We start from the raw sequence: 56,198 nt of genomic DNA on the forward strand, positions 1-56,198 counted from the left end.
TTGGTGATCGCTGCCCGTTAACGAACCGGCCGAGTGCCGTTTACGTGATCTCGACCCGGAGTAAATTGCGTAACCGTTGCGCTTCTCCGCGCAATGACAGGCCACGCTCAGCCTTTCGCTTTCGATGGGAAAGGCTTTTCAGATCCTGGCGAATATCGAGTTCAGGACGCGCGCGAGGACCGTGTCCACAAGACCGACTTTCCCGGAGAATATGATGTCGGCGGAGCCCGAGAGTATGGAGCTCTTCAACGGCAAAATCGGCCTGCCATTGGCTTCGGCTGTCAATGTCTGATAAAACAGGCCGGTCAGCTCGCCGGTATCATTGCCTTCCTGATAGGGATTCAGAATGGCCAGCCATTCATCGTCCAGACTGTCAGGGAAGACCTGTTCGGCCAGCAGCAAGCTCGCGGCGACCGCGGTAGCGCTTCCAAAGGCTGATGCGATCTCCAGCATCTCCCGCCGGTTATCCGCAGGCATTTTTCGAGCGAGGATCGACAGGTCGACCAGCCATTTCAGTCTCGGCCACATCGCCAGCGCGCCATGCAGGACAATATACAGGCAATAGAAGCTGTTCGAAAGCGACGGGATCGCATTGAATTTAACGGACTCACTGAAATCTTCCGTGAGGCTCGGCGGCTCAAACTTAAACAGTCTTTGATGCAGTTCAATCGGTACCGAAAAGGCGGGGTCCACAAAAGTTATGTCCTTGAAACGCCTGATCTCGGTGTCCTGACGCCTCAGTACCGGTCTTTCGGTGCGTCTCATCGTCGTCGCTTTGTAGATATACCCTTCCCGGTTCAACAGCTCAATGGTTTGACGGGATTGATCTGGCGGAATGAGGATATCGACATCTTTCGATTGCCGCGCGGTAGAATCATCGTGAAGCTGTTCCGCCAGCCCCCGCCCCTTCAGAATGGAAAAGGGTACGGAATGGGCATTCAGCAGTTTCGAAATATTCTTTTCGGCAGCTTTCTGTTTCAGACCCGCAAATATATTGTTCTGATAGGCTGTTTCCAGAATCGAAGAAGCATTGTCGTCCGCCGTGACATCGGCACTGCTTTGCATCGCCAAATGCAACAGCGGACCAACACGATGGCGGCTCACCGCAAAGGTCGCGAGCGTCTCACTGATCGGTTCGGAAACGTCAATCAAAGGCAGGGACAAGGCAGGGCGCAAATATCTGCTCAAAGATAATAGAAGTGCCTCGCTATTTCCATCCATGGTTTGCGCTTAGAATTTTACTACCGCTTAGGCGAGGCCAGAATGGCCTCGGCGGCTACTTTTTTATTCGTGAGCACCATTTGCCCGGCGTCTACTGGGCAATCCAGCTGAAAAAGTGACAATGGCCTTCTGGAAATTCGGTCCCGATCAAGCCGCCCTGCCCGGTGCGAAATTTCCGTCCTGATCGTGCCCGATCATTTTTTCTCCAGACCTTCGGAGACCGACTGGACGAGAGTTGCAATGCGGGAAACCCGAGCCGGCAGCGAGCGGCCCCGCCGGAATATCATCCACAGATCATGACTCAATTCTTTGAGAAGCGGAGCGATGCGAAGCCTGTCTTTGTCGGGATAGCTGTCGACGCCGCTACGTGGCAGCAGTGTATAGCCGATACCGCGCGCCACCGGTGATGGTATCTGACTGATCTGGTTCACAAAGCTACGAATATGCAGCCGATCCGAGCCGCGGAAATCTTCCGGAAAATTCATCGCGAACAGGTCATCAGCATAAGCAAATCCGTCAGGATGTGCAATGAAGCCGAGGTTGTCGAGCGCCTGGAAGCTGATCGGCGAGGTCATGACCCCTTCGGGAACCACGAGGCACAATTCCTCCTGCCCCAGATGCTCCGCTTGGAGCCGGGGATGACGGGGGTCATGATCCGCAATTCCGAGATCAAATTGGCCGTCCAGCACCCCGGACAACACTTTGTCCTGCGGGGTTGCTTCGAGTCTTATGGTCAGGCCGGGCGACGACTGCATTGCCGACAGGATATGGGGGTATAGCAGCATCGCAAAACTGCCGGAACAAGCTATGGCTACTTCGCCAACAGCGGGGTCGTCGCGCAGGATCGTTTCCTGCAGAACCTGCTCCTCAGCGCGTCTGGCCCGCCCGACGGCCAGAACCGCTTCGCCCGCCGGCGTGAGGCTGAAACTCTTGCCCTGCCGCGAGATCAGCGGCTGACCGACTTGTGCTTCCAGTTTTTGCAGATGCTGCGATACGCCAGGCTGGGTCATGTTCAGCAGGCTCGCTGCCCTGGTAAAGTGACCGGTTTCGCAAAGCACTACAAAGCTGTCGAGCCATCGGGAATTCAACATAAATCATTACTATATGTTATGATAAAATATTGAAATGATTATTTCATATAATGAACCGGCCATCCTATTTTCTGCTCGATAGAAAATGAAAGGAAACCATCATGCAACCGACACCACGCGCCTTTTCCCATATTGGCCTATCCGTCCCCGACCTTGATGCCGCTGTAAAATTCTACACCGGGGTTCTCGGGCTCTACACGATAATGAAGCCGACCAATGTTACCGAGGACGAGAGTGCGGTCGGCGTCATGTGTACCGATGTGTTCGGTCCCGGCTGGGGCAGCTTGCGTATTGCCCATCTTGCCACCGCTGACCGCGTCGGAATCGAACTGTTCGAATTTCCGGACAACTATGCGCCGGACAATAATCTGGATCACAATCGCCAGGGAACATTCCATTTTGCATCCAGGATCCGGACGTGGAGGGACTGATCGAGAAAATTGTGGCGGCCGGCGGCAAGCAGCGCATGCCGGTGCGCGAATATTATCCCGGCGAGAAGCCTTACCGCATGTGCTACGTCGAGGACCCGTTCGGTATCGTGTTCGAAATTTACAGCCATAGCTATGAACTGACCTATTCCGACGGGGCCTATTCCTGACACAGCTGCCCGATGGCGTGCGCGGTCGCGGGCCCTGTCAGGGTCGAGAGGGTCCCGGCCGCGCAACTTAACCGCCCGAAGTGCGTTGTTTGCAGGATGAGTAACCAGAACATAATAAGCAAAAGGCAAATATCATGAAAATCCTAATGGTCCTGACGTCGCACGATGAACTTGGTGATAGCGGCAAGAAAACCGGCTTCTGGCTGGAGGAATTCGCGGCGCCATATTATGTGTTCAAGGATGCCGGAGCAGACATAACGCTGGCTTCACCCAAAGGCGGACAGCCGCCGCTGGATCCTTCCAGCGATACCGACGACGCCCAGACTGACGATACGAAACGTTTCAAATCTGACGAGGCTGCGCAGGCAGCACTGGCCAGTACAGCGGTGCTATCGACGGTTTCGGCGGACGGATTTGACGCGATTTTCTATCCCGGCGGCCATGGCCCGCTCTGGGATCTGGCCGAAGATGACAACAGCAAGACGTTGATCGAGGCTTTCTGGACCAGCGACCGGCCCGTCGGCGCGGTCTGCCACGCCCCTGCAATATTCAGACATACAGAAAATGCTGAGGGCAAGCCGCTGGTATCCGGCAGAACCGTGACCGGATTTACCAACACCGAAGAAGAAGGGGTTGGCCTGACCGATGTCGTGCCCTTCCTGGTCGAGGACATGCTGAAAGAAAATGGTGGCGATTATCGCAAGGGCGACGACTGGGCCTCTTTCGTTGTCGTCGACGGCAAGCTCGTCACCGGCCAGAACCCGGCGTCATCTGCAGAAGCGGCGCGCAAACTGCTCGACCTGCTTTAAACTCAAATAAACGGAGCGACTTATGGATATTCTTGTCGCCGGTGCAACCGGCAAAACCGGACTACGGCTCGTCGATCAGCTGAAGGCCAAAGGCCATTCCCCTATCGCGCTGGTCCGTGAATCTTCGGATACCGGCTCGCTGCCCGCGGATGTCACGCAACGCCAGGGCGACCTGACGGATCTGAAAAGCGGGATATGCGATGGCTGTGACGCGGTAATTTTCGCCGCCGGCTCCGGGGGCTCCACCGGCCCCGAAATGACCGACAAGGTGGACCGCGATGGTGCCAAACGGCTGGTCGATCTGGCTGCTGACGCCGGAGTCTCGCGTTTTGTCATGCTGAGCAGCGCTGGCGCCGACAATCCGGACCCGGAAAGCGACCTGGCACATTATCTTCAGGCAAAACACGAAGCGGACGAACATCTCAAAGCTTCCGGTCTGAACTATGCCATCGTTCGTCCGGTCAGTCTGACCGACGAGGACGGCACCCGTGACATGCGCTTTGGCGATGATGTCGATCTCCAGGGAAAAGCGGCGCGGGGCGATGTCGCTGCCGTGCTTGCAAATGCGGTCGATGACAGCGAATGGACGGGCAAGGCGCTACTGATGCAGTCTGTCCAGACCGGTGACTGAAAAACCGTGTCTGGCCGGCGATAGCGCCGGTTTAGACCCGATGTCGAGCAAGGGATGCGCAGCGCAGCCTGCTCGGCATCGAACTGCCTCTGATCCAGCTGCAGGCCGACCAGATCAATGCGATCATCAGCCTTCACGAGGCGGTTGGCGGAGTCCTGTTACTGCTGGACCGGTCCGGTAAAAATTGGGGAGAGGCAAACCCAACAGGCTTTGCGCAACCTTTACATCTTCAGGGCGTAAATCAATCAATGCAGGACTATTCGCCAATATTCGGCCATAGATACAGGCATCAATCGAATGGGTGTATAGCAAATGAAGTCCATATCGCGAAAGCCGATCGAAGCGACACAGGCAGGCCCGTTTGACAATCTTGCCTTTTCTGCCGAACCGGCAGGTCTCTGATCCATGGACGATATCGGCGAAACATCCTCCCGATTCCCCTATCGCAAGACGCGCAACATCGTGGCTGTCATTCTCGCCATTTTCCTGCTGGCGATATTGCTGCTGGGCGCGGTCCCTGCGAGCATTTTCAAGACTGTAATCAGCGAGAAGTTGCAGGGCGCTTCTGATCGCGAAGTGGCAATCGGTTCGGTCAGCAGAGACAGTTTCTTCTCTTACACTCCCGTCATCACCGTCCACGATGTCCGCATTGCGCAACCGGCATGGGCGGGCGAAGGCGATTTTCTGAAACTGAAATCAATATCGGCACGGGTTGCCGTGCTGGATATCCTGACCGGTAGCGCGAGACCGGACCGTCTCGCGGTAGACGGGCTCGACATCGCGCTGATCCGGGACAAGGACGGACGCGCCAACTGGGATGAGGGCAATCGTAACGCTGACATGGACGATCGCGGACCCGTTCTGACCGATCTTGATGTCGGCAATTCCCGTTTCAGCTTTACCGACCACAAGCGCGGCTTGTCCATTGAAGGCCCGGTCTCGATCAATAGCGAAGAGGGTTTGCGCGCCGAAGGCAGCGGCACATTTTTGGAGTCCAAGGCAAGCATGCTGTTCACCGGGGGAGCCATTGCCGGGATCGATCCCGAGGCCGATTATCCATTTTCGGTCTCGCTGCAATCGCCGGCTCTGGAATTGACGGCGACCGGTATAATGCAGGGCGTTCTGAACACGGACCGTTTCACCGCATCGCTGTCCGCCCGCGCACCCACTCTCAAGAATTTGGACCAGATTATCGAAGCCGGCCTGTTCGGTACCCAGAAGATTGATCTGCAGGCAAATATTCATCACGAAAACAAGGACTGGTACGTCAAGACGCTGAGCGGAACGATAGGACGGTCAAACCTGTCCGGCAAAGCGGATATTCTCAAACGCGACGGCCGAACCAAAATCGATGCCACGATAAAATTTGCCACGCTGGATTTCGACGATCTGGCCGACGATGCCGGTCTGGCAAAAGCAGCGGCTCTGACCCGCCGCATCGGCCCCAGAGTCCTGCCCAACACCCGTATCAACCTGTCCAAAATGGGGCCGACCGATGGACAGATGACCTTCACCGTCGACCGCCTGCTCTCTCGTCGGGACACCATATTCCGGAGCGTGCATGGAAAATTGTCGCTGGACCACAAGGTTATAAAAATCACAAATCTGCTGATCGGCCTGGAAAGTGGCCGGATGTCCGGCAGTGTGCAAGTCGATCACCGCAGCGGGGCGCCGAAATTGTCGACCGACCTGACGTTGTCCGGCGCCTCGATCTCCGACCTGATTGGCAATGGCGACATCGTGACGGCTACCATGAGGGGCCGCATAAAATTGGCCGGTACCGGCGACACGTTCCGGGAAGCCCTGGAGAAAGCAGATGGCAAGGCCGCGATGGTTGCCTCAGGCGGCAGTGTGCGCGCAACGGCCGCGCATGTTCTCGGCCAGAATCTTGGCGGCGCCGTAGAGGAAATTATCGGCAATCCGAAAGCCCGCGTTCCGCTGCGCTGTCTGGTCGCCAATTTCACGGCGCGTAACGGAATATTGACGCCCTCACCGCTGGCAATTGACACGACGGTGTCGATCGGACGCGGTGAAGGCCGGATCACCCTGAAAGGCGAAACTGTCTCGCTGATATTGCGCGGAGGTGCCAAGGGGAAAAGCGCCTTGCGCATCGTCGATCCGATCAAAATCACCGGAACGCTCAATGCACCCGCCGTGTCCGTAGCCGGGCTCGGCAAGGCCAGTGATGCCGAAAAGCCTTCGCTCGGCGATGTCCTGAAAGTCGCTACGAAATCGATCGGCAGCGCGCTGGGGATCGGCGATAGTGACGAACAGAAAAAGGCTTTCATCCAGAAACCGAAGTCCCTGAACTGCTCCGTTCTTGTCGCCGAAGCGATGCGCTAAGGTCTTGCAGCTACAAATCCGAATCCGTCTCGGAGCGATGGAGAAAGCAGCGTGTCCGAACGGATTTCCCGCTTCTGCCCCTGCCCGCATGGGCGAATAGCAGCCGCTGCACAAAAATATGATTCCGGCCAAGGTTGCGGCGGAATGACTCCGTCTTGTGTTTGTTCAGGGAAATTCGTCCCGATAACCACAAGAGGATTTACATGCGCAAATATCTACTCGCGTCGACCTGCCTGGTCGCTGTCATCTCCATCCCCGCGCAGGCGGAAACAACCATCGCGACAGCCACTACCGACCCGATCCGCACCTCGACGATCAATGGCGGCGCTGCCGACAATATCAAGATCACGTCGGCCGGCTCGGTCAAGCCAACGTCGGGTGTTGCCGTTACCGTCGACAGCGACAATACGCTGATCAACGAGGGCACGATAGAGATCAGCAATGCGGACAACGCGACCGGTATTCTCGCAGATGCCGGTGTCACCGGTACGATCACCAACAGCGCGAGTGGAAAGATCATCCTCGACGAACCTTACGCCCCGACCGATTCCGACAATGACGGCGACATTGACGGCCCCTTCGCAACCGGAACGGGACGGACAGGCATAGCGACCGCCGGCGCTTTCAACGGCAATATCACCAACAGCGGAACCATCACTATCGAGGGCAATGACTCTGCCGGGATCCGGCTGGGCGGCACCTTGACCGGTAATTTTGTCCATGACGGCACCACCAAGGTGCTGGGTGATAACGCGCTGGGCGTCGGCCTGCAGGATGTCGATGGCAATATCCGGCTCGCCGGGACGATCAGCGCCCAGGGTGTTGGTGCGGTAGCGGCGCGTGTCGACGGCGATATCAACGGTGCACTGGTCGTGCAGGGATCTCTGCAATCCAGTGGCTATCGCTACACAAGCGCCCCGGCCGACAGCTCCAAGCTTGACGCTGACGACCTCCTACAAGGCGGTCCGGCCCTGTCGATTGCCGGCAATGTCACGGGTGGCATCATTCTCGCGGTTCCGCCGAAGGATACGAGCAGTACGGACAATGATGAAGATGATGACGGTATCGAGGATTCCAAGGAAGGCTCGGCTCTCGTCCGTTCCTATGGCGCGGCACCGGCAATGCGTATCGGCGACATCAGCGACGCTGTATCAATTGGTCCGGTTGCCGGCACGGGCACGGGCTTTGGCCTGATCATTGATGGCGGCATATTGGGCAGCGGGATTTATAGCGGAATCGACGCCAATGGTCTGCAAATTGGCGGCCTTGGCGGCACGGTCACCATCGCGGGGGGTGTCGGCATCGGCGCAACCGGCTCGGTAAAGGCCCTTTCCAAAGATGCTTCGGCAACCGCCATCCAGATGGGATCCGGCGCGACCACACCCGAAATCCGCAATGCCGGAACCATTGAGGCGACCGGCGGCGGCAGTGCCACTTCGATCAGCCGGGCGCTGGCGATCGGCGTCGGCGCGGATGTCCAGACCCTCCGCAACAGCGGCACGATCAGTGCCAAGGCAGGCGGCGATGACGCGACCGCGATTGCGATCATCGATACATCCGGCAGTGTAAACCTGCTTGAAAACAGCGGTACGATCATCGCCACCGGCGCGCTGGCGGCATCGGACCGTAATGTCGCGATCGACCTGTCAGCAAATGGCTCCGGCGCTACCGTCCGCCAGACCGCGGTCGCAGCGTCGGCCAAGCCCCCTTCCATCACGGGCGACGTCCGCTTCGGCAGCGGCAACGACATATTCGACATTGCCGATGGCACGGTGAAGGGGAACAGCAGCTTCGGCACTGGCGACAACCAGCTTAAATTGTCGGGCGATGCTGTATATACCGGCAATGCCACCTTCGGCACTGGCGCCGACATGATGACGCTAGCCGGAACATCCGTGTTCAGTGGCAATGCGGATTTTGGCGGCGGCGCGGATATGCTGACACTTTCCGGCACGTCCCGTTTTCCGGTTCGCTGACCAACGCCGAGGGTCTTGCCGTGACCGTCTCCGGGGCCATGTTCGATGCGATCGGATCTGCCCAGATCGCATCCCTGGCGGTTACTGACAATGGTGTGCTCGGCGTAACTCTCGGTGGTAGCAACGACACGGCGCTGCAGGTATCGGGGACCGCAAGCTTTGATACGGGATCGAAACTCGCGATCAAGCTGTCCAACGTCCAGAGCGCCGAGGGCGATCATGTCGTTGTGCAGGCAGGTACCCTTGCGGGCGTCAACAATCTGACCGCTTCAACCACGCTTCTGCCTTTTCTTTACAAAGGCTCGCTCAGTTCTAACGCCAATCAGGTAATCGTCAGCGTCGCCCGGAAGGATGCGACCGAACTGGGGCTGAACCGGTCCGAGGCAAGCGGCTTTGCCGCGGTATATGCGGCACTGGTCGATGATGAGGATGTTGAAGGGATTTTCCTTGCGATCTCCGATCAGGAACAGTTCCGTAAGCAGTTGGGCCAGATGCTGCCCGAGCACGAAGGCGGCACTTTTGAGAATGTCACACTGGGATCGCGCGCGATGGTACGCTTTCTCGCGGATCCCAAAGGCCCCTTCAAGGACGAAGGGAAATGGGGCTACTGGGTCGCACAGGCCGGCTGGGGAAGTTCGAAGAGCGTTGGTGATACGGCCGGTTATGACGTGGGTGGATGGGGCATATCCGCAGGCGCGAACACAAGACCGGTATCGGAAATTTCGGTGCATCTGTCGGCTATCTCAACGGCAAGAACAGCAACGAGGGCAATGGCAACGAAGTCTGGTCCGAGCAGCTGGAACTGGCAGCCTACTGGCGCCTAGCCTCGGACAGCTGGCTGGCACATGCCCGTATCTCCGGCGCAAAGATCGATTTCGACGGCTATCGCTATTTCATCGGGGAACTCGATGGCGAAGAGATAGTCAAGACGATGACGGCTGACTGGGATGGCACCTTATGGTCGGCATCCGGTGCGGTGGCCCGGGACATGCGTTCCGGCAATTTCTCGATCCGCCCGACAATTGCCGTCGACTATTTCAAGCTGAGCGAAGACGGCTATGCCGAAACCGGGGGCGGTGAAGCGCTCGACCTGACGGTCGCCGACCGCAAGAGCGACGAACTCGCGGTTTCGGGTACGGTCGCTCTCGGGCTCGATCTTGGCGGGGTGGACCAATATGACGGCTGGTACCGCTTCGAGCTGGAGGCCGGACGCCGCGAAATCGTGGGCGGTTCGCTCGGCGTGACCGTTGCCCAGTTCGAAAACGGGTCACCCTTTACGCTTGTTCCCGAAGAACGGAAAAGCGGCTGGATAGGCCGGCTGCGCGCTGTTGCCGGCAATTCCGCCTTCCAGATCGGCGGTGAAATATCCGTCGAGGAACAGCAGAGCCATGCGGCTGTTGCTGTGCGCGCCAGCCTGCGAGTCGGGCTATAACGAAGTCGGCTCGGCGAAACCGCAAGGGGGGAAGGATCGATCCCCATTTCCCTTCTCCCCTTACCTGCCCGATCGAAAGCAGAAGGAGAAAGACATTTTTGCCACCCCCGCCCCGAACTCCGCTGGACCGGTCATGCTGCTATTGCGCGATGCGATGCGGTTGCTATATATCGCGCCGGCGGGAGACGCGCGCGATGGCCGAATCAAAATGCGGCGCATCAAGCAGAACAAGCACCAGGGCCAAAGCGAACATTTCATGAGCATGGTGGAAAGAGAAGCTGAGACCACCCGCGGCATCGAGGCCGTGCTGCTGGCCAACCGCGAAAAGCTGATCCGTTTCCTGCTCGCTCGTGGTGCGGGAGACAGTGCCGAAGATATGTTTCAGGAATTATGGGTCCAGATCGCCCGGTCGCGCACCGGCCCGATCGCAAATCCGCTATCCTATCTCTACCGCGCCGCCAACAACCTGATGCTGGACCGTTACCGTGCCACGCGCGCGGCCGAAAGGCGCGAGAAGGCCTGGGGAGAGCAAGACAGTGGGCGGCTTCCACCATCGGTCGAGCAGTCGCTTATCTCGCGGGAAGAACTGGCCCGCGTGGAAGCGACTATCGACATGTTCGGCGAACGCCCGGCGACAGCATTCCGCTATTTTCGCATCGAGGGCATTAGCCAGCGCGAGATCGCGAGCCGGCTTGGCGTCAGCCTGAGCACCGTCGAGGCCGATCTGCGCAAAATCTACAAGGCGCTCGCCGCAATGAAAGGGAAAATCGATGAGTGATGGCACACCTTTCGCGGTCGAAGCAGAAGCACTGGACTGGATAATCCGCCAACGCGATCCCGCTTTCGACGACTGGGAAGGATTTACCGAGTGGCTGGAACTGAGCCCGGGTCATTCTGCCATCTACAACCGGATGGCTGCCATTGATGCGGAACCGGGCGATTTGCCGGAACCTGTCGAGGAAATCTCCGTTGCCAGGCAGCCTGTCCTTGCCAGTCGCAGAACTTGGCTCGGCGGGGCGATGGCCGCAGCGCTGGTCGGCATAATTGGCTTCACGTTGCTGGACAGTGGCGCGACCCACATCGAAACCGCTGCCGGCGAACAGCGGTCGGTAGCGCTGGCGGACGGCTCGCGGATCGAGATCAATGGCGGGTCCGTTATCGAACTGGACGAGGACAGGCCCCGGTTCGCGCGGATTGAAAGCGGCGAAGCCATGTTCCATGTCGTCCACCGCGAAGGCGACCCGTTTCTGGTCGAGGCCGGCAAGGCCCGGCTTGTCGATATGGGGACGGCATTCAATGTGATTCGCCGGCGGGACGGGCTGACCGTCGCCGTGTCGGAAGGTCTGGTCCTGTATAATCCGCAGCGTGAAAATATCCGGCTGGATGCCGGTTTTGGCATCGAGGCTTCTGATGCAGGCGGCCCTCCGCGGGTTCAGGCAATCGATGTTTTCAGCGTCGGTAGCTGGCGCAAAGGCCAGCTTGTCTATAATGGCACATCGATCGCGCAAGTTGCCGAGGACCTGGGCAGGACGGCCGGCCTGACGATAAATGTCTCGCCCGACGTCGCCTCCCTGCCGTTTCGCGGCGCATTGCTGATCAGCGATGACCGGCAGCGGGTGATCGATGATCTGACCGCGCTCGCCGGCATAAGAGCAGAAAAACAAGATGAAGGATGGTTGCTGACCCGCTAATATGACGCCCGCCTGTTCTCCGCCCTGTTATTGCTGTTGTTCGCGACGCCGGTCGCGGCGCGCGATGACTCGCGGCTGATCGAATTGCCGAGCGGCACATTGCTGCAAAGCCTGCCGCTGCTCGGGCGTCAGGCGGGCATCAGCATCAGCGTCGCCGACGCGAAGCTCTGGCAAAAGACGGTAAAACCGGTACGCGGCCGGATGAGCGCGCAAAAGGCGCTCGATCGCATGCTTTCCGGTACCGATGCGCATGCGGTGAAAGTCGGCGCGACCAGCTGGCGGATCGAACGGCGTCCGTCCCGGGCGCAAATGGCCAGTCGCCAGCCCAGATCCCCCCGTTTAGCGCGTCCGGCCAATATCCAGACACCGTCACCCCCTGTAGAGCCACGCCCGGTTGAAGAAATCGTGGTCAACGCCAGCAAGATCAACATGCCCTATGTCAACTATGCGGGCGTCGTCACCATATTGGACGGGGCCGATCTGCAATTTGGCGGAGAGCGCGGTATGGATTCGATATTGTCGCGAATGGCGACAATATCCTCCACCCATCTGGGCAGTGGCCGCAACAAGCTGTTCATCAGGGGTATCGCCGATTCCAGTTTTACCGGACCGACGCAGGCGACGGTTGGCCAGTATCTTGGCGACATCCGCCTCAGCTACAACGCCCCCGATCCCGATCTAAGGCTCTATGATATCGACCGGGTGGAAATTCTGGAAGGGCCGCAGGGCACATTATATGGTGCGGGATCGCTGGGTGGCATCATCCGAATGATACCGCAGACACCCGATCCCGGCGATACCACACTGGTCGCGTCGGCAGGCATTTCGCTGGTCCAGCATGGCGCACCGGGCGGCGATATTTCTGCAACCGCGAATATTCCGGTCGGCGAAAGCGGTCACGCGCTGCGGCTGGTTGGCTATTCGATCAGCGACGGCGGCTATATCGATAATCCGCTGCTCGGCCGGAATGATGTGAACCGGACCAATATCCGCGGCGGACGCGGCACATTCCGCCTCGATCTTGGCAGCAGCTGGACGGTGGACCTGGGCGGCATCTACCAGAGGATAAAGACCGAGGATGCGCAATATGCGGACAAGGGCGCACCACCGCTAACCCGCAGCAGTCTTGTCGAGCAGGGCGCAAGGGCACGTTACGGATCAGCGATGCTGGTGATCATGAAGGACTGGGGCGACCTCCATTTTCAATCGTCCAATGCCTATGTCGATCACAATCTCTACGAACGGTTCGACGCCAGCCTGGTCGACGATGCGCCGCGCATCTTCGACCAGCAGAACGAAACGCGTATGCTGACCAGCGAAACGAGATTATCCCGTCCTTACAGCGACGGGTTTGGCTGGGTGGTCGGAACCAGCTTCATCGACAACCGGACACGCCAGACCAGGGACTTTGGCGGAGAGAACATGCGCGCGGCCATTGTCGGCGTCACCAACCGGATCACCGAATATACCGCCTATGGCGAGGCCTCGTTCGAACTTGTGCCCGATATCGTCGCAACCGGCGGTCTGCGTTACACCCATGCGCGACTGGGCGGCGATGGCGAGGATGTCGATACGCTGCTCGCTCTCACCCAGTTCGGTCGCGCGATAACCGCAAAACGCAGGGAAGAGGATCTCCTGCCATCGGCGTCTCTGCTCGCCAATCCGGGAAAGAATGTAACTTTGTACGCCCGCTATCAGGAAGGTTTCCGCCCCGGCGGGCTGTCGATTGACGGCAGCTTCGTCCAGCGCTTCCGCAACGACCATGTATCCACTTATGATGCCGGGATGCGCTTCGGGCGCAAGGGCGTTACGCCGTTCGACGCCACGATCTCCGTCTCGCACAGCCGCTGGCGGGATATTCAGGCCGATTATATCGATGCCAATGGCTTTCCGACCACGGCGAATATCGGCGACGGCAAGATCACCAGCATATCGGGCTCCATTGCCGTCCGTCCGGTCACCGGACTGTCGCTGGAAATGGGCGCGGTTTACAACAAAAGTCGGGTCACCCAACTGTCGACGGGACTACAGTTGGCGCAAGCGACGTTGACCGGGCCGCCCACAGATTTCCTGTCGCCGGTTGCCGTCTCGCCGGCCGGACGGCTGGGTCGCATACCCAATGTTGCCAGCCACGCCGTGCGCGGCTCCGCCAACTATGAAACAATCATCGGCGACGAGGATTTCCGCCTTCAGGGATGGGCCAGCTATGTCGGTCCTTCCCGCGTCGGAATCGGCCCGGAACTGGGCGAAGGGCAAGGAGACTATGTCGACAGCGGCATTGCCGCACGGATCGGTAATCGCAAGAGAGGGCTGAGCCTGACCCTGACCAATCTGCTGGATTCGCGTGGCAATCGTTTCGCCCTGGGCACCCCGTTCGTACCGGGTAGCGACGGTTATCTGACCCCGCTCCGTCCCCGCACGATCCGTATTGCCTTCGATGTCGCCTATTAGATCTCCGGACATGCCACGCTGACCGGGTTGCCCTGCAGCTCGTCCGAAAATTTCCTGCCTTCCCGTGGCAACCGCAACCAGTCGCCGTCGGCAAGACCGGACACGCAGCCACGTAATCCCGTAGTCGCTCGGCCGGCAGGGTCACCAGGTTTGGATAAAAATGGTGCGCGACGCAGTCTGGAGCGAACGGGTCTCAAGTGCAGTTTCCCTGTTATCAGGGAATTAACAGGGAAATTTGCTCATTTGAGTGCCAAAACAGGCAATTTTGAATGATTTCCATTGTATGTGGCAGCAAAATAGCGCGCCTTTACGGCAACTTACGCGCGAGAAATACCGTTTTCCTGTTAATCGACGGAACAGGGAATTAATTCCTCCGAACAGGGAGCCCAATCGCCATTATCAGGCGGCTTAATCGGCAGAACAGGGATATTCGCGGTCGGCTGATTGCTGCAGCTTATAGCTCTTGCCAAGAACAAATGATCCTGCTATGTTCCCGTTATGTACATTAACGAATCGCTCGCAGACGATTCTGCCGATCGCCGCCTTGAGGTTTGTTATACGCAAATCGAGAAGCTGATTCCGGACCCGCGCAATGCGCGAACGCATTCAAAAAGACAGGTTACACAGATCGCGGAGTCTATCCGTGCATTCGGGTTCACCAATCCCATTCTTTCGGATCCCAAGGGCAACATTATTGCAGGGCATGGCCGGCTGCGCGCAGCCAAGGAACTGAACCTTGCCGAGGTGCCGGTCATCGTGCTTGCGGGCCTCAGCGAAACGCAGAAGAAGGCTTTGCGTCTTGCTGATAACAAGATCGCGCTCAATGCAGGTTGGGATGTGGAAATCCTCAAACTGGAGCTGGCAGACCTGTCGCTGCCAGAAGTAGACATTGACCTGGGCCTGACCGGATTCAGCCCAGGCGAAATCGACGTAGTTCTCGCTGATAGCGAGGATCCGGATGATGAAGTGATCCCCGCTGTCCCTGAAAACCCCCGCGTGCAGTTCGGTGATATTTGGCAGCTTGGCGAGCACAGGGTCGCCTGCGGTGACGGCCGCGATGTCGCGTTCTTGCAAAATGTGGTTGGCAGGGGCGCATCAATCGACTGCGCTTTCCTTGATCCGCCTTACAACGTGAAGATCAACGGCCACGCAAATGCCAAGGGGCGTCACCGCGAGTTCGCAATGGCATCGGGTGAAATGAACGAAGCCGAGTTCAGGATGTTCCTTGCTGATACTTTAGGTGCCTGCGTAAAAGTATCACGCAGTGGAGCTATCCATTTTGTGTGCATGGACTGGCGGCACATGGATGATGTGACCGTTTCGGTGGATGATATCTACGGCGACCTGCTCAACATTTGTGTATGGAACAAGAGCAATGCCGGGATGGGCTCACTCTACAGGTCCAAGCACGAGATGGTCTTCGTCTACCGGGTCGGCGATGCACCTCACGTCAACAATGTCGAGCTTGGCAAGCATGGCCGCAACCGGACCAATGTCTGGGATTATCCCAGCGTCAACTCCATGCGCGGCTCACGCCGCGAGGACTTGGCGCTTCACCCAACGGTCAAGCCAGTGGCGATGGTGGCGGACGCTTACTGCGATGTCACAAGGCAGAGCGAGCTTGTGCTGGATATCTTCCTCGGCTCGGGCACCAGTCTTATTGCCGCCGAGCGGGTGGGCCGAGCGTTCCGGGGCCTGGATATTGATCCTGCCTATGTGGATCTTGCGATGCAGCGCTGGAGCGATCTAACCGGCCATGAGCCGCAGCTCGTCTTCCGCGATGGCACAGATGCATCTGCATGAGCAGTACGCGCTTTCAGACCGGTCAATCCGGCAATCCCAAAGGACGCCCTCGCAAGCATCGCCGGCCCAATGTGTCGGCTTTCGAGATCATTCTCGACAAAACACTGACCATAACCCAAAATGGAAAAGCGCGTGCGGCGACGGTTGAAGAGGCCTTGCAACAGCAGACCCTCAAGGATGCTCTTGCAGGAAAGCGTTTGGCAATTCGCAAAGTGCTCAAGATGATCGAAAAGCAGGAAACGGCCCTCACGAAAAAATACCCCGCTCCGCAGCAGAAAATCGAGATCAAGCACCACCACCACGCTGACAATGCGAATGAGGCTCTGCGGATTCTGGGCATTGCAGAACCCGAACCGGGTTTCCAACGAGATGGAAGGTCCATGCTTGGGCGACGCAAGCAGCGCTGAGCCGTCCTGGACGCAGAAAATTTGATCGCAGGGAAGTCGACAACATCAAGTTCTTCACGTTTGATCCCGAAAGCTTGAAGTGGCCACGGGGCAGGTTTGAATGAGCGAAGGTTACGGCAAACCGCCAACTGCAATGCGTTTCAAGAAGGGCCAGTCAGGCAATCCGAAAGGACGACCCAAGGACCGGCACAAATCCATCCCCTACGATGCCGTACTTGGCCAGATGGTGACTATCCGCGAGGACGGCCGCGAGCGCCGGGTAACCGCTGCGGAGACGTTTCTGCTTCAATTGACCCAGAAAGGGCTGGCGGGCGACAGCGCAGCGGCTCGGGACTCGCTTGAAGCTATCGAAAATGCGCGCTCGGAGCGCGGCGACGACAGGCATGCTATCGATACTATCATCTTATCGGCGGTCAGCTCCGGCGCTGATGCGATTTTAGAAACACTTGGTTTGACAAAGATGAAATACCCAGCTGACGAAAAGCGCGTGCGATGGGAACTGAACCCATGGATCGTCGAGGCTGCTCTTGAGCGGCTTGGTGATAGGCCGCTGAATGTTGCAGAACAGCAAGAAGTTTGGGACGCGACGCGCACGCCCGACAAGGTCAATTGGCCCGACTGTGGCAGGCAAAAGGGTGAATGGCTGCTTCGCGCCGATATCCCCAAAACCCGCTTGCTCAACTTCTACCGTGACCATGGCGCCAAGCGTCAGATTGATGCTGCCTTGCCGGCGGTCCGGCCTGAAAAATGCAGTCCGCCAGCGATAGGCCGCTGATATAATGGTTGGATGATATGCCGATGGCATTTCTGCCAGCCGCATAAAGCTTGGGGATGGGCAATCCGCCTGCCGCCAGCGCGCGCCCGGTGTCTTCGTCCACGACAATCCCGCCCAGCGAAATCGTCGGGCAGAGATAGCGCCGATTGCCGATAGAAATATCGATGGCGTGATAAGGTGGATGGTCGAGCGTGGCTGTGTAGGCGGGATCCTTCTGAAACGGGTCACCGTCAGCGTCTGGCGAGCCGATATTATACTGCTTCACACTATTCTCGAGCAGCACCTGGTCCATCCCGCATTTCTGCGCCAGTTCAGCCAATGTCTTGCCGCGAAACGAACTCAGCAGCAGCGCCATCAGGGCGGGAGCACCCTGGATGCGGAAAAGCTTGCCTTTTCCCGGCATTGCCTGGCGAATGGCTTGCTTGTAGAGCGCCCGATCAATGATGATGAAGGCGCGCCCCGCCGCTTTTTCAGCGATCATATAGCCGGTCGTTCCGCCATAGCTGTCTTCAGCAATCAGGCGCCTGCCCTGACCATCGACGACGATCCCCTGCGCGAGCGCCTTGGGTGGCAGAAACTGGCGCCACGCCGAAATCCGCTCCATCCGGTCAACCAAGGCGCCAACCGATTGACCGAGCCGGATGCCGGAGCCGTCACAGCCCATGCTGCCAAGCGGGGTGGCACCGCTATATTTTGGGGCATAATGCCGCACCATCTCGCGGTTTTGAATGAAACCACCGGCAGCAAGGATCACGCCCTTTTTCGCCGAGATTGCGCCGGTCACAGAATTTCGATTCGCCGCCGCTGAAGCACGTTTCTTCAGCTTTTCGCCGATTGTGGGGAATAGCAAGGTGGTCGATCGCGCAAAGCTTCGCTGCAAAGCATCGATCTTCCTTGCCGCGCGGCTGGCGGGATCGACCCTTTCAAAGATTACGCCTTCCACGGCGCCCTGTTCGGAAACGACCAGACGTTTCACTTCCGAATGGGTATAGATGCGCAAGCCCTTCTGGATGGCGGTTTTGCGCAATGTGTCGAACAGGTTTTTCCGGTCAGCCCCTTGCCGACGACCCGGTGCCCGCGCTGGGCAGGGCATGCATGTTTCGCATAAAGCGCCTGGGCCTCGTTTCCGGAAAATACAGATAATGCCCATCCGCCGGATAGGAGGTTTTTTCAGGCGCCAGGCTGCTGGCGAACCGGACGCCTGGTTTTCAAGCCAGTCGATCAGGCCAGAACTATTTTCGCAAAACCGGTCCAGCGTCGCGTCCGATACGGCATCTTCGACCTCCAGCTTCAGATAGCGCCGCATATTGGCGGGATCGTCTTTGACCTTGGCTTCATGCTGCATGGATGTGCCGCCGCCGGCATAGACAACCCCGCCCGACATCCGGGTGCGCCGCCGCCCGAAAACCGGTCAATCGCTATGACGCTACACCCGGCATCGAGGGCTTCAATCGCCGCACAGACCCCGGCACCGCCAAGGCCGATTATGACAACGTCGGCCTCGTCCAGCCAGACCGGCTGTTCCGTATCGGACAGGCGAAGTGGCGATTGCACCGAAGAATACCACTGGGGATCACAGGGCTTCAGATTGTCGGAACAAGTCGTTCCAGTGCCATGCTGATCCCCAAGCAAACCCACTAGTCGAAACGATAGCGCAATTGGAGCGCCACTTGCCGCCCCCGTCCGATGACCCGCGTATAGGAACCCGCAGAAGCAACGACATCCTGAGAGGATGTAATAATGCGCTCATTCGTGAGATTCCGGCCGACCATCGCAACAGACCACCGATCATCGCGATCACCGAAGGCCACGCGGGCATCGAACTTCTGCCAAGCCCCCTGCCTGGTGACAGGATCAAGATCTGCGATAACATCATAGGCCCCGGAGAAATTCACCGCGCCCTCGAACGACAATTGCGTGGAATCGCTGACCGGCAGCTTGTAGCTGGCATTCACGCTGCCCGAATATTCCGGGGCAAATGGCGGGGAGCGGCCCGACAGATCCTGGAAGCAGCCAACCTGCCCTGCCTGCTGTGCGACGAACGCCTGGAGCGCCGTGCAGCCGGCATTGGCATAGTCGCGATATTGCGCATCAAGATAGGCAATATTGGCCGAGAGGGCGAAGCGATCATTGGGACGCCATTGCAATTCCGCTTCAACACCCTGGGACCGCAAGGCACCAACATTGGCGATGGTGACAAAGGCCGAAGTCGCTGTGAACTGTGCCACGCTCTGCTGCAAATCCTCGTAATCGCTACGAAAAAGCGCGAGGTTGAGAGAAACTGTCCGATTTGCGAACAGGCCTCTCAGACCGATCTCATAGGCATCAACGGTTTCCGGATTGAACGTCAGTCGACTTTGCACGCCGGTCAGTTCGATGGCGTCGAGTCCGCCCGCCTTGAAGCCCTGGCTGAACTTTGCGTAGACCGAAACGTCCGGATTGACCTCGTATCGCAGCGAAAATGATGGCAGGAAATCGTCGTTTTTGACGATGCCCTGGTTTGTGTGATCGTTGAATCCGGTCAGGAACGCCGCGAAGGGCTGAACCGCGTCCGGCAGCGGCGTCACCGAAAAACCGAACGGATCATTGCCGGTCGCGTTGGTTGCTGCCTGAACACCCTGTTTGCGCGAATGGACATAGCGCGCACCGGCCGTCACGAAGAACCGGTCGGTCACCGGCACCGTCACGGAACCGAAAAGCGACATCGCTTTTTCACTCTGGTCGAGGAATATATCACCCGCCAGCGGCGCGAATGGCGCCAGGGCGCGAGCGGACCGGCAAGCAACGCCGTTGCAAAGGGGAAATTCAGCGTGGTGTCGATGCGCGAATCCGTGTCCAGATAATAGAAGCCGGCGGTATATTCGATGCTCGAATTCTCCGGTGAATTGATCCGTGCCTCGAGTGTCTTCTGATTGAGGTGCTCGGCCGTATTGAAGGTGAAGAAGTCGGCCGAGACGCCATCGGTATCCGCTGCCAACAGAAAGTCATGTTTGGATAATGCGGCCTGGAACACGATACCGGGACCGTCCACATTGTCCTTTTCGAGCGTCAGCACATATTCATTGGCCTCGATCGAGCCAATTTCGCCACCGCCGGATGAACGGCGAAAATCGAAAGCCGATTCCTCGCCGACGGCCAGGGCATAGCCGCATGAAAAGGTTGTCGCGGCCGAGAAGGGAGGCTCTGGCGGGCAGTCCGTCAACTGGCTGGGGAAGGAACCAACCGAATCCTGCTTGCCATATTCCACCTTGAAACTTGCATCCCATGCATCCGAAATACGCAGGTTGGTGGTCATGCGCAGGAACTTGTCTTCGATGGCAGGGTTGTCCTGACCGGTGGTCAAATTCTTGATATAGCCGTCGGAGTCCGAATAGCGGCCGGCGATGCGGATGCCCAGCTTGTCCTCGACAATCGGTCCACCAACCGCGCCTTCCACGGTTTTTCGTCGGCTTTGAATTCATAGGCGCCCTGCGCATAGCCCTCCCAGTTTGACAGGCTGGGCTTGCGCGTGGTGACGCTGAAGGCGCCGCCGACGGCATTGTTGCCGAAAAAGATCGTCTGGGGACCGCGCAACACTTCGATGCGCTGGACATCAACAAGGGTCGACTGGCTGTAGCGTGAGCGACCGTGATAGACGCCATCAACAAAGGTTGCCACGGCCTGTTCAAATCCGGCATTCGAGCCTGAGCCAACTCCCCGGACATAAATATTGTTGGAAACCGAATCGTTGGTCACCATGACATTGGGCAGGGAATCCGCCAGATCCCCGGTGCCGCTTATCTGCCGGTCCTGAAGATCATCACCCGACACGACCTGCATCGAGATCGGAACATCCTGAGCAGACTGGTCACGCCTTTGCGCGGTCACGATGATTTCTTCCACTTGTGCAGATACTGGCGCGCTGGTGGCGGCTATCGCCAATGTCCCAACGGACAAGACGAACCTGGTCTTGCTATTTCTCATTTTCTCTCCCAATCCTGACCGACGAAACATGGCCCGGATGCTCCCCATTTGATAGCCCTTGCTGGGCGGTTTATCGTCTCGACCGGAACTAAAAGCCGAAGCCCAAACAATCTGCTCGTAACCCGCTCGCTTTACGTTTGCCGGCGGCGACAGAACATCGCCGCCCCCATCCCGTAAATGGCAGTTTCACAACTTCTTGGCTGCAAGAGCCGCTCAACATCAATCGCTGCGCGCTCGATCTAAAGCGTGCTATCGCAAGAAATTCTATTTGGCCTTGGCGGAAAAAATTATTTTCGAAGACGTGCGACCATAGCCGCTACGGCATCCTCATGCTCTTCTGTCGTGTGGCAGAGGCCTTGTAGTCCTGCGCACATATCCAGAAAATCCGGCAATTCCATCCGCCGACTCGATCGCAGCAGACGCTTGGCAATGCGCAGAGCCGTGCGCGGTTTGGAAGCGAATTCCTGGGCTAGCGCCTGACTTCTGCCAGCCAATTCTTCAGACGGAACGACTTCCAGTAACAAGCCATAATCCAGTGCTTCTGCCGCCGAAATAATACGCCCCGAAAATGCCATTTCTGCAGCGCGCTGATCGCCCACTATCCGAGGCAGGAACCAGGCCCCGCCATCGCCCGGAATGATGCCGAGATTAACAAAGGTCTCGCCCATTTTTGCGCGGGCCGAACCGATACGGATATCGCACATACAGGCAAGATCCAACCCGGCGCCCACGGCCGCACCATTGATCGCGGCTATCGCTGGTACTTCCAGACCGTAAACCGCCAGAGCCATCGCCTGGATGCCGCGCCGATAATGTTCCTGAATCTCCATCGGCGGTTTCGCGAACATTTTTCGGCGCTCGGCCATATCGTGGATATTGCCGCCCGCACAGAAAGACGACCCCGCCCCGGTCATGATCAGAACACCGACCTCGCTGCAGGAATTTATCCATTCGCAGACGCGCACGATATCTGCGGCAATATCGGTTCCTGTCAATTCATTGCGAACGTCGTGCCGGTCGAACAACAGGGTTGCGACGCCATTTTCGAGCGTCAATTTGCAATCGGACAAGGTCGGAAGGCTGGTCATGATAAGCTCTCTTTCGTCAGAATGGACCATGGCGTACCGGCGTCCTGCGCAAGCACACGCCGACCGATCCATTCGGCCCAATAGCGGTCGTTGCCGAAGTCGCTTCGCCACTGCCACAAGCCATTGGTGAAGCGATGCAGGCTATATTCGGCAGTGATGCCGATCGCCCCGTGAACCTGATGCGCGATCAGCGCGCCAGAACCGGCTGCCTGATTGGCACGCAGCTTGGCGCAGGCGATCGCGAATGGGCCCGAGCCTTTGTCCATAGCCAGTGCGGCGCTGGCCGAAGCACAGGCGATGGCGGCGACTTCTTCACTCAACACCGCGATCTGCTGCTGGATCGCCTGAAATTTGCGCAATTCGCGACCGAACTGGGAGCGTATTTTTGCATATTCGATGGTCATATCCAGCGCGGCCGCCAGCGCGCCGGCGATTTGGGTGGTACGCAGAAACGCGCCAAGCGCGACTATGCGTTCAGGCCGTATATCGGGAAGCGCATCCGTTGAAAGTGGCAACGGCCCGGACGGGATCGGCAACCCGGCTTGCGACAACAGGCGGCGGGCAATCATCGTTTCGCCGATCGGCAGCGTAATCGCCCGGAAGCCAAGCAAGCGCAACGCTGGCTCCGCATCAGCCCAGCGAGCACCCAGCCCGCCCTCTGTTTCGTCAAGCAAGAGATCGCAGACCCCCATATCCTCGATCATTTGCCAGCTTTCCGGCATTTGCTGGTCTCTTGCTGCAAGATCGGCAAACAGGCGATCAAGACTGTCGACAATCATATTCATCTGCTCGCTCATCTCAGTCCCATCTCCCGCGCGATTATCCCGCGCAAAATCTCCCTTGTGCCGCCGCGCAGGGAAAAAATCGGTGAGAAGCGCAGGAGATAGTTGGTCGTTGCGTGGAGTGATGACGGAACTTCGCCAGGCTGATTGGCGTATATCTGCGCCAGCATCGGCATGTCCTGTTCGAGCGTAGCACCGAGATCCTTGACGATTGCAGCCTCGACCACAGGATTTGCTCCCCGCGCGACGCCATCGGCAACCGACAGTGACATTTGGCGCAACGCCCACAACCGCGCCGTCATTTCACCGAGGGCCACGGTCAGCACTTGATCCTCGCAGCCTCGCGCGCTGGCGGCCAGTTCCTCGAATACGCGATAGCTGGAGAGATAGCGCTCCGGACCGCTCCGTTCATAGGCGAGTTCGGCATTGACCTGCGCCCAGCCATTGCCCGGTTCTCCGACAACCATTGCGTCAGGGACGAAGACATCCTGAAGATGCACTTCACCGAAATGCTCCTCGCCCTGATGATCCGTGATCGGGCGGCGCGAGACACCAGGCGCGGACAGATCGATGATCAATTGGCTCAGCCCGTCGTGGCGCGACGCGCCGGCAGGCTGGTCCGCACCAGCGCAATCATGTGATGCGCTTCCATCACCCCGGTGGTCCAGAGCTTCGAACCATTGACAATCCAGCCGCCATCGCCGCGGACCGCGCTGGTCCGGATCGCCGCCAGATCGGAACCCGCCTGCGGTTCGCTCATGCCGATGCAAAGAAAGATTTCCCCCTTTGCAATGCCCGGAAGCAACATGTCTCTGGCCGTATCGGTGCCATATTCCAGAAGCAGCGGACCGCTTTGCCGATCGGCGATCCAATGCGCGGCGACCGGTGCACCGGCCGCGAGCATTTCTTCGATCACCACATAGCGATCGCTGGCCGGGCGTTCATGACCGCCGTAGCGTTTTGGCCAGGTCATGCCGATCCATCCGCGCTCGCCCAGCTTGCGACTGAATTGCGGATCGAAACCGAACCAGGTGCGACACCGGTCCACCGGCGAAGTCCCGGCCAGATGCTGATCCAGAAATTCGCGCACTTCGCGGCGTAGCTCTTCGCTTTCCGGTGGCAATGCCACTGGATCCAGTTTGAATTGATAGGGGATGATCTGCCTTTCCGATCAGCGGCCGGTAAACTTCGGCTTTTCCTTGTTCTTGAACGCCTCGAGCGCAATGCGGTGATCATCGAGCAGCTGCGTGACATTTTCGAACGCCGCAGCCTGGTCGATCACGGCATTTGCCGTCACCTTGAGGCCTGCGTTGATCGCAGCTTTGGTCCATTTGATGGAATGGGTTGCACCTTTGGCAAGCCGGTTTGCCATCCGCGATACTTTCTCGTCTATTTCATCCTCGGCCACCATTTCGGTGATCAGACCGATATCGGCAGCCTCGCTGGCACTGATCGAATCACCGGTCAGCAGATAGCGCCGCGCACGGGCGTAGCCGATAAGCTGGGGCCACATGACCGCGCCGCCGTCGCCGGCAACCAGCCCGATCGACACATGCGGATCGGCAAAGACGCTGCGTTCGGTTGCATAGACAAAATCGCAATAGAGCGCGAGCGAACAGCCCAGCCCGATCGCTGGCCCATCCACCTTGGCAATGATCGGCTTCTCGAGATCGAGGATGCTATGCTGGATCTTGCGATCGCGCTTGATCCCGATCGCGGTCTTGGCCGGCTCACCATGCATTTCGAGCAGCCAGTTGAGATCACCGCCAGCGCAGAACGCACCGCCAGAGCCAGACAGAATGACCACGTCGACGCTTTCGTCAGCATCGGCATCATAGAAGATGCGTGAAAATTCCTCGTGCAAGCCGGGATTGATGGCATTGCGCGCTTCCGGCCGATTGATGGTGATGGTGAGGATGCTGCCCTGCTGTTCAATCAGCAGGTTCTCGTAATTGGCATAGGTCATTTCGTGAAATCTCCTTTGTTTGCCGAAAGCCCGAGTCTTTCGATCATGTTTTCTTGCAGTTTGAATTTCTGGATTTTGCCCGATGGTGTCATCGGAAAGTCTTCAACAAGTTCGATAAATTCCGGCACTTTCCAGCGTGAAATCCGTGCCCGGCACCAGTCGAGAATATCGGCGCTTTCGATTTCTGCGTCCGGGCGCAGGCGCACGACGGCACATGCCACTTCGCCATAGCGCGCGTCCGGCACGCCAATGACCGCGACGTCGGCAATTGCGCCATGCTCCTTCATGTAGGACTCGATTTCGACCGGAGAGAGATTTTCGCCGCCCCGGATGATCATCTCTTTCTTGCGCCCGACGATTGACACGAAGCCATCGTCATCCATCTGCGCCAAATCTCCGGAAGCAATCCAGCCATCCGTCGTCCGGTCGCTGTCATCCCTGCTACCGTAACCGATCATCCCGCCCGGGCCGCGGTAGAAAAGCTCGCCAACTTCCTGTCGCGTAACGCAGTCACCGTGATCATTTCTGATCTCGAGACTCACGCCAACCAGCGGCTGACCGCTGGTCGCTATTTTCTTCTCGTCGCTGTCGCTGAACCGGGTGGACGCGGTGACTCCGCTTGTCTCGGTCTGGCCATAACAGTTGATTACCTCGGCCCCGAATTGATCGCGGCATCTCAGTAACAATTCCTTCGTGACCGGCGCGCGCCAACGATGATGGATTTCAAGGCAGAAAAGTCCCGCCCGGCAAAAGACGGGTCGTCGAGCATCATCAGGAGCATTGTCGGCACACCGATAAAGGCGGTGCATCTTTCCTGCTCGAGGATATCGAGCGCAATAGTCGCCTTGAAGATGTAGAGCGGCAAGGCGGTGGCGCCGACCAGACAGGCCCCGGGAATGGAATTGCCAGACCCGCCGACGTGAAAAAGCGGAAAGCCGAAACAGACCCGGCTGCCCTCACCGATCCCCCAGAGCGCATAGGAATTGCGCCCGGTCGTGGCCAGCGCCCGATGCGACAGGCGAACCGCTTTCGGGTCCCCGGTGGTGCCGGACGTATATTGGATCATGAAGATATCACCGGGATCGCGCCTGATGAGTGCGACGGACGGGTCACCCGGCACACGCATCACATCTTCCAGAGCGAAAAATGGGTAACAGTAGCGCAGACAAGGCAAATCGCCCCGGATGCTATCAAGAATGTCTGCCGGTCGGGCCTCGCCAATCAGGTCGGCATGGAAAACAGCCGCGGCGTTGGAATCCTCAAGCGCGAAACGCAACTCGGCCACGCTGTAGAGCGGGTTGAGCGCGACCAGAACCAGTCCGGCTCGCGCGATGGCATATTCGAGCAGGATCCACTCGGGATGGTTGGCCCCAGACGGCAATTCTCTCCCCCGACCGGAAACCAAGGCCGGACAGACCGGTTGCAAGCGCCGATACGCGCTTATCGAGATCAGCATAGGTCCAGGCCACGTCGTCCACGGCAGGCTGATGGCGATAAATCACAGCCTCGGCATCAGGCCAGAGGTTTGCAGCGCGAGCAAGTCCATCGTCGAAAAACAGGTCGACAGCACAGCCGCTCACCTCTTCCGGGGCAGCAGTCCAGCGCGAAAGATGACGCAAGGCCCTGCTCATTTAGCAGGCCTTCCATCAATCTCGGGAGCCCCAGCCGCAAAGCAGCTTGGCCGTATATTTGCCATTCTAGAAATGCCTCTCCGTTGCACCTGTGGATTCCGGGCAACTCTATGGGGCACCAACGCTCACCTGAAACTCGTATTTGGCTCCCGCCCCTGTTCGAACCGCACAGGATGCGAGTTTTATGTGAACGATATGGTTGATAGCTCCTGACATGCAGACCGCATTCCCGTCGGGAGTCGGGCGCATCACATGGGCAGAGACAGTGCAAGAAGCAGAACAACTCGAAATGCTGCGCGACAGTCTGTCGCGCTTTATCGACATCGAAATGCCTCTGGACGCGGTGCGACGATGGGATCGCGAAAACGAATTTCCGGCTGAAGTGCACGGCAAACTGGTGGATATGGGCCTGATGGGCCTGACCGTCGAAGAGGAATATGGCGGCAGCGGACGCGATATTTCGGCCACGGTCATGGTGATCGAGATGCTGTGTGCACGCAGTCTTGCAGTGGGAGGTCCCTTCATTCAGTCCGCCTGCTATGCCGGCCTGAACATCGCCGAGGTTGGCAGTCCCCGCCAAAAGGCGGAGCTGCTGCCGCGGGTTGTCAATGAAGGCATGATCTTCGCTTATGGCATCAGCGAACCCGATGTTGGCGCGGACGTTGCCTCGGTACGATCAACGGCAAAGCGCGACGGCGACAGCATCATCGTCAACGGATCCAAGCGATTCTGCTCGGGCGCGACAATCGCCAGTTTCATCTACACATTGGTCCGGACCGGACCGGTCGATGATCGCCGCCGCAACCTGTCTCTGGTGCTGGTGCCGACCGACGCGCCAGGAATTGTTTTGAACCGCAGGACGCGATGGGCCTGAAGGGTACCGGCACTTATGACGTCAGCTTTACCGACGTTGTCGTGCCGATCGAGAATGTGGTCGGCGAGGAGAGCGGCTGGAATAATGCCTGGAACATGCTGGCCGGGCCCGGTCTCGATATCGAGAAAATCGAAGTCGCCGCGATGGCCCTGGGCATTGCCACCGCAGCGCTGAACGAAGCGTGGGATTATGCCGAGGAGCGCGTGCAGTTCGGCGCACCGATCTCCAAATTCCAGTCGATTCGCCATTCGCTGGCCGAAGCCAAAACCTTGCTCCATGCTTGCCGGACGGTCACCTATGATACCGCCGCCAGGCTGGATCGCGGCGAGCCTGCGTCGCTGGAAACATCGATGGCCAAATTATTCGTCTGCGATACGGCGCGCGACATCGTGCTCAACTGCCAGCAGATATTGGGTGCCTATGGCTATATCAAGGAGTTCGATATGGAACGCCATGTCCGGGATGTTCTGGTCATGCCGATCCTGGGCGGGTCATCGGCGATCCAGAAGAATAATATAGCCAATATGCTGCGGCTAAAAAATGACTGCGCAAAATAGCTGCGGTTAAAACCAGTTCACTCGAATCCGTCGACGATCATCAGATTGCAGTCGACTCCACTCTTGCGGCGCAATTCCCGCATCGGAGCGTAACGCGGGTCGTCATACCAGGCGAGCAGCGTTTCCCGGTCGGGAAATTCGATCAGCACCGTCGCGTCGCCAACGGGTTCGTCACCCTCCAGATGCCCTGCATTCCCGCCCTTCACCAGATAGCGCCCGCCATATTCCGCCACCAGCGGTTCGGTGGTCGTGCTATATTCGCGGTACCAGTCCCAATGCTGAACCTGCAATTTGCCGAGTAGATAGGCTGTCATGACATCACCTCCATTTTACAACAAGGAGCAGGCCGGTATGGCACTGCGAGAATATTAACGCACGGTCATCATGCCGTGATATGAAATCCGCCGTCAATCGCCAGATGCTGGCCGGTAATATAGGCCGCCGCGTCGGACAGCAGGAAACAGGTGGCCGGAGCGACATCTTCCGGGCGGGAGAAGCGGCGCAGGGGAATTTGATCAAGATAACGGTCCCGAAATTTTTCTTGCCGGATCGTCTCGGTCATCGGGGTTTCGACCAGACCATAGCAGGCCGAATTGACGTTGATATTGAACCGGCCCCACTCCCGCGCGGCGCTCATCGTCAGCCCCAGCATGCCGGATTTGGCGGCACCATAGTTGATCTGCCCGACCGTGCCCTTGCGGCCGGCATCGGACGATATGTTGACGATCGAGCCAGGATTGGGGTCGCCATTTTTGCCTGGGCGATGAGATGCCGGCCAACCGCCTGCATGACGGCAAAAGCGCCGGTAAGATTGACATCAATGACCGATTGCCACTGGTCGCGCGACATATCCGCAATCATCGCGGCCCTGACAATCCCCGCATTGTTCAGCAGGCCATGGAGGCCGCCGAAACGAGCAACCGTCTGCTCAACCAATAGCTCCGGAAAGGCAGGATCGGTCACATCGCCGGGAACCATGAGCACCCGATCCCTACCGCCAAAGCTCTTGTTCAGCGCGGCCTCGTTGATATCGACCGCGGCGACATGGGCGCCCATGGCCAGCGCCTGTTCGCACAGCGCCTTGCCGATGCCCTGCGCCGCACCCGTGACGATGATAGTTTTGCCTTCAAGAGATGCCGGGTTGGTCATGCTTTGTCCGATCTTTGTTGGTGGGTGCTTCAATCGCCAAGGAAACCGAGCACGGTGATGCTGCAGATGTTCGAATTGGGAAAACCGCCCAGATTATGGGTCAGCGCAAGCCGGGGCTGCTCGAGTTGCCGATCGGCGGCGCGCCCGTTGAGCTGGAGATAGGCTTCATAGACCATTCGCAAGCCGGACGCGCCGATCGGGTGGCCGAAACATTTCAGCCCGCCATCGATATTGCAGGGCACGTCGCCGTCGGCATCGAATTTTCCAGCGAGCACATCCTGCCAGCCCTGGCCGGGACGGGACAGTCCCAGATCTTCCATTGTGACAAGCTCGGTGATCGAGAAACAGTCGTGCACCTCGATCATGTCGAGTTCGGCAACGGGATCTTGGATGCCCGCTTCAAGATAGGCGCGCTCTGCAGCGATACGGGTCGTGTGCGCATAGCTGCCATCCCATGATCCATGCGCCATTTCCATGCCGTTGCTGACCGCGACCTGCGCCGCCTTGATCGCAATTTGCGAATTCCCCCGGCCCAGCCTTTTCGCAATTTCGGGCGTCGTCACGATGGCGCATGCCGCACCGTCGCTGACCCCGCAACAATCGAACAGGCCCAGCGGATAGGCGATCATCGGCGCCTTGGTGATCGCTTCCTTGCTCAGCCGCCGCCGCAGATGGGCCTTGGGGTTGTTGACGCCATTCTCGTGGCTTTTCCAGGAGATGTGCGCCATCGCTTGCTTGAGCTGCTCCATCGGCACATCGTGGCGCGCAGAATAGGCGCTTGCCAGCTGGGCAAAGGATCCGGGCGCTGTCGCGCTTGGCTGCCAGAGCTCGTTGAACGTGCCCTTGGCCCGTTCCGGCAGTCCGCCATATCCGGTATCCTTGAGCTTCTCGACACCAATGGCCAGCGCGATATCCGCCGCGCCGGACGCCACCGCATAGGCGGCACCGCGCAGCGCTTCGGATCCCGTGGCGCACAGATTTTCGACCCGCGTGACCGGAATATTGGGCAGGCGAAGACTGTGGGAAAGCGACAATCCCGACTTGCCGAGATTCTGCTCCTCCATGCACAGGCCGAACCAGACAGCATCGATATCATCGCGGTCGATCCCCGCATCCCGGGTCGCTTCTTCGAAAGCCTCGACCAGCAGATCTTCGGCGCTGCAATCCCATCGCTCGCCAAAGCGGGAACAGCCCATTCCGATGATGACGACCTTGTCGCGAATACCCTTGGCCATCAGGCTTCTCCCGACCGTTCGACAGGGACGGCCTTCCAAAATAGCGTTGAAAGTGGCGCTTCAGATCCTTGTCTTTGATCCGGAAAACGAAGCGAACCTGTTGTCCGACTGCCAGCTCGCCGGGCTCGCTATCGGCAAATTCCATCAGCAGGACGCCGCCATCGTCAAACGCGACATTGCCATATAGCAAGGGCGGATTCTCGCTGATCGCGAGATAGTCTTCGGTGAACGACCGGATTCGACCGACCTTGTCAGCAAAAGGCTCGTCGATCAGCGTGCCGAATGCGCGGCAGTCCGGGGCCACGCAAGCCACAGTCCTGGGAAACTGGATCGCGCCGCAGATCGTGCATTTGCCACCGATGAAGCCGGTCACCGTTTTGCGATGCCGGTTGAACGCCGAGATTGCGGTGCGATTGTCCCGCTCCGCTCGCACGCCCCAGTCGACAGGCAACTGATCGCCGAAGGAGAGGAAGCGGCAATAATTGGGTTCATCCTTTCCGGCAGCAAGCTGGGCGCTGACAGACCGGACCGGTTGCCAGGCCGATATCGCTTCGGTTGTTTCTAAGAGGAGGCACTGAACACCCTGGGCAAAGTTGACGATGAGAATTGTCTGGCCCGGCTGAGCGCTTTCCAGTGTCGTCGCGAGCAAGAGCAACGGGTGCGCCGTGCCGGTATAGCCACATTCGGAAGACAGCGAGGGTGTCAATTGTTCGCTGTCGAAACCACTGCTCTTCGCGACCAGCCTGGCCGCAGCGTCCCCCATTCCGGTCAGGATCACATGGTCGATGTTGGCAGCGGCAAGCGCTGCCGTTGCCAGCAGTCTTTCGACGGCTGGCGGGACAAGCTTCATTTGCCCCGCATCGCGGACCCAGCGATCCTCCAACATATAGTCGGTGTCCGCTCCGGACGCCCGATAATGATCGATAAAATCCTCCGACACAACATGGTTAGCCAGGATGGTCGCGATCGGGTTTTCGGTCCCCGTGAGAACAGCCGCACCGCCGTGCCCGATCGTCAGTTCCGCTGGCGACCCGGGCTTTGCCAGACGCTTGTCGGCGGCGAGAATGAGCGCAGGATCTTGCTTTTCCAGCGCTTCGATCAGCGCCATCATTGCTGCTCCGACATAACCGCCGTGATCGCTGCAGCGGAGATCGGACGACAAGCCGATGGCCTCGCCGGTCAGGACCGACTGTGCGCGATCCGCGAAGGGCGCGGTGGTGGTGGCAAAATGCAGTTCGCGCGGCGTAAGGGAGGGAGCAGCGGCAAGACAGAGCCTGCCAGCTTCCACCGCCATGGTGACGCTGTCCTCGTCATGACCACATAGGCTGCGGCAGCCATTGGCCATCCCGGCGAGGCTGCTATTGGCCCATCTCATGGCATCCACTGCCGCGCTTCGCTGCAAGCGCAGGCGCGGTATGAAACCGGCGATCGATTCTATTCCGGCTCTTGCCAAATGCCCGCTCCCTCGTCCTGTTACGCCCATATTCGCGCTGTCCGCTATCGGTCCCGGTTGCTCACTTGAAACTCGTATCCCGCTTTCTCGACGGCAAGCGGTAGCGTTGCGATCCCCGCCATTCGGGTGCGACGCCGGGAAACGAGCGAGAGGCGAATATTCTGCTCCGGTCTTCTTCGATAGGCTCAACAAGGCAATCGCCCTTCCATGCAACAGGGCGACAAGACCAGGGAGAGGACATTAGAATGGCAAATGAAACAGGCATGCTGGCGGGCCGCATCGCGATCATAACAGGCGCTGCGAGTGGCATTGGCGCTGGCATCATGCAGAAATTTCTGGACGAGGGCGCACAGGTGCTCGGCGTCGATCTGCCGAGCGAGCGATGGTCCAATGACGATGCGCCGAATGACGGCCTGATACGCTTTGCGATCGACGTGACGCTGGACGAAGCGCCGCAAGAAATCGTCAATGCCGCCATTCATGCCTTTGGCAGTATCGACATTCTCGTCAACAATGCCGGCATATCGCCCCCCGGCGGCGCGGCAGACACGAGCGATGAAATGTGGCGAAAGGTCATGGCTCTCAATGTCGATGCGGTTTTCGCCTGACCCGCGAAGCCGTGCCGCATCTGAAAAAAGTGCCAATGCGCGGATCATCAATACCGGATCGATCATGTCGGAACTGGCCGGCCCGGGGATCATCGCCTATGTGGCCTCCAAACACGCGGTCGCTGGCATGAGTAAGGCGATGGCGGTGGACCTCGGGCCATTCGGCATTCGCGCCAATTTTGTTCAGCCCGGCGCCATCGTCACCCCGCTGTCCGAAGCGCATATGGCCGACGAACAGTTTGTTGAATATTGGAACCGCAAGATACCGCTCGGCAGGCTGGGCAAGCCCGCCGACATCGCCCCGGTCGTCGCTTTCCTTGCCTCGCCGATGGCTGATTATGTTTCGGGAGAAGGCCTGCGGATCGATGGCGGGGCGACCTGCAATATGTAGCGCTGCGGTCTAGCGGTCCCGGCGGCCCAGATCGTCAGCCGCCAGCCTGGCAAAACCAGCGCGGGACCAAGCGTTCCGCCCGCCCCCGGATAGCAGTCACCAAAGGGGGAGCCGGCGCTGTTGCCGATGGCATATAGATTGTCGAAAACCGTACCTTCCTTCTTCATCACCCGGGCAACATTATCGGTTTTCAGCCCGCCCTTTGTCCCAAGGTCGCCCAGTTCGATTTTCACCGCGTAATAGGGACCGGTATCCAGCGGCCCGACGCAGGGATTGGGCTTGACATCCGGCTTGCCGAAATAGCGGTCATAGGCCGCGTTGCCTCGGCCGAAATCCTCGTCCAGTCCTGTGATGGCAAAATCGTTCAGCCGCGCCACCGTTGCCATCAATATTTCCGGTGGAACCGCTATCTTTCGCCCGAGCGCGCACAGGCTGTCTGCCTTGAAGACATAGCTGTCCCACCATTCGGGCGGGATCCGCCGGTCGGGCAGCAAGCCGTGAGGCAGGATCGGGCCGCAGGGAAAGCGACGGCGGAACTTCCAGTCAAAGATCATCCAGCAGGGCAGATTGGCACCGGTCGCGAGTTGATCCGCGATCATCGCCTGCCCGAATCGGTCATAGGAACAGCTTTCGTTGACAAAGCGCTTGCCCAGACGGTTGACGCACAGGCTGAAAGGGTGGCGATGATCGAAATACATCGCTTCTGCAGATATCAGGTTCGCCACTCTTTTTGATGGCAACAGGATGCTGGGTGCCCACCAGAAAGCATCCAGATGCTCCGTATCGGCGCCCAGTTCATCGGCGCGTTCAACACTGACACCGTCATTCATTCCCTGGGGTGTGAGGCTCCAGCCCCGTTGGGTTGCAACCGGCAAGTGACGATCGCGAAGTATCTGGTTTTGCTCATAGCCACCGGCGGCGAGCACCAGCCCTTTCGGAGTTTTCAGCGTCACCATCTTGCCGTGGCGCTCAATATCGACGGCCACTACCCGATCGCCCTTATGCCGGATCCGGCACAGGCTGGTATCAAACCAGATGGGAATCTGTCGCTTCTTCATCGCGAGACGGAGGCCACCTATTACGCGCGGCCCATCGTCAGACGGCGATCAATCCGCGTTTTTCTGCGCCAGCCAAGATCGCTCCAGTAGCCCGCAAGCAAGCGCACCACCGTCCCGATCCAGCCGCGCCTTTGCATGGCGAGCACCAGTCCCTCATCGAGATTCATGGCGATGCGGCCGAACAGGCGATAGGTTTCGGGTGCCTCGCGCAACCGATAGAAATCTTCACCCAGTTGACTGCCGTCAATCGCCAGCGGAAACAGCGATCGGCCGCTTCTGGCCCCTGGCGCATCGATATAATCGGGAATTGCGGGGCTGGCGGTCATCCCAACGCCGATTTCGCCGAGATAGCTGACCGTTTCAGATCCGCCAGCAAGATAGGCGGCCAGCTTTTCCTCCCTGACATCGCCTCGACTCACCGCGCGCAAATAGGTCATTGCTTGTTCATAGCTGTCCCCATCATCGGTCAGCCCGTGCGCGGGCACCCAGATTCCGCCACCGGAAATTGCCGATGTGCCGCCATAGCGGGCACTTTTCTCGATCACCAAGGGCTTGAGACCCTGATCAGCGAGGCGGATTGCCGCCAGCAATCCAGCCGCGCCTGAACCGCAGACGACAACGTCGAAACTTGGAATATCAGCCAGGCTATCATCCATATTTCCGGTCATCCCGTCGCACTCCTCTGCCACTGTTCTGCCAGAGACTGCCGGAATGCAGGCGCTGCGATGGCTATCAGCGCTTCAGCCCTTGCGTCGAGCGGTAACAGGCGCAGCCTGGCAACGCCATATTCGGTGATGACGATATCGATATCGGTTCGACAGATCGTGACAACGCTGTTCAGGCGGGAGACGATATTTGACCGGGTGCCATCGCGGCTGGTGGCGGGAAGGCAGATGATCGAGCGGCCGCCCGGTGCGCTGGTGGCCCCGCGCACAAAATCAACCAGACCGCCGCTGCCGCTGATCTGCCGCGAACCAGCCATCTCCGCATTGGCTTGCCCAAACAGGTCGACCGCGATGGCCGAATTGATCGCAACAAGATTGCGAATGCTCGATAATGTTGCGTGCGCATGGGTGTAGGAAACCGGACGGATCGCGAAATCGCTCCGCTGCGCGATCCATTCGTAGAAATCCGCGTCGCCGCTGACGGCGCCGGTCACGTGCAAGCCGGTATCTACGTTCTTGCGCTTGCCCAAGAGCACTCCGCTTTCGATCAGGGGACGCACGACCGGGGTTATCAGCCCGCTGTGCAGGCCAAGATCGGCTTTGCCATGGAGGCCAGCGACAGCGAGTTGCGGCACACGGCCCACTCCGAATTGAATGGTGTCGCCATCATTGACGATCGAAGCGACATGGCCCGCTATCGCATCGCTGATCGCATCGCCCTTTGGTACGGGCTGAACCGGCAGATCCTCCTCAATGAAAATGCTGTAATCCAGCGCGTCCAAAGCGATCTTCGGCGCGCCTGGCAGGTCCGGCATTGCGGGATTGATCTGCGCAACCACGCAATCGCAATGCGGCAAAAGGTCGGGCATGAAATCGGCGGAGAGTCCGGTACTGCACAGCCCTGCAGCATCAGGCGGCGCAAGCTGGATCAGCGCGATGTCGATCGGTCCGGTCGCCTTCAGCCAGTCGGAAATTCGGCTGTAATGCGATGGCACAAAATCCACTCTACCGGCTGTCCAGGATGCACCGAGTGCAGGATAGTTAAAAAATGTGGTGAGCCGGTTTCCTTGTCCGTCACCACCGATATCAAAACCATTCAAGCCGGGGGTGAGCGGCGAGACGAAGTGGATGCCCTCAACCCTGGGCTCTGCTTCGGCGATGGCACGCAGCAAAGCGATCGGCTGTCCCACGCTTCCCTGCACAAACACCCGCATTCCCGGCTTCAGCAGGGCTGCAAGCTGGTCCGCGGTGATTGTTTTTGGCCTCATGCTAGAGACTATAGCCGCCATCCAGAACAAGCGTCTGTCCAGTCACGAACCGCGCTCTTTCTGATGCGAAGAACAGGACCGCCTGGGCCACCTCCTCGGCCGTACCAAGACGCTTGAGAGCGGAATTGCGGACCGCCGCGTCAATATAGCGATCATCATAGGCCGTGCCCTTGAGCTTGCGGAACAAGCCGGCGTCGATCAGCCCGAGGGCGACGCTATTGGCGCGAATGCCGTTGCGGCCCTCTTCCCGCGCAATGCCGGTCATGATCGCGTCATTCGCAGCCTTGGGAATGACCGAGAGGGCATCCTTGTTGGGCCAACGGAACAGCCCGGTCGTGCTGATGGTAACAAAACTGCCGCCTTCTTCGCGCATATGCGGCAACAGGGCGTGGACGATATTGTAGAAACCAGCGGTATCCGCCTCCATGACCCGCCAAAGCTCGTCGGGCGGAATATCACCGAGAAATTTCATCGCGATATGCGAGCCCGAGGCGTTCACCACGGTATGGATCCTTCCAGAGCGATTGATCACATCCTGCACGGTCTGATCGACCGCCGCGCGATCCTCCATGGCCAGCGGAAAGGCCGCTCCGCTGCGCCCGGCCGTCTCAATAGCAGCAACCACCTCTTCGCCCGCTGCCTTGTTGGCGCGATAGGTGAGCGCAACGTCGGTTCCAGCCTCGGCCAGTGCGGTGCAAATGGCGCTGCCGATACCGCCGCTGCCGCCAAGGACAAGCGCTGCGCCGTCACTGCCGGGAAAGTCCTTTTCGAAGGCCATCGTTAAAGGCTCCTCGAAATGATTTCTTTCATGATCTCGTTCGTGCCGCCGTAGATCATTTGCGCCCGGGCATCGGTCCATGCGCGGGCCACCGGATATTCAAGCATATAGCCATAGCCGCCGTGCAGCTGCACGCATTCGTCGAGCACGCGATTCTGCAATTCCGTGCACCACCATTTCGCCATTGCGGAGGATTCGGGATCGAGCTTGCCCTCGACCGCCAGATCAATACAATGATCGACGAAGACGCGAGCGACCTGTGTCTTTGTCTTGCATTCGGCCAGCTTGAACTTGGTGTTCTGGAACTCGATCAGATTTTGTCCAAAGGCCGAACGCGATTTGGTGTAGTCCACTGTATTCTGGAGCGCGACTTCGCAGCCGGCGACTGCCCGGATCGCGATCATCAGCCGTTCCCAGGCAAGCTCCTGCATCAGATAGTGCAGGCCCTTGCCCTCTTCGCCGAGAAGATTGGCTTGCGGAACACGGACATCGTCAAAGAACAGTTCGGCGGCGTCCTGAGACTTCTGCCCTACTTTCTCCAGAGGCTGGCTTTTCTGGAACCCCTCTCGATCGGCTTCGACGACGATAAGGGAAAGACCGCTCGACCCATCATTCTTGTCGGTTTTCAACGCGACGATTGTGAGGTCAGTGATATAGCCATTGGTGATGAAAGTCTTGGCGCCATTGATGACATAGTCGCCCTCCATGCGGCTGGCCTTGGTCGAAATGGCGCGCAGGTCTGACCCCCGCGCGGTTCGGTCATTGCAAGCGAGCCGATCAGTTCGCCCCGCGCCATTTTCGGCAGCCATTTCTGTTTCTGCTCTTCGGTCCCGAAACGGTAGATATAGCCGGCCACGATTTCGGAATGCATGACGAAGCCAGGCCCGGCTGCATTGGCGCGCTGCTGCTCTTCGATCAGCACGGCGCTATATTTGCGATCCGCTCCCGCACCGCCATATTCCGGCGGTATCGTGACACAAAGCAGGCCGTGCTTGCCCGCTTCAAGCCAGACATCGCGATCCGGATGGCCTTGCCTGTTCCACTTGTCCATGTTCGGAATGACATGTTCGCGCATGAATCGCCGCACGCTGGAACGAAAAATCTCATGTTCTTCGTCGAAAATAGTCCGTTCTATCGAGAGAAAATTATTTTCGTTCATAGCAGTTCCAACTCCGAGACGCGTTGCCTGTTCGACGCGCTTTGGAAATCGGCTAGGCCAGATTCAGGCTCAATATTAACTCGTGTTTGAACAACCGGCTTTTAAATACCGGCACTGATCAAAACCCTTCCCCAACATATCCAGTCGGCCAGTGTTGCCCGAGCCGTGCAAGCTCTCTCCACTGAGGTCGTCGCTACTGCTGTTGAACGCCCGCTCGACCATGATCGCGGCGAAGCGAAGGCGAGTATGACGTGAGTGCCATACGGCAATACTCACCTTTTACGAAATCGTGCCGGATCGGGGATTTTTTCCTCGCAATCGCGGCGGAGAAGCACCGGCGATGGGACCAGTGCACACCGAATAGACGATAATCAGGGACGAGGAGAATAGATTTGCCGACCGGCCGGGATGACAAGATGCAACGGGGAAGCCGCTGCGGGCCTTTGTGGTTCGAAGCGAAAGCCGCGATTGCGCCTAGCAAAGGTCGGCGCGGCGCATGAAATCTGCTTCCACCCAAAATTCGATGAGCATTATGACGCTGTCATAGTGGGTTCGGGGGCAGCCGCCCTTGCCGCCGCCTGTCGGCTGAGCGATCTGGGTGCGCATGTGATCCTGCTGGAAAAGACCGGCCATATTGGCGGCAATTCCGCAATGTCCGGCGGCGGAATCTGGGTGCCCAACAACGCATTGATCGGCAGTGTCGGCATCGAAGATAATGACGAAGATGCCTTCGCCTATCTGCGGCATGTCATCCCGGAAGAACAGGTCCCGGACGATATGATCCGCACCTATATCCATTCTGCGCCCGAAATGATCGAATATCTGCGTGGCATCGGCGTAGCTTATACACCGGTCGCCCATTACCCGGATTATTACCCCTCGGCACCCGGCTGGCGCCCCGGCGGCAGAACCATGGATTGCGCGCCGCTTGATGGGCGAACACTCGGCGAGTATTTATATCTTCTAAGAGAAATGCCACCTGCCTCGAAAGCGTTCGGACGGATCAATCTTTCGATCACCGAAGCGTCCAAGGTCCAGGCAGTCGCCCAGGGCTGGCAAATGATCGCCGCCAAGGCGCTCCTGCAATATGCCCTCGATATCGCGGGCCGGGTCAAAGGAAAACGGGACCGCAGGCTGTGCATGGGCGAGGCGCTTGTCGGGCGCCTGTTGCTGGCTGCGCAGGAGCGCGGGATAGAGATCCGCACCAACGCGCCGGTCAAGGCTCTGGTCAGCGAAAAGGGACGCATATGCGGGGTCGCTGTTGAGGAGGAAGCTTCGGTCCGGAAGATCGCTTCGGAACACGGCGTGCTGGTGGCGTCCGGCGGTTTTGAAGCCGATCAGGAGTTGCGGTCGCAGTCGCTGGCAAAGCCGACCCGGGCGCAATGGTCGGCCGGCAGCCCCGGCAATAGCGGCGACATGATCCGCGCCGGTCGCTCAATAGGAGCCGACACCGATCTGATGCAGGAAGCCTGGTGGGCGCCGGTGGTCCTGTGGGGTGATCGGCCGGTGGTGCTTTTCTTTGAAAATCCAAGCCCGGAATGATGATTGTCGACCGTCACGGCAGACGGTTCATGAACGAGGCAATCACCTATAATTCCTACGGCAAGAGCATCTATGGTGAGGATTATTCCCGCGAAGATCGCGTACCCGCCTTCATCGTCTTTGACCGGACGTATCGCCAAAAATATATGTTTGGCGGCCTTCTGCAATCGAGCATGTCGCCGGATTGGCTGACGCCTTCGGCATTTGGTGAAGACGGGCTGCTGCAAAAGGCACCCTCGCTGCGGGAACTGGCCTGCATGCTTGGCATCGATCCGGCAGGGATGGCGGAATCCGCAGGCAAGATGGCCGAATATGCGCAGACCGGCATCGACACGGAATTTGGCCGCGGCTCGGATGCGCACGATCGCATGTATGGCGACGAGCGCGTTTTCCCCAACCCCTGCCTCGGTCCGCTTGAGCAGGCACCCTTTTACGCGCCCGGCTCTATCCCGGAGACATTGGCACAAAAGGCGGTTTGAAGATTGATCAGGACGGCCGTGTCCTCGACACCAGCGGCACGCCGATTGCCGGACTGTTTGCCGCGGGCAATTGCACCGCATCGATCATGGGAGAGAAATATCCCGGCGCGGGCTGCACGCTTGGCCCGGCCCTGACGATGGCATTTCGCGGTGCCAACGCACTGATGCAATCGAACTCCCATTTAAATCAAAGGACGAACCAGAGATCATGACCACAACAAGCGAATATGAATTGGGCAGCTTCGACTTTCCGCGCGGGTGGTTCATGGTCGCCGAAGCGTCGGAGCTCGGCAAAGCGCCGATGCCCTTGCGTTTCTTCGGCAAAGACTTTGCGCTGTATCGAGGCGAAAGCGGCAAAATCATCTGTCTTGATGCGCACTGCAAACATATGGGCGCGCATCTTGCCGGCTCGCAGACCGCTTCGATCGCCGCGCATAAAGAGCAGATCGAAGGCGATGCCATTCGCTGCCCCTATCATGGATGGCGTTACGGGCCCGACGGAATGGTCAACGACATTCCAGACTATGAAGGCCCCTGTCCGAAAGCCGCGAAGATTGCGTCCCATATTGTGCGCGAAGTCATGGGCGCGATCATGATGTGGCACGATCCCGAGGGCAACGAGCCGCATTACGAACCACCGCAACTGGCGGAGTGGGATGCCCCGAACTGGGTCAATGGCCCCTATGATCATCTCGGCATGCTGCCGGTGCACCCGCAGGAAGTGCTGGACAATATGGCCGACGCCAATCACCTCGGCCCGACGCACGGATCACCGACCCAATATTTCGAAAATGAGTTCGCCAAACATGTCTATATTCAGCGCCAGGGCGGATTTCGGCGCGAATATGACGCCTGGCTGACCACCTATACCTGGTACACAGGGCCGGGCCTGCTGCTGTCACGCCAGGCAATTGGCGATATCCGCGGCATAGAATTCATCTTTCACACGCCAGTCGAAGATGGTTCGGTGAAGGTCTGGCACAATAATCTCATGAAGGTTGCGACCGACCATCCCGGAGACGAGGAGATAGCCGCCGCCAGAGCGATGCAGGCAGAAGTGCTCAATGCCTTCAGTCAGGATTTTGAGATCTGGTCCAACAAGAAAGCGGCGACGCGGATCATGGGAATACCGACCGAGCGCAATTTTCAACTTGGTCGCACCTGGTACCGCCAGTTCTACAATCCGCGCAGCGAAGAAACGCGTTTCTACAAATTAGCGAGCGGTCGCCATGTGCCGATCCACAAGGATCCGCCCCATGACGTCGCAAAAGAAGTCGAACCCAATAACCAGCTTATGCCGACAGGCGAGGAGTGATAGAAATGAGCACAGTTTTGCAAGCCCAAATCAAGGCCAATACCGGCCCCATCGATATCGACCCCTATCTGGATATCCTGACACGCGGGGCGCAAAGCGCGCGCAGCGACCGGATGGTGCCGAAGGAGTCGGTCGAGGCGATGCGCGAGGCCGGTCTGTTCAGGGCCTTCATTCCGCCCAAGCTCGGTGGCATTGGTGCCAGTCCACAACAATGGCTGCGCACGCTGATTACCATCGCCGAACGCGATATGAGCACGGCCTGGATCGGCGGCATCATCTCTGTCCACGCCTTCCAGATAGCGTTGATGGATCACGAGACGCAGCAAGAAGTTTATGGCAAAAATCCGGATGAACGGGTCAGCTCTTCCTATAATCCGGTCGGCGCCCGGACCGAGGAGGTTGACGGCGGCGTGATGTTGCACGGTCGCTGGGGTTGGAGTTCGGGCTGCGATCACTGCAATTGGGCATTGCTCGGCGCGATCGTCAAGGGCCGCCCGATGCTGCAGACCATGCTCGTCCCGCGCAGCGCCTATGTGATTGAAGACACCTGGCATGTCATGGGGCTGCAGGGCACCGGGTCAAAAGATGTGGTAATCGAAGAGCCGGTGTTCATTCCCAACAGCCATATCCATTCGCAAATGGACGGCTATAATATCAAGCATGATCAGGCCGAACCGATTTACTCGCTTCCCTGGGCACAAATCTTCGCCGCCACGGTAGCGGCTCCGTCAATTGGTGCTGCAAGACATGGCCTCAAACTGTTCCTGGAAAAGGCGACCGGCAGCAGCACCGACCCGACGAAGCTGATGGGTGATCCGGACATCGTCCGCCGCGTCGCCGAGGCAAAGACCTTGATCGACAGCGCGGAACTAAGCCTGCTGGCCAATTTCGATAGGATGACGGCGCAGCTCGACGCCGGTGAAGAAATCCCGCTGATCGATCGGGCGCGCTGCCGCTACGAGACCGGCACAACCGCCACCCGGATGATGCAGGCGATCGACATGCTGTTCGATGTCGGTGGTGGACGCAGCGTATTCCTCGACGCGCCACTCCAGAATATCTGGCACGACATCCACATCACCCGGGCGCACGTCGCCAACAACCCGGTCCCGCTCGCACGCAATTATGGCAATATGGTTCTGGGAGGTGACAATGCCGACTTCTTCATCTGATCCGCACTCGGGCGGTGCTGTACCGCGCGAACAATTCGTCACGGTAGGCGACCTCGAATTGCATTACCTGTCCCGCGGAGAAGGGCCGGCCGTCGTCTTTCTTCACGGCAGCGGCCCCGGCGCGAGCGGGTACAGCAATTTCAAGCAGAATCTGGACGCGGTCAATCAGGCGGACTTCAGGGCGATCGTGTTCGACATGGTCGGCTTCGGTTACTCGAGTAAACCGACCGACCGCGACTATACGACCGAATTGCTCGCTGGAACGGTTCGCGCGGCGCTCGCCGAGATCGGTGTCGAGAAATGCGTGCTCGTTGGCAATTCGCTGGGCGGTGCGGTTTCGATCAGGATCGCCCTTGATGATCCGGCGCTGGTCGCCGGGCTGGTGCTGATGGCACCCGGCGGGATCGAGAGCAACGAAGTCTATTATGCGATGCCCGGGATCAAGCATATGATCGCGACCTTTACCGGTGGCGAACTCGATTTCGACGGGATGCGCCGCCTGCTGAAAATGCTGGTCAAGGACCCGGCGCTGGTTGACGATGCCCTTGTTGCCGAACGCTACGAGATCCTCCAGCTTCAGCCTACCGAGGTGCTTTCCCGATTGCGGGTGGCAGATATGGAAGGCGAGCTTGGCAATCTGCACTGCCCGATCATCGGTTTCTGGGGCAGCGAGGACCAGTTCTGCCCGACAACCGGCTATCGGAAATTCATCGACAATTGTGCCGACTGTGCCTTCACCATTGTCGCCGACTGCGGCCACTGGGTGATGGCCGAACGTCGGGAGATGTTCGATGCCCAGATGGCAGCGTTTCTTGAGCGACTGAAGCCCCGCTTTGCGCCTGATACATCAGCCTCTGGCCCGGTGGCCGACCCAGGAGAAGCACGATGACCATTTCGTGCCTCGGCTATATCATCTTTTCATCCACCAATCTCGACGATTGGCGGCAGTTCGGCGAGCAGGTCGTTGGTGCCATGAACGTGGCGCAGGACGATAACAGCGTCGCCCTGAAGATCGACGAGCAGCCCTTTCGGATTCTCGTCGAACCCGGCGATGCGGACCACGTTATCGCATTGGGCTGGGAAATGGCGGGAAAAGAAGAATTCTCGGCTTTGCTAGAGACGCTGAAAGCACAAGGTTTCGCCATTCGCAATGGCAGCGACAGCGAAGCGGAAAACAGGGCGGTAACGGCATTTTTTACCACCTTCGACCCGGCTGGCAACCCGCTGGAATTCTATCACGGCCGGACCCTCGACCAGACAGCATTCCTGTCACCGGTCGGGGTGAAGAGCTTCGTCACCGGGGATATGGGGCTCGGCCATGTCGTGGTCCCCGGAGGCGAGGACATGGAGGGCACGCATGCCTTTTACACCGCGATCCTTGGTCTTGGCGACAGCGACGATCTGAACATGCAGTTGCCGGGCGAAAATGGCCCGAAGATTCGTGTCCGTTTTCTTCATGCCGCAAATGCCAGACATCATAGTCTGGCGATCGCCTCGTTGCCCTCACCATCCGGTGTCATTCACGCGATGCTGGAAATGGAAGATGTTGATGATGTCGGACGCTGCCATGACCGGGTTCTGGCAGCGGAGCGGCCGCTCATGGCCAGCCTGGGCCGCCACTGCAATGACAATATGCTGTCTTTCTATGTTGTCGGGCCCGGTGGCATTCCGTTCGAGATTGGCTGTGAGGGACTTCAGGTCGACTGGACCGATTTCGAGCCGACCAAAAGCTCGGTGCCCGACCATTGGGGGCACGCCTATCAGGTCCCGGTCTGACGCTCTCGAAAAAAGGATTACTCTTTCAGATGAGACAAACTATGGTCGATACAGCAACAATAAGCCGGACACGCTCCGGGCACGATAAGAAGGCAGGCGACGCCACCAATCCGTTTCGGCGTCCGCAAGGAAGAGAAAGCAAGCCCTTGAGACGCAAGAAGCCGATTCAAGACCGTGCAAAATTCACTTCGGATTCGATTTTGGAAGCGACCGAGATCATCATCGTGAACGAAGGCTACGAAAAAGTAACCACGAACTATATCGCCGAACGCGCGGGCGTGAGCATCGGTTCACTCTATCAATATTTCCCCAACAAGGATGCGATCATCTCCGCGCTGATCGAGCGCGCTGTATCCAAGGTTTCAAACGGCATCCGCACCATATTGCGTGATGCCATAGAAATGCCGCTCGAGCAGGCGAGCCGACTGGCCTATCGCTATCTGCTGGAGAATCTGCGCGAGAAGAAGGAGCTTTTCTATCTCCTCCCGAAACGTTCGCCCGAACTGATCGAGCTTACCCAGAATCTCTCGGTCGAGAAGTTCACGCACCAGACCAACCTGGCGCTGCTGGAGCAGCATCGCAGCGAGATCGTGCCGCAAGACCTGGAAAAGGCCCTGGTTGTTCTGGAGATCAGCATCCTCGCCAATATCCGCAAGTTCATCATGGGTGAGCATATTGAAATGACCGACGACGAATTCGTCGATTTTCTCGCCCGGCTATCCACGGCCTTTCTGAAGTCAGACCTGGAAATCTGAAACAAGCGCGATGGACCGCCTGTGGCGGACCTTTCGTATCAGACATCGACGAGGATAGAGATCATGAATAATGAATATGGCGCAATGCTGTTTGCAGCGCTCAGGGATGGACGGCCGATCGCGCCGCTTGCGGGCCGCGATCCAGCGCTTACGATACACGATGCCTATGACATAAGCCTCGATTTTCTGGCGCGGCGCCGAGCCCGGGGTGAACGCGTCATTGGCAAGAAAATCGGCGTGACCAGCAAGGCGGTGCAGGACATGCTGGGCGTGCATCAGCCGGATTTCGGCTTTCTGACGGATCGCATGCGGGTGGTCGGCGATATTGATGTCGATGCCCACCAACTGATCGCGCCGCGAGCCGAGGCCGAAATCGCTTTCCTGCTGAAGAATGACCTGCGCGGTCCCGGCGTCACACCCGAGGATGTTCTCGCCGCCACCGAATATATCATGCCCTGTTTTGAAATCGTCGACAGCCGGATTGCCGACTGGAATATCTCGATCATCGACACGGTGGCCGACAATGCCTCTTGCGGGGTGTTCATTTTGGGCGAGGAACGGCTCGACCCGGCGGCACTGCAATTGCCGGACATGCATGTTGCCGTTGCCAAGAATGGCCATGCCCTTTCCGAAGGCCTGGGCAATGCCGTTCAGGGCGATCCGGCGATGGCGGTGGCCTGGCTCGCCAACACGCTCGGCACCTATGGCGTGACTCTGGATGCGGGGGACATCATCCTCTCTGGCAGCCTTGTGCCGCTTGCTCCTGCTGCCAAGGGCGATCGCTTTGAAATGATACTCAGTGATCGTGACCCGGCCAAGGGCGGCACAATTGTCGGCTCTTGCATTGCGAACTTCGTCTGATCGAAAGGACATGAAATGACACGGACCAAAGCGGTGATCATCGGATCGGGCAATATCGGCACCGACCTGATGATGAAGATGATCAAATATCAACAGAATATGGAGCTGGTGGCAGTGGTCGGCATCGACCCGGAATCGGACGGCCTAAAGCAGGCCCGGGAACGCGGTATCGCAACCACCCATGAAGGGATTGAAGGTTTGCAGAAGCTGGAGTGCTATCCCGAACTGGGCATCGCTTTCGACGCGACCAGCGCTTATGCGCACAAGCTTCACGATCAAGTGCTGCGCGCCGCGGGCATTCAGGTGGTCGATCTGACACCCGCAGCGATCGGGCCTTTCACCGTACCAACGGTCAACATGACCGCAAATCTCGACGCGCCCAATGTCAATATGGTGACATGCGGCGGGCAGGCGACAATCCCGATGGTTGCCGCGGTCCGTCGGGTGGCGAGCCGCCTGCCCTATGCCGAGATCATCGCGTCAGTGGCCTCCCGATCAGCGGGACCCGGAACGCGGGCAAATATTGATGAATTCACGCGCACTACGGCGAACGCGATCGAGAAGGTCGGCGGAGCTGAACAAGGCAAGGCGATCATCATCCTCAATCCGGCCGAACCGCCGATGATCATGCGCGACACCATATTCACCCTGTCCGAGGGTGCCGACGAGGACGCGATCCGCGCTTCGGTGGAAGAGATGGTGGCCGCAGTGCAAAAATATGTGCCTGGCTATCGGCTCAAGCAGGAAATCCAGTTCGAACGCTATGGCGACAACAATAAACTGACGATTCCCGGTCGCGGCGAGTTTACCGGGATGAAGACGATGATCATGCTCGAGGTGGAAGGAGCAGGCGATTATCTGCCATCCTATTCGGGCAATCTCGACATCATGACCGCCGCCGCCAAGGCGACCGGCGAACTCTTGGCCGAGCGGCGCATGGCCGCCGCCGCGTCGTGAGCAAAGGAGGCACTATGACAAAGTTTCAAGTTTCCGGCGGGGACAAGCTTTATATTCAGGACGTAACGCTGCGCGACGGCATGCACGCGATTCGCCACATGTACGGCATTGATCAGGTGCGCGCTATTGCCGCCGCACTCGACAAGGCGGGCGTGGACGCGATCGAGGTCGCCCATGGCGACGGCCTTTCCGGGATGAGCTTCAACTATGGTTTCGGCGCCCACACCGACTGGGAGTGGCTCGAGGCGGTAGCAGAGATCCTAGAAAACAGCGTTCTGACCACGCTGATCTTGCCCGGTGTCGGCACGGTAGACGAATTGAAGCGCGCTTATGATATCGGCGTAAGATCAGTCCGTGTGGCGACCCATTGCACCGAAGCCGACGTTTCGAAACAGCATATAGGCATCGCGCGCGATCTGGGCATGGATGTTTCGGGCTTTCTGATGATGAGTCATATGATCGACGCCCCAGCGCTGGCCGAGCAGGCTGTGCTCATGGAAAGCTATGGCGCGGGGTGCGTCTATGTCACCGACAGCGGCGGCGCGCTTGACATGGACGGGGTGCGCGACCGGTTGCGCGCCTATGACAAGGTGCTGAAACCCGAGACGCAGCGCGGTATTCATGCCCATCACAATCTCTCTCTCGGCGTTGCCAATTCGATTGTGGCTGCCCAGGAAGGTGCGGTCCGCATCGACGCCAGTCTGGCGGGGATGGCGCCGGCGCCGGTAACGCTCCGCTGGAAGTCTTCGTCGCCGCTGCTCAACGCAAGGGCTGGAACCATGGTTGCGACGTGATGGCGCTGATGGATGCTGCGGAGGACCTCGTCCGACCGCTGCAGGACCGTCCGGTGCGTGTTGATCGCGAAACGCTCGCGCTCGGCTATGCCGGGGTCTATTCCAGTTTCCTTCGCCATGCCGAAAAGGCCAGCGAAACCTATGGAATCGACACGCGCGATATTCTCGTCGAACTCGGACGGCGGAAGATGGTTGGCGGCCAGGAAGACATGATTGTCGACGTCGCGCTCGATATGCTTGCCAAGCAGCAGACCGAACAGCGCGTTTGATGGAAACGCCGGAGGAACGACAACGCGCCTTCCGCCATGCCTTGAGTAGCTTTGCGACGGGGGTCACGATCGCGACGACTAAAGATGCAGCAGGCGAGCCGATCGGAGTGACCGCCAGCAGCTTCAATTCGGTCAGCACCGATCCGCCGCTGGTTCTGTGGTCGCTCGCGAAGAAAAGCCATTCCTTTGAAGCCTTTTCCAGCAGCGGCCATTTTGCGGTCCATGTGCTGGCAGCAACGCAGGAAAATCTGTCGAACCGTTTTGCCCGTTCGGGCCAGGACAAGTTTGGAGATCTTGACTGGCGCGACGGTCTTCATGGATCGCCGGTGCTTGGCGAACATGCCGCGCTCTTCCAGTGCCTGACGCGCAATATCTATGAAGGCGGCGATCACGTGATCATCGTCGGAGAGGTGATGGATTTCGAAGCGCGAAACGAGTCACCTCTGCTGTTCCACGGCGGCAGTTATGCCGAACGACGACAGCGACCGGGTCGAGCAGAGGTCGAAACCGTGAATGTGGAAGCGGGAAGTTTCAGCGACGGATTTTTCTTTTATCTGATCACCCGCGCTCACTATCAGACGTCGAAGCCAATCCGGGACATGCTGCAGGCCCGCGGCTCGAGCATGACCGAATATCTCACTATGGCCCTGCTCAGCATGGAAGCGCCGCTGGCGGTAATCGAGGTGGAAAAGCGACTGGCCCATACCGGCCACGCCCCTTCTGCCGATGCCGTGCAACAGATGATTGACAAAGATCTGATCATCGAAGACGAGGCCGGCTTCCAATTGTCGGTCAAAGGGCGCGAGCAGTTTGTCGAGACTCTGGCCTATGGCAAATCTTTTGAAGACACGCTTGCCGATCATCTCACCACCGGAGAAATTGCTGATACCAAACAGATGTTGCGCCTGATTATCGACTTGTCTGGAAAAGACGTACCCATTTCTTGGCGAGAAACCCTCTAAGTTCTGATCTCGAATTTGACCTTTTTTAATCGCCTACGTGCTGACGGAGCTCGATATTGGATGGGATAGTTGCTTGTTTGATGAGAAAAATAAAGCCCGTCACAAAGGACTTATGACATTAGCTGATGGAGAATATGTTTCGCCTTTTTGCTCGCAGCCTTCCCTGATCTGTAGAGAGTTTTCTCTGTTCCATGGTATAGGGACTATAGGCGCTCAGTCCCCCGAGGACTACGAGGATCGGTTTTTGCATTAGTCTTGGCTATCTGCCATGTCGCAACCGATTCTCGCACTCGCCGAGAAGTCCAATTGCAGCATTCGAGTATTTTGAAATACACGACTGGACTTTGCTGTTCGTTCGAGCATTGCTGTTGGTGTCGCCGACCATGATTGCGACACGCCGCCCGAGCTTAAGAGCGACCCGCGGCTTGGATCTGTGGAAGCGCTGGAATCTCCAGCGTCAAGCTGGAGACCCGATATGCCAACGACAAAATCCAAATCCAAATCTAGCATGGTTATCGCGCTGCTAAACCGAGGCAAAGGCGCGAGCATTGAAGAGATATGCAACGCCACCAAATGGCAAAAGCACAGCACCCGCGCATTCCTTACAGGTCTGCGCAAAAAGGGCCTCGTCATCATCCGCGAACAGCGCGGCGATGAAGGAACGGTCTACCGTGTTGCCGAGACGCCCGATCAGAAACCGCAGCAGGCCATGTCATGACGATGCTAGAGCAGCAACTCGCCGAGTTGATGGCAATGCCCCCTGCCCAGTTGCGGTCTTTGTGGCGAGATACATATCGATCCCCTGCTCCCGAAATCGGACCAGACCTGCTGCGCCGCGGAATCGCCAATCGGCTGCAGGAACGCGTTCACGGCAGTCTGACGGGCCGCACCAAGCGAGAAATTGAACGGCTCCGCAAGCGCGTCGAGCGGACCGGCAAGGCGGGGCACATGCACGCCATCTCGCTGAAGACTGGCACTAGGCTGGTCCGATCATGGAACGGCAACAGCTATCATGTCCTCGTATACGATGAAGGATTCGAGTTTGAAGGACGCCACTATGACAGCCTCAGCCATATCGCCCGGGAGATAACCGGTGCCCACTGGTCCGGTCCGCGCTTCTTCGGATTGAAGAAGCGGAGCGGATACAAATCCAAGGCCTCGGCTAATGTCTGACAAACCCAAAAACTGCGCTGCGCGATTTACACCCGCAAATCGACCGAGGACGGGCTGGAGCAGGATTTTAACAGTCTGGATGCCCAGCGCGAAGCCTGTGCTGCGTATATCCTCAGTCAGGCCAGCGAAGGCTGGGAGGCGGTTTCCGAACTCTATGATGATGGCGGCTGGTCGGGCGGGAGCATGAACCGTCCTGCCATCACCCAGCTGCTGGATGATGTAAAAGCTGGGAAAGTCGATGTTATCGTCGTCTACAAGGTTGACCGGCTGACACGATCCCTCGCCGACTTCGCCAAGATCGTCGAGATACTGGACGATAATGAAGCCAGCTTCGTTAGTGTCACCCAATCGTTCAATACAACGACCAGCATGGGACGGCTGACGCTGAACGTCCTGCTCTCATTTGCCCAGTTCGAGCGCGAAGTTACCGGCGAGCGCATCCGCGACAAAGTTGCGGCTTCCAAGAAGAAAGGCATGTGGATGGGCGGCGGTGTTCCGTTCGGATATGATGTTTTGGAACGCCAGTTGGTGATCAACCAATCTGAAGCGCAAATAGTGCGCTCGATGTTTGAGCGCTACACAGAAGTTAAATCGGTGCCTCAGCTGGTCGAAGAGCTGGCGGCGAAGGGTATTAAAACCAGAAAGCGTGTCTGGAAAACCGGGAGAGTTGTGGGCGGAGATACCTTCAAAACCGGAACCCTTACCCATCTCCTTCAGAACCCGGTCTATGTTGGCAAGGTGAGACATAAGGAAAATATCTACGCTGGAGCCCACGAATCCATCATCGCTCAGGAGCTGTTTGATCTTGTCCAGTCCACCTTTAAGACCAATCGCAACTCCAATGCACAGGGCAAGAAAAGCCGCAACCCAAGTCTGCTAACTGGCATTATCACCGATCCCGATGGCAAACCGATGACACCTACCCATGCAGCCAAGGGATCAAAGCGGTTTCGCTATTATGTCACCCGTACCCTGCCAGGAGATCAATCAACCAAATGGCGCATGCCGCCGGAGAAATTGAACGGCTGGTGATTGATGCAGTTGCAAAGCAACTAGGCATTATCGGCGCCAACGGGAATGAAACTGCTGCACAGCTGTCCGATCAACTTAATAAAGGCCGAAACATTGCGAACGCTCTGCCCGACATGTCTGTCAGTGAACAGCGCAGAATGTTGCTAAGCAGACAGACCAGTGTGAAGGTGGACGAAGCTGATATAATAATAAGTTTAAAACCATCAGATCTGGATGAGCCCTCCTCAATATCCGTGAAGGCAAAGCTGGTGAGCAAGGGCCGCGACTTGAAACTAGCTATCGCACCTGACCACGGCCCGCCCAAACGCGACCCCGATCCAGTGCTTCTGCGCTTGATCGCTCATGCGTTTGCAGCCCAAGACCTAATGCTCTCAGGCAAACCCTCAGCGATGATCGCAGAATATAGCTCGCGTCACCTCCAGCAGCTTACCCGGCTCAGCTATCTTGCCCCTGACATTATCACCGCGATTATAGACGGCACGCAGCCGGTTGATCTGACTGGTCGCAAGATCCTACGGATTGGCAGCGTTCCGCTCTGCTGGGCGGCACAGCGGAAGCTGCTCGGCTTCAACTGAAGCTCAAAACCTCCCAATTCCAATAGTGCATCTGGTGCCAGCGTTTTGGGCCATGGAGATAAATGGGCATTGCGACCCACTATCGCCGCTGCCAAATGGTCTCCGGTCACCGGAGCTCCCATACGACGTGAGCTAACCCTCTAACAACTGGGCATTAAATGTGCACACGGTGGCGGTGCTACGAGACGTTGAAAATTAAGGAAAAGGTGGTGCCCGAGGGCGGATTCGAACCACCGACACAGCGATTTTCAGTCGCTTGCTCTACCAACTGAGCTACTCGGGCATCTGGGCCTGCGCGATGCGCTGGCCACGTTAGGAAGCGACGCTATAGGCGGGGCTATTGCCGCTTGTCCAGCCTAAAAATGGCGGTTCTTTTGCGCCTGTTCACTCCTCTCCGTTTCGGCCGGAATCCCCGGTTAAATGTTCGGCGAGTTCATCCGGTGAAACCGCCTGTCCGGGGATTTTATAGCCATCGCCCAGCCATTGCAGCAGATCGCGATCCTTGCAGCCGGCGCTACAGAACGGCATCCATTTTTCCACGGCGGCATTGCCGCAAACCGGGCATTTCGGAGTTTTCGTACCGGCCATCTGCTATCCTTGGCCCAGAATTCCGGGGAACAGACCGGAGACCAGGATCGCGGTTATGACCAGCGGGCAAAGCCAGCGCACCAGGAAAAGCCAGATGCGGTGCAGATTTCCGTCCAGCCCGTTTTCCTGATCGATCAATCTCCGGTCCGCTATCCAGCCGATAAAAATCGAAACCAGCAAAGCCGATGCGGGCAGCAATATTTTCGCGGTCAGCTCGTCGATAATCCCGAAAACCGGTTGCCCGGAGAAGATCATGAAGTCGAACGGCTGGAAATCCGCCTGGCTGTTGAACGAGAAGCTTGCCCAGGCCCCGATCAGGAAAGCGAGACCGCCGAGGACGATGGTGACCAGCCAGCGCGGCTTGTTGAAACGGCCGATCGCCCAGCTGACCGAAGCCTCCAGCAGCGCGACCGAACTGGTGAGCGCTGCAAAAAGACCATGATGAAGAACAGCAGTCCAATCAGAGACCCAGCAGGCATTGTCTGGAATGCAACGGGCAGGTTGACGAACAGCAAGCCGAGCCCTCCCTGCACCTGTTCCTGACCGTCAAGAATGGCGGTCAAAGACGCCGGTGCGAGCGCTGCAAAAGTGATAGGGAAAATCGCAAGGCCCGCGACAATCGCGACGGAAGTGTCTGCGGTCGCGATCTGCGCCGATGTCTTGGCGAGGTTGATATCACGCGCGGCATAGGCACCATAAGTGATCATCAGCGCGGACCCCAGAGACAGCGAGAACAGGGCCTGTCCCAACGCCGAAAGCTGGACCGACGGGTCGAGCAAGCGGGCCGGTTCGAAATCAAACAGGAAAGCGAGCGCTGCGCCGAACGACCCGGTGAAGGCGCCGTAGATGGTAATCGCGACCAGCAGGAGGAAGAAGATCGGCATCAGCCAGACAGCGACCTTCTCGATCCCGCTGCTGACGCCACGGCCGACAGCAAATATGGTGAGAGCCATGAAAATCGCGTGCATCGCCAGCATCTCGCCGCTGTTTGCCTGCAGCGCCGGCAGGATGCCCTGAATTTCGTCTACCGTTGATTCGGACAGGGCGCCCTGTGCCAGATTTCCCGAGCCGACGGCATGGGCGAAATCGCCGACGAACACGCCGATGAAATGGACAATCCATCCCGCCAGCACGCTATAATAAGTGAGAATGAGAAATGCGCCGACCATGCCGATGCCGGCGCCGATCGACCACCAGCGCGAGGCGCGCGATTCGATGGCGACCCGCTTCATGCTCTCGATGGCGGAGCCCTGCCCGTGACGGCCGATAAGAGTCTCCGACAACAGGATCGGCAATCCGATCAGCAATACGCAAAAATATAGAATATGACAAAGGCACCGCCGCCATTGGCCCCGGCTTCAGCAGGAAAGCGGACCAGATTGCCCAGTCCGACGGCCGAGCCGATGGCCGCCAAAATGAATGCTGTTCGCGAGGACCAGCCGTCGCCTCCCGGTGCTGTTGCGCCTGCCATCTATGTTTCTCCCCGTTAATTCGCGCCGGTTGCGGCCTTGTTGCTTTTGTTACTAGCTGCGCATCAGCATCGGGCCAAGCGGTTTTCCGGCAAAAATATGGACATGGAGATGCGGCACTTCCTGATGGCCGTGCTTCCCGACATTGGCGAGCAGACGATAGCCGGGTTCGACCATACCGGCTTCGCGCGCCACATGGCCAACGCCGCGGATGAATCCGGCGATTTCGGCTTCGCTGGCCTTTGCCGAAAAATCATCCCAGCTGACATAACGCCCTTTCGGGATCACAAGAATATGCTCGGGTGCCTGCGGATTGATATCGTGAAAGGCGAGCACCCACTCGTCCTCATAGACCGTCTTGTTGGGAATCTCGCCGCGCAGGATTTTCGCAAAAATATTGTCGTCATCATAAGGCTGGGTCGGGTCGATCGCCATCAGCTTGCTCCTCTTGCGGCTTTTTCCTCCAGGCCGGACAGGCCTTCGCGGCGCGCCAGTTCGGCGATCACATCGTCCAGCGACAGGTTCATGTCGGCGAGCAGCACCATCAGGTGAAACAACAGATCGGCGGCCTCTCCGGTCATCCCCGTCCGGTCATCCAGAACAGCAGCAATCACCGCTTCTGTGGCTTCCTCGCCGAGTTTCTCAGCCATTTTGGCGCGGCCCCTGGCTCGCAGCCTGGCGACATAGCTTTTGTCCGGGTCGGCAGCGCGTCGCTCCAGGATCGTATGTTCGAGAGATTTGAGAATATCGGTCATCGCTGGCGGTTTGCGCGACCGATCGCCTGTTCGTCAAGCCCTTGCGGCAGAAGTTTGCCCGTCCGCGCCAAAAGCACCGCTATATCCCCGCCGGTGACCGGTGCTACCGCTATCGAGCCACCGCTGTGGGGCGTGCTATCGCGCTTTCCTGCTCCGCCGGGCAACCATACGGCCGCCGATCAGGCCGGCGAGCCCTAGCCCGAGCATCAGCAGATTGGACGGCTCGGGAACCTGGGTCCTGCCGCGGATCACGGCAGATTTTCCTGCAGGCGCTTTCAGCGTTGCGGAGCTCTTGGCATAGCCGGTTGAGCCCCATCCGGAGTCCAGCTGGTACCGCACAGTCTCGTGATCGTCCGGATGCCCCGCCCCTTCCGCGGGAACGCCGGGGGCAACCGCCAATGCCGCCGCGCCGACCAATATTGCATTTTTCAAAAGCGTCACGCTCATTTCCCATAGCCGGGCCCGAAAGCCGATCAATATGGTTAAGCAATATTCCTGCCAAATCTTCAAAAGTCGCGTTTTTGGTGGGACAGACTGGTTAACGGAAATTGGCGAGAAGGAAAAATGTAAGAAAAACCGACATCAAATATCGCCGGCCACATTCGGATGCCCCAATTCTGGCTGCTGGCGGCGGAATCAGGCGCGGGCAGGCAGTTTCGCGGCCCGCAGCGCTGCATGCGCTTGGGCGATACTATATTGGCCAAAATGGAATATCGAGGCCGCGAGCACGGCATTGGCATGGCCTTTGGTCACGCCTTCGACCAGATGGTCGAGATTGCCGACTCCGCCACTGGCGACAACCGGTATTGATACGGCGTCGGCAAGAGTGCGGGTCAGTTCCAGATCATAGCCGTCGCGGGTGCCGTCGCGGTCCATCGAGGTGACCAGCAACTCCCCTGCCCCCAGTTCGGCCATGCGGATGGCATGTTCCAGCGCATCAATACCGGTCGGGGTGCGACCGCCATGGGTGAATATTTCCCAGCGTCCTTCAGCCACTTTGCGTGCGTCGATCGAGGCAACCATGCACTGGCTGCCGAAACGGGTGGCGATATCGCTGACCACTTCGGGCCGGGACACCGCGGCGCTGTTCACCGCGACCTTGTCAGCGCCGGCCATCAGCAGTGCCCGCGCATCATCAGCCGTACGCACGCCGCCGCCGACGGTGACCGGCATGAAGCAGACTTCTGCCGTGCGCCGGACGACATCTATGATCGTATCGCGATTTTCATGTGATGCGGTAATATCGAGGAAGCAGAGTTCATCAGCGCCAGCCGCATCATAGGCCTGCGCCTGCTCGACAGGATCACCGGCATCCTGCAGGTCGACGAAGTTGACGCCCTTGACCACCCGGCCATTGGCGACATCGAGACAGGGGATGACGCGGATACGGACGGTCATCTTGCATACCTAATGGTCGCGGTGCTCCGCACTTGATGCGGAGCCCTGAAGGCCAAGCGCTGCAGACGCCAGAGCTCCGGCTCGGAGGCCGGAGCACAATATTTTCTGCCGATAACGTCATCGATTGGCCATCGCAATCGCGGTCGCGAGATCCAGCCGTCCGTCATAGAGCGCCCGGCCGGTGATCACGCCCTCGATGCCGTCCTTGGCAAACTGACTCAGCATATGGATATCGTCGAGACCCTTGACCCCGCCGCTGGCGATCACGGGAATATCGACGCCGCGCGCCAGATCGACGGTCGCCTCGATATTGCAGCCGGTCAGCATCCCGTCACGCCCGACATCGGTGAACAGGATCGAGGCGACGCCTGCATCCTCAAACGCCGCGCCAGATCCCGCACGCTGACGTCCGACACATCGGCCCAGCCCTCGGTTGCAACCATGCCGTCGCGGGCGTCCACAGCGACAACGAT

Annotated in this window: 61 protein-coding genes, 1 tRNA gene and 4 pseudogenes (1 of these 66 running past the window's edge); 33 read left to right on the top strand and 33 right to left on the bottom strand. The window is 58.5% G+C overall.

The genetic code is table 11. From position 1 onward, the window contains the following. Window positions 1–138 precede the first annotated feature (138 nt). Both C8024_RS12945 and C8024_RS12950 read right to left on the bottom strand, forming a co-directional pair. Window positions 139–1,188, bottom strand: coding sequence for a nucleotidyltransferase family protein (locus tag C8024_RS12945; RefSeq protein ID WP_173205852.1), 1,050 nt, complete (start codon window positions 1,186–1,188; stop codon window positions 139–141). Between the two features lie 227 nt (window positions 1,189–1,415). Continuing rightward, the gene (locus C8024_RS12950; protein ID WP_173205855.1) at window positions 1,416–2,312 is read right to left on the bottom strand and encodes a LysR family transcriptional regulator; all 897 of its coding nucleotides are present in this window, start codon (window positions 2,310–2,312) and stop codon (window positions 1,416–1,418) included. A 101-nt stretch (window positions 2,313–2,413) separates the two neighbouring features. On the opposite strand from C8024_RS12950, the gene C8024_RS12955 reads away from it, so the two are divergent. The 14 genes from C8024_RS12955 to C8024_RS13005 all read left to right on the top strand — a co-directional run bounded on the left by C8024_RS12955 (window position 2,414) and on the right by C8024_RS13005 (window position 17,228). Then, window positions 2,414–2,743 carry a VOC family protein gene (locus tag C8024_RS12955; RefSeq protein WP_217272188.1) on the top strand — a complete coding sequence of 110 codons (330 nt, stop codon included), beginning with the start codon at window positions 2,414–2,416 and terminating at the stop codon, window positions 2,741–2,743. Beyond that, the gene (locus C8024_RS20315) at window positions 2,731–2,910 is read left to right on the top strand and encodes a hypothetical protein (RefSeq protein WP_217272189.1); all 180 of its coding nucleotides are present in this window, start codon (window positions 2,731–2,733) and stop codon (window positions 2,908–2,910) included. The genes C8024_RS12955 and C8024_RS20315 overlap by 13 nt, the downstream gene beginning before the upstream one ends. Before the next feature lie 134 nt (window positions 2,911–3,044). Continuing rightward, window positions 3,045–3,719: a type 1 glutamine amidotransferase domain-containing protein gene (locus C8024_RS12960; RefSeq protein WP_173205858.1), complete on the top strand. Its 675-nt coding sequence runs from the start codon at window positions 3,045–3,047 to the stop codon at window positions 3,717–3,719. A 22-nt stretch (window positions 3,720–3,741) separates the two neighbouring features. After that, window positions 3,742–4,350 (top strand): SDR family oxidoreductase, encoded by a 609-nt coding sequence (locus C8024_RS12965; RefSeq protein ID WP_173205861.1) that lies wholly within the window; start codon window positions 3,742–3,744, stop codon window positions 4,348–4,350. A gap of 405 nt (window positions 4,351–4,755) precedes the next feature. Then, window positions 4,756–6,693: an AsmA family protein gene (locus C8024_RS12970; RefSeq protein WP_173205864.1), complete on the top strand. Its 1,938-nt coding sequence runs from the start codon at window positions 4,756–4,758 to the stop codon at window positions 6,691–6,693. Between the two features lie 203 nt (window positions 6,694–6,896). Next, window positions 6,897–8,669: a beta strand repeat-containing protein gene (locus C8024_RS23490; protein WP_367947329.1), complete on the top strand. Its 1,773-nt coding sequence runs from the start codon at window positions 6,897–6,899 to the stop codon at window positions 8,667–8,669. 20 nt (window positions 8,670–8,689) lie between these two features. After that, the gene (locus tag C8024_RS23495) at window positions 8,690–9,493 is read left to right on the top strand and encodes a hypothetical protein (RefSeq protein ID WP_367947330.1); all 804 of its coding nucleotides are present in this window, start codon (window positions 8,690–8,692) and stop codon (window positions 9,491–9,493) included. Continuing rightward, window positions 9,382–10,101, top strand: coding sequence for an autotransporter outer membrane beta-barrel domain-containing protein (locus C8024_RS23500; RefSeq protein ID WP_367947335.1), 720 nt, complete (start codon window positions 9,382–9,384; stop codon window positions 10,099–10,101). Before C8024_RS23495 ends, C8024_RS23500 begins: the two co-directional genes overlap by 112 nt. 133 nt (window positions 10,102–10,234) lie before the next feature. After that, window positions 10,235–10,879, top strand: a complete 645-nt coding sequence (locus C8024_RS12980) for an RNA polymerase sigma factor (protein ID WP_346426320.1) — start codon at window positions 10,235–10,237, stop codon at window positions 10,877–10,879. Beyond that, window positions 10,872–11,792 carry a FecR family protein gene (locus tag C8024_RS12985; protein WP_173205867.1) on the top strand — a complete coding sequence of 307 codons (921 nt, stop codon included), beginning with the start codon at window positions 10,872–10,874 and terminating at the stop codon, window positions 11,790–11,792. The genes C8024_RS12980 and C8024_RS12985 overlap by 8 nt, the downstream gene beginning before the upstream one ends. A gap of 36 nt (window positions 11,793–11,828) precedes the next feature. Continuing rightward, window positions 11,829–14,243: a TonB-dependent receptor gene (locus C8024_RS12990; protein ID WP_254305889.1), complete on the top strand. Its 2,415-nt coding sequence runs from the start codon at window positions 11,829–11,831 to the stop codon at window positions 14,241–14,243. 498 nt (window positions 14,244–14,741) lie between these two features. After that, complete coding sequence (locus C8024_RS12995; RefSeq protein WP_173205873.1) at window positions 14,742–16,046, top strand: DNA methyltransferase; 1,305 nt, start codon at window positions 14,742–14,744, stop codon at window positions 16,044–16,046. Further along, entirely contained in the window at window positions 16,043–16,453 is a 411-nt protein-coding gene (locus C8024_RS13000) for a DUF5681 domain-containing protein (protein ID WP_173205876.1), read from the top strand. Before C8024_RS12995 ends, C8024_RS13000 begins: the two co-directional genes overlap by 4 nt. A 133-nt stretch (window positions 16,454–16,586) precedes the next feature. Further along, a complete protein-coding gene (locus C8024_RS13005; protein WP_173205879.1) occupies window positions 16,587–17,228 on the top strand; it encodes a DUF5681 domain-containing protein in 642 nt (213 codons plus the stop codon). On the opposite strand, the gene C8024_RS13010 is transcribed toward C8024_RS13005, so the two are convergent. The 10 genes and pseudogenes from C8024_RS13010 to C8024_RS23505 form a co-directional block, all read right to left on the bottom strand. After that, on the bottom strand, window positions 17,131–18,612 hold the full coding sequence (locus C8024_RS13010) for an FAD-binding protein (RefSeq protein ID WP_173205882.1): 1,482 nt from the start codon (window positions 18,610–18,612) through the stop codon (window positions 17,131–17,133). The genes C8024_RS13005 and C8024_RS13010 overlap by 98 nt on opposite strands. A gap of 253 nt (window positions 18,613–18,865) precedes the next feature. Beyond that, window positions 18,866–20,089, bottom strand: coding sequence for a TonB-dependent receptor (locus C8024_RS21810; RefSeq protein WP_367947336.1), 1,224 nt, complete (start codon window positions 20,087–20,089; stop codon window positions 18,866–18,868). A gap of 478 nt (window positions 20,090–20,567) precedes the next feature. Next, window positions 20,568–21,191 carry a TonB-dependent receptor gene (locus C8024_RS21820; RefSeq protein WP_254305891.1) on the bottom strand — a complete coding sequence of 208 codons (624 nt, stop codon included), beginning with the start codon at window positions 21,189–21,191 and terminating at the stop codon, window positions 20,568–20,570. A gap of 287 nt (window positions 21,192–21,478) precedes the next feature. Further along, complete coding sequence (locus tag C8024_RS13020) at window positions 21,479–22,279, bottom strand: enoyl-CoA hydratase-related protein (protein ID WP_173205885.1); 801 nt, start codon at window positions 22,277–22,279, stop codon at window positions 21,479–21,481. Next, entirely contained in the window at window positions 22,276–23,076 is an 801-nt protein-coding gene (locus C8024_RS13025; RefSeq protein ID WP_173205888.1) for an acyl-CoA dehydrogenase family protein, read from the bottom strand. The genes C8024_RS13020 and C8024_RS13025 overlap by 4 nt, the downstream gene beginning before the upstream one ends. After that, window positions 23,073–23,639 (bottom strand): acyl-CoA dehydrogenase family protein, encoded by a 567-nt coding sequence (locus C8024_RS21825; protein WP_254305892.1) that lies wholly within the window; start codon window positions 23,637–23,639, stop codon window positions 23,073–23,075. Before C8024_RS21825 ends, C8024_RS13025 begins: the two co-directional genes overlap by 4 nt. Before the next feature lie 5 nt (window positions 23,640–23,644). Continuing rightward, window positions 23,645–24,190: an acyl-CoA dehydrogenase family protein gene (locus C8024_RS21830; protein WP_367947331.1), complete on the bottom strand. Its 546-nt coding sequence runs from the start codon at window positions 24,188–24,190 to the stop codon at window positions 23,645–23,647. A 42-nt stretch (window positions 24,191–24,232) separates the two neighbouring features. Further along, window positions 24,233–25,027 carry an enoyl-CoA hydratase/isomerase family protein gene (locus C8024_RS13035; RefSeq protein ID WP_173205891.1) on the bottom strand — a complete coding sequence of 265 codons (795 nt, stop codon included), beginning with the start codon at window positions 25,025–25,027 and terminating at the stop codon, window positions 24,233–24,235. Continuing rightward, on the bottom strand, window positions 25,024–25,485 hold the full coding sequence (locus tag C8024_RS21835) for a hypothetical protein (RefSeq protein WP_367947337.1): 462 nt from the start codon (window positions 25,483–25,485) through the stop codon (window positions 25,024–25,026). The genes C8024_RS13035 and C8024_RS21835 overlap by 4 nt, the downstream gene beginning before the upstream one ends. Before the next feature lie 48 nt (window positions 25,486–25,533). After that, window positions 25,534–26,658 (bottom strand): annotated as a pseudogene (locus C8024_RS23505) (class I adenylate-forming enzyme family protein); the annotation flags it as partial. Window positions 26,659–26,923: 265 nt separating this feature from the next. On the opposite strand from C8024_RS23505, the gene C8024_RS21850 reads away from it, so the two are divergent. Beyond that, window positions 26,924–27,532: an acyl-CoA dehydrogenase family protein gene (locus tag C8024_RS21850; protein WP_367947332.1), complete on the top strand. Its 609-nt coding sequence runs from the start codon at window positions 26,924–26,926 to the stop codon at window positions 27,530–27,532. Then, on the top strand, window positions 27,523–28,089 hold the full coding sequence (locus tag C8024_RS21855; protein ID WP_254305895.1) for an acyl-CoA dehydrogenase family protein: 567 nt from the start codon (window positions 27,523–27,525) through the stop codon (window positions 28,087–28,089). The genes C8024_RS21850 and C8024_RS21855 overlap by 10 nt, the downstream gene beginning before the upstream one ends. Window positions 28,090–28,106: 17 nt before the next feature. On the opposite strand, the gene C8024_RS13050 is transcribed toward C8024_RS21855, so the two are convergent. From C8024_RS13050 to C8024_RS13065, 5 genes are all read right to left on the bottom strand, one after another. After that, window positions 28,107–28,403, bottom strand: a complete 297-nt coding sequence (locus C8024_RS13050) for a DUF1330 domain-containing protein (protein ID WP_173205894.1) — start codon at window positions 28,401–28,403, stop codon at window positions 28,107–28,109. 68 nt (window positions 28,404–28,471) lie between these two features. After that, a complete protein-coding gene (locus tag C8024_RS21860; RefSeq protein WP_367947338.1) occupies window positions 28,472–28,816 on the bottom strand; it encodes an SDR family oxidoreductase in 345 nt (114 codons plus the stop codon). After that, window positions 28,729–29,238: an SDR family NAD(P)-dependent oxidoreductase gene (locus C8024_RS13055; protein WP_254305896.1), complete on the bottom strand. Its 510-nt coding sequence runs from the start codon at window positions 29,236–29,238 to the stop codon at window positions 28,729–28,731. The genes C8024_RS21860 and C8024_RS13055 overlap by 88 nt, the downstream gene beginning before the upstream one ends. 29 nt (window positions 29,239–29,267) lie before the next feature. After that, a complete protein-coding gene (locus C8024_RS13060) occupies window positions 29,268–30,434 on the bottom strand; it encodes an acetyl-CoA acetyltransferase (RefSeq protein WP_254305909.1) in 1,167 nt (388 codons plus the stop codon). Beyond that, a complete protein-coding gene (locus C8024_RS13065; protein ID WP_254305897.1) occupies window positions 30,331–31,926 on the bottom strand; it encodes a 3-oxoacyl-[acyl-carrier-protein] synthase III C-terminal domain-containing protein in 1,596 nt (531 codons plus the stop codon). The genes C8024_RS13060 and C8024_RS13065 overlap by 104 nt, the downstream gene beginning before the upstream one ends. A 245-nt stretch (window positions 31,927–32,171) precedes the next feature. Between C8024_RS13065 and C8024_RS13070 the strand changes: the two genes are divergently transcribed. Continuing rightward, a complete protein-coding gene (locus C8024_RS13070) occupies window positions 32,172–32,534 on the top strand; it encodes an SDR family NAD(P)-dependent oxidoreductase (protein ID WP_173205900.1) in 363 nt (120 codons plus the stop codon). After that, on the top strand, window positions 32,518–32,925 hold the full coding sequence (locus tag C8024_RS13075) for an SDR family NAD(P)-dependent oxidoreductase (RefSeq protein ID WP_173205903.1): 408 nt from the start codon (window positions 32,518–32,520) through the stop codon (window positions 32,923–32,925). Before C8024_RS13070 ends, C8024_RS13075 begins: the two co-directional genes overlap by 17 nt. Here the strand turns inward: C8024_RS13075 and C8024_RS21865 are convergent. The 6 genes from C8024_RS21865 to C8024_RS23515 are packed head-to-tail and all read right to left on the bottom strand — an operon-like array spanning window position 32,871 to window position 37,853. Further along, complete coding sequence (locus C8024_RS21865; protein WP_254305898.1) at window positions 32,871–33,983, bottom strand: FAD-binding protein; 1,113 nt, start codon at window positions 33,981–33,983, stop codon at window positions 32,871–32,873. The two genes, C8024_RS13075 and C8024_RS21865, sit on opposite strands and share 55 nt — an antisense overlap. A 20-nt stretch (window positions 33,984–34,003) precedes the next feature. After that, window positions 34,004–34,651: an FAD-dependent oxidoreductase gene (locus C8024_RS21870; protein ID WP_254305899.1), complete on the bottom strand. Its 648-nt coding sequence runs from the start codon at window positions 34,649–34,651 to the stop codon at window positions 34,004–34,006. Beyond that, on the bottom strand, window positions 34,648–35,916 hold the full coding sequence (locus C8024_RS13085) for an acetyl-CoA hydrolase/transferase family protein (protein ID WP_173205906.1): 1,269 nt from the start codon (window positions 35,914–35,916) through the stop codon (window positions 34,648–34,650). Before C8024_RS13085 ends, C8024_RS21870 begins: the two co-directional genes overlap by 4 nt. 1 nt (window position 35,917) lies before the next feature. Beyond that, window positions 35,918–36,694: an SDR family NAD(P)-dependent oxidoreductase gene (locus tag C8024_RS13090; RefSeq protein WP_173205909.1), complete on the bottom strand. Its 777-nt coding sequence runs from the start codon at window positions 36,692–36,694 to the stop codon at window positions 35,918–35,920. A 2-nt stretch (window positions 36,695–36,696) separates the two neighbouring features. After that, window positions 36,697–37,401, bottom strand: coding sequence for an acyl-CoA dehydrogenase family protein (locus C8024_RS23510; RefSeq protein WP_367947333.1), 705 nt, complete (start codon window positions 37,399–37,401; stop codon window positions 36,697–36,699). After that, window positions 37,320–37,853, bottom strand: coding sequence for an acyl-CoA dehydrogenase family protein (locus C8024_RS23515; RefSeq protein ID WP_367947334.1), 534 nt, complete (start codon window positions 37,851–37,853; stop codon window positions 37,320–37,322). The genes C8024_RS23510 and C8024_RS23515 overlap by 82 nt, the downstream gene beginning before the upstream one ends. A 546-nt stretch (window positions 37,854–38,399) precedes the next feature. Here C8024_RS23515 and C8024_RS13100 point away from each other — a divergent pair. The 15 genes and pseudogenes from C8024_RS13100 (at window position 38,400) to C8024_RS13175 (ending at window position 51,515) form a co-directional block, all read left to right on the top strand. Next, the gene (locus tag C8024_RS13100) at window positions 38,400–39,395 is read left to right on the top strand and encodes an FAD-binding protein (protein WP_173205911.1); all 996 of its coding nucleotides are present in this window, start codon (window positions 38,400–38,402) and stop codon (window positions 39,393–39,395) included. A 29-nt stretch (window positions 39,396–39,424) separates the two neighbouring features. Next, window positions 39,425–40,086, top strand: a pseudogene (locus C8024_RS21875) (FAD-binding protein). Beyond that, complete coding sequence (locus C8024_RS13115; protein WP_173205917.1) at window positions 40,083–41,189, top strand: Rieske 2Fe-2S domain-containing protein; 1,107 nt, start codon at window positions 40,083–40,085, stop codon at window positions 41,187–41,189. The pseudogene C8024_RS21875 and the gene C8024_RS13115 overlap by 4 nt, the downstream one beginning before the upstream one ends. 5 nt (window positions 41,190–41,194) lie before the next feature. Further along, window positions 41,195–42,361 (top strand): acyl-CoA dehydrogenase family protein, encoded by a 1,167-nt coding sequence (locus tag C8024_RS13120; RefSeq protein WP_173205920.1) that lies wholly within the window; start codon window positions 41,195–41,197, stop codon window positions 42,359–42,361. Then, window positions 42,342–43,250, top strand: coding sequence for an alpha/beta fold hydrolase (locus C8024_RS13125; protein ID WP_173205923.1), 909 nt, complete (start codon window positions 42,342–42,344; stop codon window positions 43,248–43,250). The genes C8024_RS13120 and C8024_RS13125 overlap by 20 nt, the downstream gene beginning before the upstream one ends. Next, window positions 43,247–44,137, top strand: a complete 891-nt coding sequence (locus C8024_RS13130) for a VOC family protein (RefSeq protein ID WP_173205925.1) — start codon at window positions 43,247–43,249, stop codon at window positions 44,135–44,137. Before C8024_RS13125 ends, C8024_RS13130 begins: the two co-directional genes overlap by 4 nt. 200 nt (window positions 44,138–44,337) lie before the next feature. After that, window positions 44,338–44,892: a TetR/AcrR family transcriptional regulator gene (locus C8024_RS13135; RefSeq protein WP_254305901.1), complete on the top strand. Its 555-nt coding sequence runs from the start codon at window positions 44,338–44,340 to the stop codon at window positions 44,890–44,892. A 63-nt stretch (window positions 44,893–44,955) separates the two neighbouring features. After that, on the top strand, window positions 44,956–45,753 hold the full coding sequence (locus tag C8024_RS13140; protein WP_173205945.1) for a fumarylacetoacetate hydrolase family protein: 798 nt from the start codon (window positions 44,956–44,958) through the stop codon (window positions 45,751–45,753). A 15-nt stretch (window positions 45,754–45,768) separates the two neighbouring features. Further along, window positions 45,769–46,710, top strand: a complete 942-nt coding sequence (locus C8024_RS13145; RefSeq protein WP_173205949.1) for an acetaldehyde dehydrogenase (acetylating) — start codon at window positions 45,769–45,771, stop codon at window positions 46,708–46,710. Between the two features lie 14 nt (window positions 46,711–46,724). Further along, window positions 46,725–47,773 (top strand): annotated as a pseudogene (dmpG, locus tag C8024_RS13150) (4-hydroxy-2-oxovalerate aldolase). Window positions 47,774–47,814: 41 nt separating this feature from the next. Continuing rightward, on the top strand, window positions 47,815–48,735 hold the full coding sequence (locus tag C8024_RS13155) for a flavin reductase family protein (RefSeq protein WP_173205952.1): 921 nt from the start codon (window positions 47,815–47,817) through the stop codon (window positions 48,733–48,735). Between the two features lie 433 nt (window positions 48,736–49,168). Beyond that, window positions 49,169–49,453 carry a DUF3489 domain-containing protein gene (locus tag C8024_RS13160; RefSeq protein WP_173205956.1) on the top strand — a complete coding sequence of 95 codons (285 nt, stop codon included), beginning with the start codon at window positions 49,169–49,171 and terminating at the stop codon, window positions 49,451–49,453. Then, on the top strand, window positions 49,450–49,908 hold the full coding sequence (locus tag C8024_RS13165) for a DUF2924 domain-containing protein (protein WP_254305902.1): 459 nt from the start codon (window positions 49,450–49,452) through the stop codon (window positions 49,906–49,908). The genes C8024_RS13160 and C8024_RS13165 overlap by 4 nt, the downstream gene beginning before the upstream one ends. Window positions 49,909–49,983: 75 nt before the next feature. Then, window positions 49,984–50,940, top strand: coding sequence for a recombinase family protein (locus tag C8024_RS13170; protein ID WP_254305911.1), 957 nt, complete (start codon window positions 49,984–49,986; stop codon window positions 50,938–50,940). Continuing rightward, complete coding sequence (locus C8024_RS13175) at window positions 50,904–51,515, top strand: hypothetical protein (RefSeq protein WP_173205962.1); 612 nt, start codon at window positions 50,904–50,906, stop codon at window positions 51,513–51,515. The genes C8024_RS13170 and C8024_RS13175 overlap by 37 nt, the downstream gene beginning before the upstream one ends. A gap of 207 nt (window positions 51,516–51,722) precedes the next feature. Here the strand turns inward: C8024_RS13175 and C8024_RS13180 are convergent. From C8024_RS13180 to hisA, 10 genes and pseudogenes are all read right to left on the bottom strand, one after another. Next, a tRNA-Phe gene (locus C8024_RS13180) sits at window positions 51,723–51,798 on the bottom strand. Window positions 51,799–51,899: 101 nt separating this feature from the next. Beyond that, the gene (locus tag C8024_RS13185) at window positions 51,900–52,103 is read right to left on the bottom strand and encodes a DNA gyrase inhibitor YacG (protein ID WP_100093897.1); all 204 of its coding nucleotides are present in this window, start codon (window positions 52,101–52,103) and stop codon (window positions 51,900–51,902) included. Between the two features lie 3 nt (window positions 52,104–52,106). Next, the gene (locus C8024_RS21880) at window positions 52,107–52,358 is read right to left on the bottom strand and encodes a hypothetical protein (RefSeq protein ID WP_254305903.1); all 252 of its coding nucleotides are present in this window, start codon (window positions 52,356–52,358) and stop codon (window positions 52,107–52,109) included. A 59-nt stretch (window positions 52,359–52,417) separates the two neighbouring features. Further along, window positions 52,418–53,410 (bottom strand): sodium-dependent transporter, encoded by a 993-nt coding sequence (locus C8024_RS13190; RefSeq protein WP_254305904.1) that lies wholly within the window; start codon window positions 53,408–53,410, stop codon window positions 52,418–52,420. Next, window positions 53,404–53,574: a hypothetical protein gene (locus tag C8024_RS21885; RefSeq protein WP_254305905.1), complete on the bottom strand. Its 171-nt coding sequence runs from the start codon at window positions 53,572–53,574 to the stop codon at window positions 53,404–53,406. Before C8024_RS21885 ends, C8024_RS13190 begins: the two co-directional genes overlap by 7 nt. A 52-nt stretch (window positions 53,575–53,626) precedes the next feature. After that, window positions 53,627–54,007: a histidine triad nucleotide-binding protein gene (locus tag C8024_RS13195; protein WP_100093895.1), complete on the bottom strand. Its 381-nt coding sequence runs from the start codon at window positions 54,005–54,007 to the stop codon at window positions 53,627–53,629. Then, complete coding sequence (locus C8024_RS13200) at window positions 54,007–54,327, bottom strand: phosphoribosyl-ATP diphosphatase (RefSeq protein WP_173205965.1); 321 nt, start codon at window positions 54,325–54,327, stop codon at window positions 54,007–54,009. The genes C8024_RS13195 and C8024_RS13200 overlap by 1 nt, the downstream gene beginning before the upstream one ends. Window positions 54,328–54,462: 135 nt before the next feature. Then, window positions 54,463–54,768, bottom strand: coding sequence for a PEP-CTERM sorting domain-containing protein (locus C8024_RS13205; protein ID WP_164089112.1), 306 nt, complete (start codon window positions 54,766–54,768; stop codon window positions 54,463–54,465). Between the two features lie 195 nt (window positions 54,769–54,963). Further along, window positions 54,964–55,725: an imidazole glycerol phosphate synthase subunit HisF gene (hisF, locus tag C8024_RS13210; RefSeq protein WP_173205968.1), complete on the bottom strand. Its 762-nt coding sequence runs from the start codon at window positions 55,723–55,725 to the stop codon at window positions 54,964–54,966. 117 nt (window positions 55,726–55,842) lie between these two features. Then, a pseudogene (gene hisA / locus C8024_RS13215) lies at window positions 55,843–56,198 on the bottom strand (1-(5-phosphoribosyl)-5-[(5-phosphoribosylamino)methylideneamino]imidazole-4-carboxamide isomerase); it runs 369 nt beyond the window's last position.

The sequence above is a fragment of the Sphingopyxis sp. BSNA05 genome (assembly GCF_013265645.1).
GTDB lineage: Bacteria > Pseudomonadota > Alphaproteobacteria > Sphingomonadales > Sphingomonadaceae > Parasphingorhabdus.

Bases quoted from the DNA above. Each gene is read 5' to 3' on its own strand.
- C8024_RS12950 (WP_173205855.1), bottom strand. From the start codon at position 2,312: ATGTTGAATTCCCGATGGCTCGACAGCTTTGTAGTGCTTTGCGAAACC.
- C8024_RS12955 (WP_217272188.1), top strand. From the start codon at position 2,414: ATGCAACCGACACCACGCGCCTTTTCCCATATTGGCCTATCCGTCCCC.
- C8024_RS12960 (WP_173205858.1), top strand. From the start codon at position 3,045: ATGAAAATCCTAATGGTCCTGACGTCGCACGATGAACTTGGTGATAGC.
- C8024_RS12965 (WP_173205861.1), top strand. From the start codon at position 3,742: ATGGATATTCTTGTCGCCGGTGCAACCGGCAAAACCGGACTACGGCTC.
- C8024_RS12970 (WP_173205864.1), top strand. From the start codon at position 4,756: ATGGACGATATCGGCGAAACATCCTCCCGATTCCCCTATCGCAAGACG.
- C8024_RS23490 (WP_367947329.1), top strand. From the start codon at position 6,897: ATGCGCAAATATCTACTCGCGTCGACCTGCCTGGTCGCTGTCATCTCC.
- C8024_RS12980 (WP_346426320.1), top strand. From the start codon at position 10,235: ATGCTGCTATTGCGCGATGCGATGCGGTTGCTATATATCGCGCCGGCG.
- C8024_RS12985 (WP_173205867.1), top strand. From the start codon at position 10,872: ATGAGTGATGGCACACCTTTCGCGGTCGAAGCAGAAGCACTGGACTGG.
- C8024_RS12995 (WP_173205873.1), top strand. From the start codon at position 14,742: ATGTACATTAACGAATCGCTCGCAGACGATTCTGCCGATCGCCGCCTT.
- C8024_RS13000 (WP_173205876.1), top strand. From the start codon at position 16,043: ATGAGCAGTACGCGCTTTCAGACCGGTCAATCCGGCAATCCCAAAGGA.
- C8024_RS13005 (WP_173205879.1), top strand. From the start codon at position 16,587: ATGCGTTTCAAGAAGGGCCAGTCAGGCAATCCGAAAGGACGACCCAAG.
- C8024_RS13010 (WP_173205882.1), bottom strand. From the start codon at position 18,612: ATGTCGGGCGGGGTTGTCTATGCCGGCGGCGGCACATCCATGCAGCAT.
- C8024_RS21820 (WP_254305891.1), bottom strand. From the start codon at position 21,191: ATGAGAAATAGCAAGACCAGGTTCGTCTTGTCCGTTGGGACATTGGCG.
- C8024_RS13020 (WP_173205885.1), bottom strand. From the start codon at position 22,279: ATGACCAGCCTTCCGACCTTGTCCGATTGCAAATTGACGCTCGAAAAT.
- C8024_RS13025 (WP_173205888.1), bottom strand. From the start codon at position 23,076: ATGAGCGAGCAGATGAATATGATTGTCGACAGTCTTGATCGCCTGTTT.
- C8024_RS13035 (WP_173205891.1), bottom strand. From the start codon at position 25,027: ATGACCTATGCCAATTACGAGAACCTGCTGATTGAACAGCAGGGCAGC.
- C8024_RS21835 (WP_367947337.1), bottom strand. From the start codon at position 25,485: ATGATCGGTTACGGTAGCAGGGATGACAGCGACCGGACGACGGATGGC.
- C8024_RS21855 (WP_254305895.1), top strand. From the start codon at position 27,523: ATGGGCCTGAAGGGTACCGGCACTTATGACGTCAGCTTTACCGACGTT.
- C8024_RS13050 (WP_173205894.1), bottom strand. From the start codon at position 28,403: ATGACAGCCTATCTACTCGGCAAATTGCAGGTTCAGCATTGGGACTGG.
- C8024_RS13055 (WP_254305896.1), bottom strand. From the start codon at position 29,238: ATGACCAACCCGGCATCTCTTGAAGGCAAAACTATCATCGTCACGGGT.
- C8024_RS13060 (WP_254305909.1), bottom strand. From the start codon at position 30,434: ATGGGCTGTTCCCGCTTTGGCGAGCGATGGGATTGCAGCGCCGAAGAT.
- C8024_RS13070 (WP_173205900.1), top strand. From the start codon at position 32,172: ATGGCAAATGAAACAGGCATGCTGGCGGGCCGCATCGCGATCATAACA.
- C8024_RS13075 (WP_173205903.1), top strand. From the start codon at position 32,518: ATGCGGTTTTCGCCTGACCCGCGAAGCCGTGCCGCATCTGAAAAAAGT.
- C8024_RS21865 (WP_254305898.1), bottom strand. From the start codon at position 33,983: ATGAAGAAGCGACAGATTCCCATCTGGTTTGATACCAGCCTGTGCCGG.
- C8024_RS21870 (WP_254305899.1), bottom strand. From the start codon at position 34,651: ATGACCGGAAATATGGATGATAGCCTGGCTGATATTCCAAGTTTCGAC.
- C8024_RS13085 (WP_173205906.1), bottom strand. From the start codon at position 35,916: ATGAGGCCAAAAACAATCACCGCGGACCAGCTTGCAGCCCTGCTGAAG.
- C8024_RS13090 (WP_173205909.1), bottom strand. From the start codon at position 36,694: ATGGCCTTCGAAAAGGACTTTCCCGGCAGTGACGGCGCAGCGCTTGTC.
- C8024_RS23510 (WP_367947333.1), bottom strand. From the start codon at position 37,401: ATGGAGGGCGACTATGTCATCAATGGCGCCAAGACTTTCATCACCAAT.
- C8024_RS23515 (WP_367947334.1), bottom strand. From the start codon at position 37,853: ATGAACGAAAATAATTTTCTCTCGATAGAACGGACTATTTTCGACGAA.
- C8024_RS13115 (WP_173205917.1), top strand. From the start codon at position 40,083: ATGACCACAACAAGCGAATATGAATTGGGCAGCTTCGACTTTCCGCGC.
- C8024_RS13120 (WP_173205920.1), top strand. From the start codon at position 41,195: ATGAGCACAGTTTTGCAAGCCCAAATCAAGGCCAATACCGGCCCCATC.
- C8024_RS13125 (WP_173205923.1), top strand. From the start codon at position 42,342: ATGCCGACTTCTTCATCTGATCCGCACTCGGGCGGTGCTGTACCGCGC.
- C8024_RS13130 (WP_173205925.1), top strand. From the start codon at position 43,247: ATGACCATTTCGTGCCTCGGCTATATCATCTTTTCATCCACCAATCTC.
- C8024_RS13140 (WP_173205945.1), top strand. From the start codon at position 44,956: ATGAATAATGAATATGGCGCAATGCTGTTTGCAGCGCTCAGGGATGGA.
- C8024_RS13145 (WP_173205949.1), top strand. From the start codon at position 45,769: ATGACACGGACCAAAGCGGTGATCATCGGATCGGGCAATATCGGCACC.
- C8024_RS13165 (WP_254305902.1), top strand. From the start codon at position 49,450: ATGACGATGCTAGAGCAGCAACTCGCCGAGTTGATGGCAATGCCCCCT.
- C8024_RS13175 (WP_173205962.1), top strand. From the start codon at position 50,904: ATGGCGCATGCCGCCGGAGAAATTGAACGGCTGGTGATTGATGCAGTT.
- C8024_RS13185 (WP_100093897.1), bottom strand. From the start codon at position 52,103: ATGGCCGGTACGAAAACTCCGAAATGCCCGGTTTGCGGCAATGCCGCC.
- C8024_RS21880 (WP_254305903.1), bottom strand. From the start codon at position 52,358: ATGATCTTCTCCGGGCAACCGGTTTTCGGGATTATCGACGAGCTGACC.
- C8024_RS21885 (WP_254305905.1), bottom strand. From the start codon at position 53,574: ATGGCAGGCGCAACAGCACCGGGAGGCGACGGCTGGTCCTCGCGAACA.
- C8024_RS13195 (WP_100093895.1), bottom strand. From the start codon at position 54,007: ATGGCGATCGACCCGACCCAGCCTTATGATGACGACAATATTTTTGCG.
- C8024_RS13200 (WP_173205965.1), bottom strand. From the start codon at position 54,327: ATGACCGATATTCTCAAATCTCTCGAACATACGATCCTGGAGCGACGC.
- hisF (WP_173205968.1), bottom strand. From the start codon at position 55,725: ATGACCGTCCGTATCCGCGTCATCCCCTGTCTCGATGTCGCCAATGGC.